Raw genomic sequence first — 57,671 nt, forward strand, 5'->3', positions numbered from 1 at the left:
TGACTGGCGGCTTTGCTCACTTTAGCCAACTCAACCAACGCGGGCTTGCTGATATCAGCCGCTATCAAAGTAGTGATAATATCTGAGCCCATCTGTGCCATCGCCTGCGTGTAATAGCCTTCCCCGCAACCGATGTCTAACCAGTTGACTGGGCTTTTATCAGGCTTAGCTGTTGGCGCAGAGATGCTTGCATTTTGCCCTAATAACTGCCCCATTTTCTGACAAACCAATCTTTGTAACGGCGCATAATGCCCAGCTGCCAAAAACCGCTTTCGCGCTTCGATAGATTGCTGGCTATCACCCGGTGTTTTGGATTTTTTTTGCTGTACGGGCAGCAGATTGACATAGCCTTGACGCGCCACATCAAACGGATGCGCAGTTTGCTTAGGGTTTAAACTGCCATCGCAGCGCCACGTATCGGCGGCTGGTTGCAGAGGTGACTGGCAAAGGGGACAAACAAATAAGGACACAAGCATCTCTAGGTCATAGCAATATGGCTAGCATTTTAACAAAAATTGCGTGGGTTGATGAATAAAAGAAGCCGTACAGAATTTAAGAAAACAAAAAGCCACCTCAGTTATTGCTGAGATGGCTTTTTAATCACGCAAATATTTAAGATAGTATTTTTTGACGTTGCCTTACGCTTAGCGCAGTTTTAACGTCATCAAACCAAGTATGACCAGTAAAATGGCGATAATCCAAAATCTGGCAACCACTTGCGTTTCTTTCCAGCCAATTTCTTCAAAGTGATGATGTAGCGGTGCCATACGAAAGACGCGTTTTTTGCGCAGTTTATAGGAGCCAACTTGCAGCATAACCGATAGCGCTTCGGCGACGAATAAACCACCCATAATAGCAAAAGCGATCTCTTGACGGGTCATGACGGCAATCGTACCGAGCATCGCACCGAGGGCAAGCGCGCCCACATCACCCATAAAGACTTGCGCGGGATGCGCATTGAACCACAAGAAGCCAAGGCCAGCACCGATCATCGAGCCACAGACAATAATTACTTCAGAGTTGTAGGCAATATAAGGCACATGCAAATAATCGGCAAAGCGTACGTCACCCGAGACGTAGGCCATCGCGCCCAAACCAGCCGCGACTAAAACGACAGGCAAAATTGCCAAGCCATCTAATCCATCGGTCAAGTTGACAGCATTGGAAGAACCGTTAATCACAAAGTAAGTAAAGATAATAAAACCAATGCCGAAAGGCACGGCTGAGAACGGAATCATCCAGTCTTTAAAAATGGGTATTAATAAATCTTGCATCTCGCGGGTGGTGGCCATATCCGGTTGCAAGGTGGCGATATAATACAAGGAGATACCGACGAATAACGCCCCCATAGACAGCCAAAAGTATTTTTTGCGAGCAATCAAACCTTTGGGGTTTTTGTATTTGATTTTGAGCCAATCATCCGCCCAACCGACCGCGCCAAAGATAATCATCACGATCAACAAAATCCACACATAAGGATTGTTGAGGCGTGCCCAGAGTAAGGTCGACACCCCGATGGCGCTCAAAATCAACACCCCGCCCATGGTCGGCGTACCAGTCTTAGCCAAATGCGACTGCGGGCCATCATTACGAATGGCCTGACCGTACTTTAGTGATCGCAAATGCCGAATAACCGGTCCGCCAAAGAACATACTAAATGCGAGTGCCGTAACCACCGCAAGTAGCGCTCGTAGCGTCAACGAAGAAACCGCAGAAAACGGTGAGTAATACTGGCCAAGCCAGCCAAACAACCAAACTAACACCGCCTACTCCTCTACTAGCGCATGAATAAGTGTTTCCATCTGCATGGAACGAGAGCCTTTGAACAACACCGTACAAGGCTGAGCTTGTTGCGCTTGCAAGTAAGACTGTAAATACTGCAGTAAACTATCTTTATCAGCGAACGCATGCGCGCTAATCTCAGAAATCTCTTGTGCCCCAGCCACGGTGTAAGGCGCGTACTCGCCAACACACAGCAGTACATTGATACCCGTGGTTGCGATGGTACGACCCAAGCTTTGGTGTTCGCTCACCGCAGCATCGCCAAGCTCACCAATATCTCCTAACACCATCACCTGTGTACCGGTTTGCGCCGCCAATACTTTGGCAGCCGCGCGTACCGAATGTGGGTTGGCATTGTAAGTATCATCAATCAGGCGATGCATACCGAGTAGCTGACTGTTCAAGCGCCCTTTAGCGGGACGTGCGTTCTCAAGCCCGATCACAATATCATTCACGTCGATATTCAAAGCATGAGCACAAGCCGCCGCCGCCAACGCATTATTAACATTATGCTCACCTGCTAGTGGCAAGCTAATATCATGGACTTGGTTGCCAATATGCAGCTTAAATTCACTGCGTTCAGGCTCGACATCTAAGTGACTGGCGCTGACATCGGTATTACCAAAGCCGATGACATGTGAGGTATGCTTTTCAGCAATGCGGCGTAATTGATTGGTAAAATCATCTTTATCGGGAACGATCGCAAATTGCGCGTCATTCAAAGTATGATAAATCTCTGCTTTGGTCTGGCAAATCCCTTCGCGGCTACCAAATTCACCCAGATGGGCGGTACCGATGTTCAAAATACAAGCCACGTCCGGACGGACAATTTCAGTAGTATAAGCAATTTCACCAATATGATTGGCACCCAACTCTAAGATGGCATAGCGATGGTGATCGGATAATTCGAGCAGCATCATCGGTACACCCAAGTCGTTATTGAGGTTACCACGAGTGATGAGCGTCGGCGCCAACCTACCAAAGATACTTCCGAGCATCTCTTTACAAGTGGTCTTACCGCTAGAGCCTGTAATGGCAATCACGGTCAAATCTTGATGCTGCTGACGACGATAGGCGGCTAATTGCCCTAGCGCTAAGCGAGTATCCTTGACAACTAACTGCGGAATATTGGTAGAGATAGGCCGTGAGACGATAGCGGCAACTGCGCCCTGTGAGGCAGCCATATTGATATAATCGTGACCATCAAAATTGTCACCGGTTAAGGCTAAAAATATATCACCGGTTTTTATCGTGCGCGTGTCAGTGGCAATACGATTGCTAGTAATGCCGTTACTTATCTCTGCTTGCCCTTCATTTAACTGTCCTGCATCTAACTGCCAGTGACCATCAATAGCGGTGGTGGCTGCTAGCAAGTTATCTGCTTGCCAGACATACAGCCCTTGCGACTGTATGGTGTTATCGTTGTCGGCTGTCATAGTAGTGATTACCTTATATGATGATTACGTATTTCTTATAACTAGGGTCTGTTGAACATTCAAATATTAGGACTGCTGATCGCTAAAATTGCCCCAAACTAGGCGTAAACCGACGATAATGTCGAGACCTTAGCTAGGTTTACAACAACGTTTGGGGCGATTTTAGTATTAGCCTTTCAGGGCAGGGCTATTTTTTGCCAATACATGGCGAAATTGTCTAACCTAGAACGACTAGTCATCAAAAATTTCACTGCGTATTGTCTAAAAAATAGACACTGCCAGTTCCACATTTGAATGTTCAACAGACCCGGCATGTTAAAACTTATAAATATTATTAAAAAAATTAGTGGTACTAAAAATTAATGTTGCTAAACATTTAGACAGCAATTTTTTATACGCGCCCAGCGTGCTCTAGAGCATTCTGTAAAATAACACTGTCGTCAAAATCATAACGGACATTATTGATTTCTTGATAAGTCTCATGACCCTTGCCAGCGATGACCACAATATCATCGGCAGCCGCTTGATTGACGGCATATTGAATCGCTTTTTGGCGCGCTGGTTCGATATGGGTACGCTGATATTGCTCCGCACTCATGCCTGCTTGCATATCTTGCAAGATCAATTGTGGGTCTTCGGTGCGTGGGTTATCTGCCGTTAAAATCACTTGATCCGCACCTGCCAGCCCTGCTTGCGCCATCAATGGGCGCTTGCCTGCATCACGGTCGCCACCGCAGCCAAACACTGCCCATAGCTGACCTTTGCAATGGGTTTTTAGACTGGCTAATACCTGACTTAAGGCGTCAGGCGTATGCGCATAATCAACGATAAAGCAGCCATCATTAGAGGGCACACGTTGCATACGCCCGACAGCACCTTGTAGCTGTGCAACAGCAGTCGCAATGCGCTCAATACCTACATTTGACTTAGCACCAATCGCCACCGCTGCTGCCATAGCGGCAAGCAAATTCGCCACGTTAAAACGTCCAAGTAATGGACTAACGATATCTAAATTATTAATTTTCCCATCGCCGAAATCTGTATGTAGGCTAATCTCGACACCTTGTAAGCTGGGCTTGATTTTAGTAGCGATAAAAGTAGCCGTTTTTGAAGCATCCAAACTATAGGTCCAAACCGTCAATTCGCTGGCATGGGCAGTGTCCAACATAACCTGCGCATGCTCATCATCGATATTGATAATAGCGTGGGTCAAATCCGGAAAGTGGGCTTTATCAAACAATCTGGCTTTAGCCGCTGCATACTCTGCCATATCAGCATGATAATCTAAATGATCGCGGCTTAGGTTGGTATAAATCGCCACCGACACAGGCATACCCTGCAAACGTTGCTGATCTAAACCATGTGAGCTGGCTTCCAATGCCAATAGCTCGGCGTTCTCTGATCCCATTTGATATAAGAACTGCTGGACGGCTAGCGCATCGCCAGTGGTATGGCTGGCTTGCACCAAGGCACCCAGTCTACCGTTACCCGCCGTACCCATGACCGCACTACTCATGCCAGTCAACTGGGTTAATTGCGCCACCAATTGACTGATGGTGGTTTTGCCATTGGTACCTGTCACCGCCACCACTGCTGGTAGTGTCACTGGCTGCTGATACTGCAAATGAGATTGGATTAAATCACCCAAAAAATCACGGATGTTGGGCACATATAAAACAGGGCAAGGCAAGGAGTCTAATTGCTGCTGCACTACAGATTGTGAGTCATCCGTGCTTAGAGCAATATTGGCATGTGGTGGCACATTAGCCGTGGCAAGCAAAGCAATCGGATCGATTTCTGATAGGATAAAAGCCGCGTTTTTAGCGGCTTGATAAAGGTAATCACGACTTTTTTGGCAGTTTGGTGTATGGCTCTTTAGTAGTACAAACACGTCGTTTGGCGCTACCTGACGGCTGTCCAAACGAAACCGCTGAAACGGTACGTTGGCAACTGTATTTAGTTGAGCAGAAGCTGCCTGATTTGTTGATGTTTGAGTGGCTAGCGCTTGAGCTGATGCTGCTATCATCGCCGATAATGCCTGCGCTAGGCGATGGTCATTACGATTGCTAGCATCCATAAGCTGTTGCAAGTTAACCGTAGCACTGGTTGGCGATGAAGTGAGCATAGTCATTGGCAAATCCTAAACAGTTAAAACAAATCAGATCATTAGTAGCTGGATACTCAAAAATCCATATCCATGCCTATTGGGCTTCAGTTTTTAAGGGCTTATCTAATGGCACATTATAGAGGCGTAGCGCTTCTTTCATGACGTTATGGAATACGGGGGCTGCTGTCAGACCAGCATAATGAAGCCCTCGAGGGTCTTCTACTAAGATGACACCGACCAGTCTTGGGTTTGATGCTGGCGCCATGCCAGCAAAAACGTTGCGGTATTGGTCAGTATAATAACCGCCTTTTGGGTTGATACGGCGCGAGGTACCGGTTTTACCCGCTACTCGGTAACCGTCAATCGCCGCTGCCTTGGCGGTACCACCTTCTTCGGTAACGCTCTCTAACATCTGTACAATCGACATGGCTTGTTCGTGCGCCATGATGCGTTTGCTTGGCTGCACTTTGTCACTCTTAACCAAGGTTAAAGGATGCATGACCCCGCCTGCTGCCAATGCCGAATAAGCCTGCGCCACCTGCGCTACAGTCGCCTCCATACCATAACCATAACTGATCGTTGCACGACGTGAGGTCTCTTTTTCTTCCGGTGTAACCACAAGCCCACTGCCTTCCGCTGGGAACTTTAACGGTGTCTTTGAACCAAAGCCAAATTGCTTTTGCATATTGGTAATAGCATCAGCGGGCAAAGATAAGGCAATCTTGGTCGAGGCCACGTTACTTGATTTTTGTAGGAGTGTGGCAAGATTGATGGTGCCCAAATTATTATGGTCACGAATGGTATAACCACGCACACGAATTGAACCTGGATTGGTATCAATTAGAGTAGTCGATGTGTATTTGCCCGAATCTAGCGCGGCAGCAACGGTAAATGGCTTCATGACTGAACCCGGTTCAAATACATCAAGGAGCGCACGGTTACGCTGGTTTTCACCAGTCATCTCATTTAGATTATTTGAGTTAAATGATGGCCATGTCGACAATGCCAATACTTCACCAGTCTGTACATCAACGACCATGCCAGTTGACCAGCGGGCTTGTTGCAAGCGCCCTACTTTCTCTAGCTCTTTATAAAGCAAATACTGTAAACGTGAATCAATCGTCAACGCCACGTCTTTGCCAGGTATTTCTGGCTCAACCTGTTTGATTTCTTTTAGGCTGTTTTGTTTGGCGTCTTTAAGGACCAACACCTTACCATCATCACCTGCCAGATCTTTTTCAAATTGGCGCTCGATACCAGCGCGTCCCTCATAGCCACCTTCAGGATCGTTGGCATTTTGCCCCATAAAACCCAACAGCTGCGAGTTCGGTTGGGGCTGCGGATAATAACGCTGAAAGAAGTTTTTTTCGTACACACCAGGGAAATCAAGCGAGCTAACGCCTTGAGCTATCTCAGGAGTCACTTTATTCAGTAGTGGCAAATAATGCGAGCCTGCGCCCGACGGTAGTGCTGCTTTTACCGCCGCTTCATCGGTCACATCAATACTATCGTCGACAGCGGTGACCTTTTTTAATTCACTGACCGTAATATTTGCTGCCGCTGCCAGTCGAGTCAGATCCATATTATCCAGTCGCTTTTGCATGCGTGCTTGTAGCTGTGGACTATTAGGATTGGTGATTTTAATGCGTTTGAGCTCGTAGTATTCACGCGAATAATCATGCGGACTAAAGGAAACAGTCGCAAGCGGTGCACTAACAGCTAATGGTAGATTATTGCGATCGGTAATCATACCGCGGTAGGACTTTTGCGTCCGTACGCTGGTGATGAGCTCGTTACCTTTATCTTGATAAAATTGCGCGTTAGCCACTTGGATATAATAGGCACGTCCTATCAGTAGCGCCAGTACGACAAGCGCCATGCCCCAAACAGTACGGAATCGGTTTTTATCGTACTCAAAGCCGCCACGAGATGATGCACCAGTAGCCCTATTAAACACCATTTTTTTACGGTTTTTGACACTGGTATACGCGCCTTGATCCTCATTTTTTTTGAGGCGACCAAAGAGTTTGGCTTTGCGATTGTCTGAGGACTTGCTGTCAGTTTGTCCTGATTTGGCCGCACTAGCAGGACGCAAAGGCTTGGTCACTTTACCGCTGGCAGGTTTTTTACTGGTATTTTTTGCGGTTGTTTTACCGCGATTGGTCTTTGGCTTTTTATCACTCATTGTCCTGCCTCCGCAAGGCTGGCGTCGGTCACAGGAGCATCGGTCATAGGAGCGTCCGTTTCGATTACGTCTGAATCATTGACTCTAATCATCTCTGCGCTAGACGGCTGGGCTGGTGCCAATGCAACGGCAGCACCCGGCTGAATGATGAGCTTATCTGTGAGGGCTGGTGAAAACATGCCAAGCTCAGCAACAGCACGACTGGCTATTTGCGGGGTCGCACTAAAGGTTTGCTGTTCAATTAAGAGGCGCTGATGTTCAATTTTCAGCTTACGTTCTTGTTTTTTCATGTCTTGCAAGGTTCTATAATCCTGATGATATTGCTGCACTTCCTCAGCGGTTTTGATACCGCTCCAGACGATAGCCGCCGCCAACAGCAATAGCACGGCGACATAAATACTGACCACATTAAAGCGGCGCACGAATAGCTCGCCAACGTCAGTGGTATTGGCTGTAGCGGCGCGACGGTTTGCTGGTTTGTCAGATATTGCCATGACGATCTCAAAAAAGTAAACTTCAAATATAAAAGAGCAGCAACTGTCTGCAGGTAATAACAATCTCATCCCTGCTCAGTACCATCAAGAAAAATACAACCAAACATGCTGTGCAATGATAGCCATAAAAACCTGCCATGATTGACGTTTATTCTAAAACCAACTGTTATCTATGCTAAGAACTAATCGTCATCGCCAAATTAGCTCATATATAAACAAAAAAGTAACTGCTGAGCCTAGCAGATAATATTTACAGCTTTTTAACAGTTGCGTAAATATTAAGACATTTAGTCACATTCACTCACCAGAATACTAGAGCATGCCATCGACAGGTTTCATTGCTTTAGCGTTTGCTGATAATCGGTATCCGTACGCGTCGCTAATCGCAACCATGCACTGCGCGAGCGCGGATTATGACTGACCTCAGTTTTACTAGGGCCAACACGTTTGGGCTTGCTAAAATACCGTGGACGATTTGGCGGCATTGGCAGATTTTCGTCTTCTGGATATTGCCCTTTGCTATGACGCTGTAAAAACTGCTTAATGCGGCGATCTTCTAAAGAATGAAAGCTGATGACTGCCAACTGTCCGCCTGACTTTAATATAGGAATGCTTTGTTCTAAAAAGTCATCAACATCGCCCAGCTCATTGTTAATAAAAATACGCATGGCTTGAAAGCTTTGCGTCGCTGGATGCTTGCCGCGCTGCCAATTTGGATGCGCCACTTTTATCACTTCTGCCAGCTCGAGCGTGGACTTGTAACTTTCCATCTGCTTAATCGCACGCGCAATACGGCGACTGTGACGCTCTTCACCAAACTCATAAAGCACATTGGCCAAGGTTTCATCGTCAACTTTTTCTAACCACTCAGCGACCGACTGGCCACGACTGGTATCCATACGCATGTCCACCGCACCGTCGCGCATAAAGCTAAAGCCACGGCTACCATCATCAATCTGCGGTGAGGAAATACCCAAATCCGCCATCAACCCATCAACTTGCATGATGCCCATGGCTGCCAGACTGTCCGTCAATGTCGCAAAGCTGTCATGAACCACTTTTACACGACTGTCGGTAGTTGCCAATTCGCGAGCAACGGCAATGGCGGTCGGGTCTTTATCAAAGACGATCAATGTTGCATCATCAGCAAGTTGACTCAATAGTAGCCTGCTATGACCACCGCGACCAAAGGTTGCGTCGACGTAGATGCCACTCATTTGCAAGCTATTTTGACGGTCACTGCTTTGTTCGTCACTGCCTGTTTGCTTGGGCAGCGCATTGACGCCAAGCACAGCGGCGACGGCTTCTTGCAGTAGCACAGCATCATGAACGAAACTTAATTCATCTGACACCTTATCGCCTTGATTAGGGTCTTGAACAGAAATGTCTTCCATAGCAGATGGGCTAAGCGCTGACTCAGGGCTATCAGTAGCAGCAGAAGGACTGGCGTTAACATTTGGCGTTAGCTTAGATTTAGATTTTGATAATGACACAAACAACTCAGTAGATGACGACCATAATGGCCAGTAATAGTAAAAAATCGGATGAAAATAAACAAGTTATGCCTTGTCTAACATTATTATCGCAAGGATACGCTGGTAGTCAAGCGCTAGAAGGGCTTTTCATTAAAAATATCACATCTCTCTGTTATACTAGCGCTATATTTTACGCTATTTTTCAACATTGACGGCTATTGTTTCATCCGTATTTTTTCAAACTTTTGATTCATATTTGTCCTTACCCTCTTTCACTGCCTTATTTATTAACAACATTCTGAGATTCCTATGACGCAAACATCGACCCAAAAACCAACCCAAGCATCAACACGCCCTGTGCGCACTCGCATCGCACCCTCACCAACTGGCTTTCCTCACGTAGGCACCGCTTATATTGCGCTATTTAATTTGGCTTTTGCTAAAGCCCATGGCGGCGAATTTATTTTACGTATTGAAGACACCGATCAGACGCGCTCAACTGAGCAATCAGAGCAAATGATTTTGGACGCTTTACGTTGGGTAGGACTTGATTGGGCAGAAGGCCCAGATATTGGTGGTCCTCACGCCCCTTATCGTCAAAGCGAGCGTAGCGACATCTATACCAAACACGCCGAGATGCTAATAGATAAAGATCATGCGTTTCGCTGTTTTTGTACCAGCGAAGAGCTAGATACCATGCGTGCCGAGCAAATGGCCAATGGCGAGACGCCACGTTATGATGGTCGCTGTGCTCACCTTGCACCAGAAACCACCGAGCAATTGGTAAGCGAGGGCAAGCCACATGTGATTCGTATGCGCGTGCCTACCGAAGGCGTCTGTCAAGTGCAAGACATGCTACGCGGCACCGTTGAAATTCCTTGGACACAGGTCGATATGCAAGTGCTGCTAAAAACCGACGGCATGCCAACATACCATTTAGCCAATGTCGTCGACGACCACTTGATGGATATCAGTCATGTGATGCGCGGTGAAGAATGGTTGAACTCTGCGCCTAAGCATCAGTTGCTTTATGAATATTTTGGTTGGGAGATGCCTGTACTTTGCCACATGCCATTACTGCGTAACCCAGACAAATCAAAACTGTCTAAGCGTAAAAACCCAACCTCTATCACTTACTATCGTGATGCGGGCGTACTCCCTGAAGCGTTGCTAAACTACCTCGGTCGTATGGGCTACTCGATGCCTGACGAAGCAGAACAATTTACCTTAGAAGAAATGATTGCCAGCTTTGACATTCAGCGTGTGTCACTTGGCGGCCCTATCTTTGATATCGAGAAACTCAACTGGCTCAATGCTGAATGGCTACGCGCACTCACGCCAGAAGAACTCAAAAATAAAATCCTCGAATGGGCAAGCAACAGTGACAAGCTAACCGCTATCGCAGCGGCGATTCAACCACGTATCGAATTGCTGTCTGACGCGGTCAATTGGAGCGGCTTCTATTTCCAAAACTTACCTGATATCAACGCTGAGAGCTTTACGCATAAGTCGCTCACACCTGAGCAAATCATGGATATGCTACAGCTGTCATTATGGCAGCTAGAAGTCTTGCCTACTTGGTCAGAAGAAAACATCTACGCCACGCTAAAAGGCCTGGCTGCACATCTTGATATTAAGATGCGGGATTTTATGGCACCGTTCTTTATCGCTATCGCTGGTAGCACCTCATCGACGCCAGTCATGAACTCTATGGCGATTATCGGTGCTGACATGACCCTGACACGCTTGCGCCATGCGGTTGACGTGCTGGGCGGCTTAGGTAAAAAGAAACTGAAGAAACTTGAAAAGCAAGCGGCAGAATTGCCAGACTTTTTGGCTGCTGAATAGCTTTTTAGTTCGAAAAAATAGTTTATAAACACTACTAAAGCTACCCCAATCACTATACGATTAGGGTAGCTTTTTTTGATAAAAATTTATTTATAATATAGGTGATACTTTATGGTTGTTACAGCCGCTGTCCTAGCTACCTTATTGAAAGATCCTCTAACTAAGGCTTTAGGCTGGACATTCAGTGAAGCATTAAAAGGTTCTCGCAATCAAAAAATAGAAAAATCACTTGAAAGCTTATCTAAGAGAATTACAGACGTAATTAAAGTAAAAACTATTTATCAAGGTGCTAAAAGTATTAATCTCAACGAGTTCTATGTACCGACTAGAGTCAACGATGTTGAAACTAGAATTGAGCACATACTGAATATAGACGTTAGCTCTATTGTACTTGAAGGTACAGTCGGTCAAGGCAAATCTATATTTATGCGCTATTTAACCTATCAAGAAGCGCGTCAAGGTAACAGAGTCCCAATTTTTTTTGAACTTCGTAGACTTGAAGATAATCAGAGCCTAGAAGAAGCTATCAGTTTGACCATAAATAATTGGATAGAGTCATTCTCTAATGAAAATTTTGTAAAAATTGCTGAGAGTGGAAATTTAATATTATTCCTTGATGGCTTTGATGAGCTACCTCACGAAAAGGTTAAAACCTTATTAAATGAGATTGAGGGATGGTGTGAACGCTATCCAAATATGCAGCTAATTATTAGTGCAAGACCAGAATCTGAAATTCAAAAATCTAATTACTTTAAGGTCTATAGGCTGTCTAGTTACCGATTTCATGAACAGTCTAAATTAGTAGATAAGTTAGTTGATGATGAGAAAAGTAGAGAAATACTTAAAAAAACCATTAAAGAAAGTACTCATGAAATTCAAGATCTTTTAACGACACCACTGATGGTAACGCTTTTTGTAATGACTTATCGTGCGTTATCAGAAATTCCAGAAAGCCAAAGCGATTTTTATAAAAGTCTATTTTCTGTGCTAACTTCTCGTCATGATAAAACCAAACCTGGATACAAAAGGCAGTTGAGTAGTAATCTAAATGAAGCACAATTACAGAGTGTATTTGAAGAGTTTTGCTTCTTTACAGGGAATAGCAATAAATTAATTTTAGATTATCCTGAAGCTATCGAGATTATCAAGAAATGTTTACATAATCAAAAAATTTCAGATAATCCTACAAACATACTTGAAGATTTTTCAAAAGTAGTATGCTTATTATTAAAAGATGGATTGAACTATTCTTTTGTTCACAGAAGCATTCAAGAGTATTTCTATGCTAGCTTTATTTCAAAAAAATCTGAACGAGCACAACAAAAATTTTACTTAGAGTATTCAAAAAACATTCATTTATTCTTCAAGGCAAAAGGTGCAGTTCGTTTTTTAGAGGAAACGAGTAGATATAACTACTATAAATATTTTAGACTTCCTATTATTGAAGAATATGTAGGATATTATGAAATAAGTAGAAACAGTAATACACTGATTAACAACTTATTAATAAATAAGATCTCTAAGAGTGAAATAGAAGTTATTTTAGATGATAAGGGTAAAATACAGTCTGAATTTTTTTGTGCTCCTCTAGAAATTAGTAATTTTTTACAAAAATATATTTTTAGCTTTATGTTTGAAAATAACGCAAATCTTTCTAGGTTTAGCTCTGCCAAAGTTAATACTGAAGACATGGATAAACACCGCTTTAAAATTGAAGATTTTGAAAAAATCGAGTATAATCTAGGTAGTTTTGAGCTAGTAAAATTAAAGGAAGAAATACTTAAATTAAGTAATAAGATTATAAGTAATCGTGAAGAAATTATAAAATATATCAATCAACAAGACGACATTGATATAAATATAGACGTAAGTGATATTATATAAGGATAGTAGTTACTTTATAGTTAGTTCATATCAAAATATCTACAGTATAGACTGCAATAATTCTTAGCATATAATGAAATATCTAAGTTACGTTCAAGTACATAACCTTGATAGTCAAATACACCACTTTTCGATGCCATAATATTTTTAAGCGAAATAAGAGGTCACGTCATTTCTGACCCTTTTTCATTCTTAGTCAGCATTACTATAGCCGCCACTAAATAAAATGGATACACGACATTATGATGCGTGACTGGTACAAATTTTTCTTGCTTGCTTTGCCTACGCAGACAGAGGCTACAAAAAATTTATATCCGTCACGCTGTCTCTTTTTTATATTGACCTGACTATACCCTTCTACTATCAAACCTCTTAATTGGAAATAAACATGGCCGCCAAAACTGTCACGATAGAAAGTAAAGATTATGTCTTTAACACGCTAAAAGAAGCGCAGAAATACTATGATGCCATCGTAAAAGAGCTTTATGATGCCAAGCTGACCCTGACAAAGGGTCAGGACTTTGAAGATTTGAAGTGGATATACACCACTTACTGTGGTTATACCAATCATAATGTCGATCGATTAAAAAAATCTGACATCGTTGGCTTTAAAGGAATCAGCACAGTACAACAAAAAGGTGGACAATATATCCCCACAGAATGCAGTGCAATTATTTTTTCAGATGGCACCGAAGAAGAATTCTTTACCGATAAAGCCATCAAAGAGATCGCTCTCAAGCAAAATCCACGCTAATTTGGGCTTGTTAAGCAGCTAAAATCGCTTTAACCACGTTTTTTCGCATATTTATGCATTATTTTTAAAATAGTGGTTGACAAGAAGGCTGCTGTTACCTAAAATACGCACACTCTTAGCGAGGGGCTATAGCTCAGTTGGTAGAGCACTTGCATGGCATGCAAGGGGTCAACGGTTCGACTCCGTTTAGCTCCACCATACTATTTAAGACAAAGCTCAGTTTACTGACACTTTAGAATAAATACTCGCTAGTAGGACGATATCAGCACCTAGGCAAGGCTTGCTCTATTATTAATAGATAAGCGCTCTGATATTGTGAAGTACCGTTGTAACCACTGGTTATAACACTCTATGCGTCCCCATCGTCTAGAGGCCTAGGACACCGCCCTTTCACGGCGGTAACGGGGGTTCGAATCCCCCTGGGGACGCCACTATACGGCGTCACTTGTTAGCACTTTTGCTTAGCACCTTTAGGCATCAGGTTAGACTAATAAGCGAACAATGAAAAATCCCAGTCATCATACGGTGACTGGGATTTTTTATGTCTGTTATTTTTATAATGGCTTACTGCAACTCTCAATCACCGCTTAAGACTTTGTCGGACAAACTTCTAGCCTGTCCGATAAAATCGTTTACGACTTGACCAAGCCTTTTAACGACAAGTTTAATGATAGATAAGTGCCAAACAGAATCACGACTGAGCCAATGATAGCGCCGATATCCAATGCCTCGCCAAGCAACACATAACCAAAAAATATCGCAAAAATGGGAATAACCAGCGTAATACTGGTCGCGCGCATCGGGCCAATATTTTTGATCAACTGGTTCATAAAGATAAGCGCAATGGCGGTCGAAAACACCCCAATACAAATCACCGATACCCAAGCTTGCAGGCTAATGCTTGCGCCATAAGGGAATTTATATACAGCAATTGGCATCATTACCACGCTTGCGATGATTAGTGAGCCTGCCGTAATAGCAATCGGTGAGATGTCATACAGATAGTTCCTAGTGATGTTTGCCCCTATCGCATAGCCAACACAGGCAAATAGCGCATAACCCATCGGTAACAACGCTGAGCCTAAATCCGTCCCCAAGCCCTGCCCTTGCGCACCAAACAAGTTCTCACTCATCAAAATAATCACCCCAACAAGGCCAATCACCAACCCTAGCGTTTGGCGCTTAGTCAGTCTTTCCTTAAAGAACGTACTGGCAATAAAGCCGCTCATCATTGGCACAGAAGCATTAAGTACCGCCAATACTCCAGCGTTTACAGTCTGCGCTGAAAAGGAAAATAGCACAAAGGGAATCGCAGCGGAGAACAAACCAACGACGGTCAGCATTTTGTAGCTTTCTTTAATACCTTTGCGATTTTTTGCGCTGATTAACACAAAAATAAGCATGGTTAAGCCAGCAAATACCACGCGCAGGCTGGCAAATGCCAACGAGCCAAACTCAGGAACACCCACCCGATAAAATATAAATGAGAGCGACCACATAAAGGAAAGTGCAAAAAAGGTAATAAGGTCGCGTCTGGTCATGGTGTACTCAATTTGGCTGGCTATTTATTTAGCGGTGTTAAATGGGTTGGTTAAGTCATAAAAAATATTGTGATCATAACGTTTTAATGGCTTTAGAGATGCTGTTTTTATGTGTTTTTGCAGGATAGATATCAAGAAATAAGTAAGAATTCTTGAGTTTTGGCAAGACGAAAATTTGAATGTAGCGCGGGTTTGTAATGATTGAGATAACTTGGTTTGAATAAGATTGGTTTGAACGAGGTTGATTTTGCGGATATCGGGCGTGATAGGATTTGATAAAAGATGGGTGTTCTTGCTAATTCAACTTAAGCTCACTACTATCTATCCTATAAAAACTTATAAAATATATAAACACTCTATATAGTCGGTTCAGTATAATTTGGATACAAGGAAGGCGAGTGAAAGTACTACAAGTAGTAGACTAAGCAAGCTTGACACCGTATCCAATTTATAGAGGATTGACTATAACATAGGGATATCTAGAGCTATCAAAGGGAGGTGATTACGATGTTCGGTATTGAAAATTATCTAGGATTTATTTTGGCGGCTATTCTGTTAAACCTAACACCCGGCACCGATAGCATGTACATCATTACCCGTAGTATGGCGCAAGGGCAAACAGCAGGGTTTTATTCGGTGTTGGGCATCACCTCAGGTATTTTGGTGCATACGTTATTGGCGGCGCTCGGGTTATCAGTATTACTCGCCAACTCTCCTACAGCATTTATGCTCGTGAAATATATTGGTGCCAGTTACTTGTGCTATTTAGGCTTTAAGATGCTAACGAGCAAAAGCTCGAACTCAATAACGAATAGTTTGTCCAAAGATCAGCACGTTACTAGCCAAAAGGATGTCGACGGCTGGAAAATCTATAAGCAAGGTGTGTTGACCAATGTGTTTAATCCAAAAGTCGCCTTGTTCTTTTTAGCTTTTTTCCCTCAATTTATCGACGCTAGTTACGCCTATGGCATGCTGTCATTTTTAATGTTGGGACTAACCTTTGCTGTAACTGGTTTTGTTTGGTGCTTGTGTTTGGCCTTATTAGCTGCACGATTTAGTACACGCCTGCGGGAAAACCCCTCTATTGAAACGATGTTAAATAGAATCAGTGGTGTGGTGTTTATAGGACTGGGAATTAGGCTGTTGACTGAGAAAGGTTGAAGCAATGGGAATAAATGATGAGGGAAATAATAATGAACGATGACACTAAGCAGAAAATCACTTTATTACTTGAAGAGTTACTTAACGCCACATGCTCAGAAGCAAGGCAAATAGAAATAAATCTTGAAGTAAATAAATTATCACCCGATCCATTTTGGAGTGATTATATATTCTGGAGTGAGGAATATGTAAACGAAGATTTAAGTATAAATTACGAGGGATTTTTGGATAAAATTTCTGAATATCCAAATTCTTATGAGTATAGAACAAAGAGTCGCATTTTAGAGCTGGCTCAAAGACTGATTACTAGAGATTTTTCTGACATTGGCGAAGTTGACATAGTAAATGAAATCAATGAACTGTCTCCTGATATTAACTGGACGAATTATCTTTTTGTCGATAAGACTTGCTTGAACAATGACGGTAGCCTCGATAAAGAAACGTTCTTAAATAAAGTATTTAAGGAGAGCTGGAATGAGAACTTCAAATGATTCAATGAAATAGTTTCCAGATACGATAGTCAGTAAAGAGTAATATCGATACATCACGCACTGCTGATATCAATTTTTCTTGCTTGCTGTGCCTGAGCAGACAGAGGCTACAAAAAACTGATATCAGCAGTATCGTAGCGTTTCTGGAATATTTTGACTATAGTTTCCTTTTTCCTCACCCAATAAAAAAGCCCAATCTCCTATTTTAGTGGGATTGGGCTTTTTGTCATGCTCACTCTAATCAGTCACTAAGCAGCGTCTTTATTCTCAGCCGCCAATTGACGTAGCACATAGTGCAACACGCCGCCATGACGCACATATTCGCGCTCTTTTGGCGTTTGTAGACCGACATTGACCTCAAAGGTTTCTGCTGATCCATCAGCACGAGTAGCGGTGACTTTGGCGGTTTTGCTTTCACCATTATCGAGACCACTAATACTGATCACTTCTGAACCATCGAGCTTGTAAGTCTCAGCGTTTTCGCCTTCTTTAAAGGTCAATGGTAACACGCCCATGCCGACTAGGTTTGAGCGGTGAATACGTTCAAACGAGCTGGTTAGTACCGCTTTTACGCCGAGCAAAATAGTACCTTTAGCTGCCCAGTCACGGCTAGAGCCAGAACCATACTCCGCGCCGCCAAGGACGACTAACGGACGCTTGTCTTCTTTATACTTCATCGCGGCATCATAAACGGCCATTTCTTCACCGTCTTGTAGCGTGGCGCTGTCGCCTTTGAAGTAATAGGTATAGCCGCCTTCTTTACCGCCCATCATGGTGTTTTTGATACGGATATTAGCAAAAGTACCACGGGTCATGACCGCGTCATTACCACGGCGTGAGCCATAGCTGTTGAAGTCGGCTTGCATAACACCGCGCTCTTGCAAGTATTTACCTGCAGGCGAGTCAGGATCGATATTACCAGCGGGCGAGATGTGATCGGTCGTGATTGAGTCACCGAACAGACCTAAAATGCGTGCGCCTTCGATATCACGGATACCGTCTGGCTCCATGGTCATACCATCAAAAAATGGTGGGTTTTTGATATAGGTCGATTCTTCATCCCATGGATACAACTGGCTATCGGCTGAGCTAATGGCGTTCCAAGCAGCACTACCGTCAAACACTTCGCCGTAGTTTTTGCGGAACATTTCAGCATCGATATTATTGGCAATCAGCTCATTGATCTCTTCTGATGTTGGCCAGATGTCTTTTAGGAACACATCATTGCCATCTTGGTCTTGACCTAGCGGATGGGTAGTCATATCGATATCGACCGTACCAGCGAGTGCATAAGCGACGACCAATGGCGGTGACGCCAAGTAGCTTGCTTTCACATGCGAGTGGATACGACCTTCAAAGTTACGGTTACCAGACAGTACAGCCGCAGCGACCAAGTCATTTTCTTCAATACCTTTCTCGATAGATTCGAGAAGCGGGCCTGAGTTACCGATACAAGTAGTACAACCATAACCGACTAAGTAAAAGCCTGTTTTTTCTAGCTCATCCATTAGCTTGGTTTTTTCTAGGTAATCAGTGACGACTTTAGAACCAGGTGCCAACGAGGTTTTCACCCAAGGCTTAGCTTTGAGACCTTTGGCAGCAGCTTTTTTCGCTACCAACCCAGCACCAATCATCACCGCAGGGTTTGAGGTGTTGGTACAAGAGGTGATCGCTGCGATAACGACTGAGCCATCACGCAACTTATGATCACGGTCATCAATTTTTACCGTGGAGAAAACCCCATTGGCAGGCTGATAGCCATCGTCTTGATCATCATCGATTTTTGGCTGTGCGGCTAAGTGTTCAGCTTGCTCTTGCTCACCACCTTCTTGGTCGAAACGTACTTTACCTTCGACTTCCGATTTGCGGTCTTTGGTCATTTTTTCTAAGGTTTCGCCAAATTTTTCATGCATATCAGATAAGTTGATACGCTGTTGTGGCAAGTTAGGACCAGCAAGCGCAGGCTGTACTGAGGACAAGTCTAAATGCAAGTTGCTTGAATAGGTCGCTGCTGGGGTGTCGGCATCGTGCCACATACCTTGTGCTTTGGCATATTTTTCGACCAACTCAATTTGAGCTTCGTCACGACCTGATAAGCGCAGATAGTCAATCGCCATTTGGTCAATTGGGAAAATACCACAAGTCGCACCATATTCTGGCGACATATTGGCAATCGTCGCACGATCGGCGAGCGGCATACTGTGTAGGCCTTCACCGTAGAATTCGACAAACTTGCCAACCACGCCATGAGCACGCAGCATTTCAACCACACGCAATACCAAATCGGTTGCGGTGACGCCCTCGGTTAATTTACCCGCCATCTCAAAACCAACGACTTGTGGAATCAGCATCGATGATGGCTGACCAAGCATGGCAGCTTCTGCTTCGATACCGCCCACACCCCAACCAAGCACACCGATACCATTAATCATCGTAGTATGACTGTCAGTACCGAACACCGTATCAGGATAAGCGGTTAATTCTCCATCTACGTCAGCAGCCATCACCACACGTGCTAAGTACTCAAGGTTGACTTGATGGACGATACCGGTCGCTGGTGGTACGACGACAAAGTTTTCAAAGGCGTTACGACCCCAATGCAAAAACTCATAGCGCTCATTATTACGCTTAAATTCGATCTTTTCGTTCAAATCTAGCGCGTCTTCGCGACCATAAGCATCGACTTGTACGGAGTGATCGACGACCAATTCACTAGGGATAAACGGGTTAATTTGCTCGGCTTTACCGCCCAGCTCAACCACCGCATCACGCATAGCTGCCAAATCGACTACTGAAGGCACACCAGTGAAATCCTGCAAGACGACGCGAGCAGGCATAAAGGCAATTTCTTTTGAAGCTTCAGCACCTGCGTCCCAATTGGCAACCGCTTCGATGTGGTTTTTACCGACAGATTGACCGTCGTCTTCGTTACGCAATAGGTTTTCTAATACGACTTTCATGCAATATGGCAGCTTACTGATATTGCTATAGGTTTTGGTCAGCTCAGGCAGGCTGTAGTAGGCATGTTCCTTGCCATCGACCGACAGGGTGTCTTTTACGTCAAAGATATCACTCATGGTAGCTTCCTTATCTACTGGGTAGATTGTTATGAATTTATTGTTATAACTGGTGGCTAGATGGATTTGCTATAAAGGTATTCGTTTGAAAAAGGCTTAAATGAATTTTGTATTTTCATAGTTGGAATTTCGAAGAAAAATCATTAGACCTTGCATCGTTCATAACGACTCTCCTTTACCATAACAAATCTAGAGCGCTTTGTTAACGCCTAGACGTAGTCAAATCGTGGCACAATCGTAAACGCAACAGCAGCTTAGCGGTTTATAAATAAGGTGTTCAATGATTTTTCACTTTTTGCTTTTGCGACGACCATGACGGAACACACAAGGGTCATCATAAAAGCTCACATCGGCATTTTCTGCCCAAAAATACGGCACGCCCAAAATAGGCAAAGGGGCAAGCTGACGCGGTGTGACGTTATCTTGTGACAACAATTTATCCATATATTGAGCAATTTTGCTGTCCAAATAGACCATGCGTGCAGACAACGATAAACTAAAAAAATCCTGCGACACATCAATAACGATACTGTGCGCACACAAAGGTTTGCGCGGTTGTATTAATTGCTCCAGCAGTGCATGACCAAAAATATAAACCGCAGTCTGAGACTGACTATTCAGTTGCTGTGGATTGTCCCAGCTATTACGTGACTCTACCAAACTTGCTTGCCAATTAAAATCAATCAGCGCCTCGCCAATAAATGGCTCAGACGTCACTAGCACTGCCCCATTTTCATCAAATACGGTGATGGTATCGCGGACGCGTCCTCTGCTAGCGCCAATTCCCTGATGGGCAATCTCCGCCATATGATAATAATTGAGCAGTGCTTTAGTCTTCGGAAAGGTCAGCCAAATGCTACCGTTGAATAAATCATGCAAGTTGTCACGTGTCGGGATATTACCCGTCGTGGCGATAAAGCTCTCGTACGCTTCGCCTTCTGGCAATGCATGCTGTGAGACAAAGTTTAGCGTGTGTGCCTGATTATCTTGGGTAGGATTGGTGGTAGGTAATTGGCTTTGCAAATGCTCACTTTGCTGGTTTAACGCTTCGTTTAAAACCTTAGCGATCACGTCAGGCCGACTCTTTGGTTTAGCTTCATTAGAGCCCTCAGCTTTATGAGAGCCTTCAGCATTATCAAAGCCTTCAGCATTTGTCTCACTGAGCTGAGCGATGGCGTTACTGATATAATCCAATTGGTGTAAATGAGCCAACCACGGCGCTTGCCAATCGATTTCAGCAAAGCTTTTATCAAGACTACCGTCGTGTGTAGACAGGCTTTTAATAGGTACATCAGAATGGAGTGTGATGGATAAATCAATGAAGGTCATGGGGTGTATCTCTATTAGACGTAGGGCTTGTCTATGGTATCATAGAGCGCTTTTTTGCTGCGAGATAGGCAGCTTTAAGCACCCTTTTTAGCGATATTTTATGGCAAATCTTTATGGCAAATTTTAATACCCACCTAAATGTCGCATTCATGGCCAGTGGTACGCTGAGTTTGACGGTTTACAAAGCGGGATTGATTGATGATTCAGGGTTTTTGATGTGTGTAGCGCTCGGTACCATCGGTGGGCTGCTGCCTGATTTGGATTCTGATAATTCGACACCGATTAAGCTGGGTTTTAATATTACCTCGTTTATCTTTGCCTTTGGTCTGGTGATGCATTGGCGTAGTGATCTGAGCTTATTGGCGCTAATAGCATTATGGCTAGCTGGCTACGGTTTTATGCGTTACGTGGTTTTTCATATCTTTACCACCATGACCGTACATCGCGGCGTCATGCATTCTGTACCCTATATGGCGATACTGGGTCTGGGGCTAACCTACCTAAGCTACAGCGTGCTACAACTTCCACTGACGGCCAGCTGGTTTTACGGTTTGTTTTTATTCAGTGGCGCAATGGTACATTTGGCATTAGATGAGCTATATAGCGTTAATTTATCAAATATGAAAATGAAGCGCTCATCGGGTACGGCGATGAAGTTTTACCAGCATAAAGATAAATGGTGGTATCTGCTGCTGTATGTCATCCTTGCGCTCTTGATCTACTTTGCGCCACCTTTCGATGAATTTTGGCAGCAACTACGTGACCCAGCACCTTGGGCGAAACTTAAAATCGGTCTATGGCCAGAATTGATAAAAAACTGGCTGAATTAAAATTTATAAAACTGTTAAAAAATGAATAACAACTCGAGTAAATGATGTCGATTTCCCTACAAACCTGCCCTTGCCAAGTTAACCCATCATCAAACGTTATAAGCTCACCGCTACTTTATAAAGATTGCTGTCAGCCTTATCATGACAGTTTATTGAGCGAAGAAGCTGATAAGACAGATGGCGTAAAAGCGGACTCTGCTGAGCGTCTCATGCGGTCGCGTTATAGCGCCTTTGTATTGGTCAAGCCAGAATATATCGTTAAGACCTCGCTACCTGTACAGCAAAAATTGCTAGATATTCAGGCGATTGAGTCTTGGGCAAAAGAAACAGATTGGGCAGGATTAGAAATCGTAGCGCATACAGCAAAACTTGGTAAACGCCATGCGCAGGTTGAGTTTAAGGCTTATTTCAAGACAAATAAGGATTTGCAAGCACATCATGAGTTGTCTGCCTTTGTGAAGGTGACAGACAAAATCAATAATGATGAGCGTTGGTATTTTTTAGACCCGACGGTCGAGATGACTGTCAGCCAAAAGCAGCCGTGTATTTGCGGTTCTGGAGAGAAGTTTAAGAGGTGTTGTGGTGTTTATTTGGTTTAGCTTCTCTCTCATTTTTCAATATTTCTCTCTCAAATTACTAGCTTAGTTATAATTATTCATTTTATAAAAACCATATATATCAATACTTTAAAAAATTATCGCTCTTTCTCTCTCTCATTTAGGCTTTTTCTCTCTCAAACCTCTCTCAATTAAAATGCTTCTCTCACTTCATAACCCACTTAGAGTACCGACCCACTCCAACGTTTTCTATTTTTTCTGTTTTTCTAAGTTTCGTCAATAAATGACCTATTTTAGTGACTTTCTGTTTTTCATCGAGAACTTCACTAAGTGTTGGTATTAGCAAGCTATCGATATCAGGCCTTGTAGCACATTCGTATTTGTCTATATAGTCTAAAATAAGTTGCATATAAAAAGTATCATCTTGAATCCTATTACGTATGTATTTAGCTTTTTTATTAGTGGCTTCTGCCACTGATGATGATACATAGTAGTTAGGTCTTCGTCCTTCTATAAGGTTCTTCCGTTGTAACTCCTTAGCCATACTTTTAGAAATATTTTGACCCTTTTGAACTCTATCTAAAGCTATAATTTCCATTATTGATAAATCTGTATTTTTAATTAATAACTTGCTATATGCAGGGTCTACAACATCACCGTATATAATTAACTTAACAGCCTGAGGCATTGTCAAATCGTAATCAGGTAACGGCAGATAGCGCTTCGCCTGTTTCTCGTACATTTCATGGATTCCATAACCCATTGTGTCAATCATATTCAATTGAACCATAGCTTGGGCAAGCTTATAATTACGATACTTTTTTGGTCTTCTCTCTTCTGTTACATAATCCACAGGTTTACCTTCGAAAAAGCTTCCTTCACTTTCAAAAATTAAACGATCTATTTTTTCAGACACGATAATTCTAGAGTTTTTAGTGTAGTCCTGATGGGCTATACAGTTATGCAAAGCTTCTAAAACGACACGTTGATTATATTTATCGATTTCAACAGGAATGAGCTCATCATCAGGTAAAATTCGTATTTGGAAATTACGTATCTTCTGGTATAGCTGTGTTGATGTTAATAAAAAAGGTGGATAGAAGTGTTCGTAAGCTCTTTCTTCCGCTTCTAAGCTCCATACCATAGCCGCAGGGTGAGGTGAAAGAAATCTAGCTGACTCTGGTTTGCCAAGAAGTAAAAGCGTAGATCTAGTAATTTTGCCATTTTCAGTTAATCTAGCTCTGTTTAGAAAATCTAAATCATCTAGCTCAAGCACTGCTTGGCTTTCTAGCCTTTGATCCATTTTTCTAGCAAAACCTTGCTTTGCTTTATTTAATGCATCCGGATCTAGGTCATTTATAGTCGCTTCTGATACTATTTGTGCCGACCAATCTATCCATTTTTCTTGTTGATTAATCTCATTTAACTTGTCCAATCCTAGTGCTACTAAACTTTCACCAGCTCTAGCGTAGTAATGCCCGTTGTAAGATATTGGCGAACCTTTAGGTGCTGCTGGAATTTGAAACATAACAACACCCCCTTTAGGATGTTGCAATTCAAAAATATTTCTAAAGGTGATTGTTGGTTGCGTATCTTGAGAAATCTGCTGACTCACTGCTTGGATACGTTCAGAACTCTTAGCCTTGTAGTCTGTGCCAATGACTTGTCGGGTTTTATCATCAATACCAAATACTAGCCAGCCAAAACTTTGCCCTCGCAAATTAGCTTCGTTAGATATAGCTGAGAAATACTTCCCGATATCAGATAAAGAGAACTCTTTTTTACCGCGCTTAAATTCGACAACTTCATTTTCCCAACATTCAATAAGAGTATCGAGTAACTCTAAAAGCTCATCATGGTTCATATCATCCCCTAAACACTCGCTCCAACCGCTCGTGCCACCGCAATACCTTCCTCAATCGTCAAAAACTTACGCTGGCTTGGGCTGTCTTTAAACAGAATCTCGCCGTCTTGGAAGATGAGACATTCATTGACCGCCAGCTGTTGCCATTTTTCATTTTCAGTGAGTGGAACGGTCACTAAAATAGTGACTTTATCCTGATCCGTCGTCACATCACCAAAGTTAATTGCCAAGTCATCATCTGACAGTTTGGCTTCCCCAAAAGGTGCTTGGCGCGTGAGATAAAACAATAAGCTACCGGCATAAGCCAATTGCCATCGACCATTCGATATTAGACAATTAAATAGACCGTTGGCGGATAAATAACGACATTGAGTAGTCAAAAAATTAAACAGCGTTTGATCATCGGGACGCGACTTAAAGCTACTTTTTAGGCGATTAACTAAATAGCAAAATGCCATTTCAGAGTCAGTATTGCCTACTGGCTGGCAATGTGAGGCGTTACCGTTGTCTTGCAAGCGCTGACAGCGTTTGATAAATTCACTATTCATCTGTCCATTATGCGCAAACACCCACTGCTCGCCCCAAACTTCACGAACGAAAGGATGGGTATTCGCCAAGCAATTCTGCCCTTGAGTCGCTTTACGAATATGCGCAATGACGTTCATGGCTTTGATTGGATAGTTATTGACCAAATCAGCGACTGGTGACAGATGGCTTGGTCGGTTGTCATGGAACAAGCGCAGTCCCGTTGAGGCATTTGCCGACTCATCACGCTTAGAGCTGTCATCATTGGCACACTCGCTACGCTCAAAAAACGCAATGCCAAAGCCATCTTCATGACTGTCCGTCATGCCGCCGCGCTTGCGAAAACCAGCAAAGCTAAAACCAATATCCGTCGGGGTATTACAGTTCATTCCTAGGAGTTGACACATTTATGCGTTACCGCCTTTATTAAATTGGTTATCTGCTGGGCTTTGATTGACCGGACTACCTGACACAATACCAAGTTCTATATCACTCATACTAGCCAATAAATCCGCTCCAGTACTATCATCGCTTTCAACACCATCTAGGATACGCTGGGCTTGTGCCAAATCCGTGTTTTCTACCCACAGGACGACACCAGAATTCATCCCTGGAATGGCGCTTAGCGGTTGCAAGGACACGGTAATGCCATTGTTGCGCAGCAGATTGGCATGCAGCTCGCCTTGCATATTGGTGTCGTAGCGTGCCAGTTTGTGCCAGTTATCAACTTGATCGGTCATGGGGTCGCCTCTAAGGTTTTGGTACTAGAATAAATGCGTAAGCAATGTTTACGATAATTGATCTAGCGTATATTCTTTGATTGCAAACTCACTACTATTGCTCAATTTTTCACGTGCTTGCTCGGCTTGCGTGACGTTGCTAAAGACACCGACTACTTGATTGTCTACTTTATTCCCCAAAAGCACAAATACTGTATTATTTTGCGGTTTTTCTACATGAGCCCAATGATAAGCAGCAAGGCGTTTCATCAAGTCAGGATTTTTGACCATGATGTTATCGCCCGTACGCCCTTCGGTACGGTTGTAATGGATAACATTCAAACGTAACAGCCAAAAAATAACGGCCGCTTTTGCCAGCATAACCGATAACGCACGTTTTTCATCGTTGCCAAGTGGACGTTTTGACTCATAGCCTTGTAAAAATGCCGCCATCTTATTGCGGTCGAAATTCACTGACTCGCCTTGCTCGGCATCGCCCCACGTGGTACAAAAATCATTAATTGTAATGGCAATATCCATCACATAATGCTCGACGCTGACTTCGGTAAAGTCTAGCAATCCCGTTAAGCGCTCTTCACCTTTTTGGCTATTATTTAACGATAAGTTCCATAAGGTATTATCAGCAAACATGTCTAAATGACACAAGCCTTTTGGCAAAGTGGCAAGCGGCAAATCTGTATAAGATTGCCAAATATCACTCATGAGCTTAGCTTCGTCACCGGGCATAAACTGCATTTCACGGTCGCGAACTTCTGACCATGGATACAAAGGTACGCCGTATTCTTCCGCAGGTTGCAACGCCTGCAAGGTCTCGTGCAGCATCGCTAAGGCGGCACCGATTTCATGACACATCGCTTGCGTGGTTTGCTGTGGATGCGCGCCCGATAAGCACGGAACTAGGGTAATGGCTTTATCGTCATAATGGATAACATAGCGTTTATCACCACTATTTTTATCACTATCTAGTCCTTCATCATCAATCAATGCCAATGGCGCAGCGACCGGTAACTTACCGTCTAATTGATTTAAAATGACCGCCATTTTTTCGATGTCTTCTGGTGGACGCTCTTCGAATAAGGTAAATACATAAGAGTGCGCACCATCTACATCATCAGTCGTCTGAATAAACCAGTTAGAGTTTTTGATACCTTGGGTAATCGGAATGGCGCGCGCGAACGAGACGCCAAAGCGTTGACAAAAGGCGGCAAACTGATCATTGGTTAACTGGGTATAGACGGACATGACATCTCACTTTTGGCAATTAAATAAAAAGTTAAATAGGATAGATTTAAACAGCAATGGCGACAATTGTAACGCGCCTGAGCAAACGATAGCGAAAAGCGTAATAATCTTGCGAAAATCTGCCTGATATGGCGGTGATTTTGCTAGACTAGCGCATTGAGAGAATTGATTATAAGGTGAAAGACCCTATGTTAGCAAAGCGTATCATTCCTTGTTTGGACGTTGATAATGGCCGTGTGGTCAAAGGTGTGCAATTTGTCGATATCAAAGACGCAGGCGATCCTGTTGAAGTCGCCAAACGCTACAACGAACAAGGCGCAGATGAGATTACTTTTTTGGACATTACTGCCACCAACGACGAACGCGATACCACTTATCATACGGTTGAGCGTATGGCAGAAACGGTATTTGTGCCATTAACCGTTGGCGGCGGCGTGCGTAAAATCGCTGATATCCGTAACTTGCTCAATGCTGGCGCGGATAAAGTCGCGATCAACTCAGCCGCAGTGTTTACCCCAGAATTCGTTGGCGAAGCGGCACAAAAATTTGGCAATCAATGTATCGTCGTCGCTATCGATGCCAAACGCGTTGCGGATATTGAAGTTGATGGCATCATCCTGCCGCGTTGGGAGATTTTCACCCATGGTGGTCGCAAGCCAACGGGCATCGATGCGGTTGCTTGGGCAAGCAAAATGGCTGCTCTCGGCGCTGGCGAATTGCTAGTCACCTCGATGGACGGTGATGGCACCAAAAAAGGCTATGATTTGGCTTTGATGCAACAAATCACCAGCCGCGTTAACGTACCTGTTATTGCCTCAGGCGGCGTCGGCAACCTACAGCATTTAGCAGAAGGCGTGCTAGAGGGCGGCGTCGATGCGGTGCTTGCCGCCAGTATTTTTCACTTCGGTGAGTACACTGTGCAGGAAGCCAAAGAATATATGGCAGCGCAAGGGATACAGATGCGCCTGTAATACGTTTGTAAAATGCAAATAAATTAGAAAAAATGTTATCATAGCGCTAACTGCTTATTATCATTTGGTTTTCGTTCATTTAACGGTCAATTCGTTTACGTGATAACCAATCAAATAAGTTATACCATTCACAAAAATTAGAATAGCAAGGAAAACGAGTGTAAGTACTACACATTGTAGACTAAACAAGTTTGACACAGCTAATCGTACTTTTTGGGTTTGGTATTATTTGACTCTATCATTATATTTAGCTACTCCTACATTTTAATTAAAAGCCCATTAGGCGAAGGATATTTTTATGTCGAATTTACAACAGCAACGCAATGACGTGACTCATATTGATGGTAACTTACATCAGAATGAAGATGCCCGTATTGGTATCGTGGTTGGTCGTTTTAACGGTTTTGTCGTTGAATCATTGGTAGATGGTGCAATCGACGCCCTACTTCGTCATGGTGTATTGGGTAGCAACATTACCGTTATTCGCGTTCCTGGTGCTTTCGAATTGCCATTGGTTGCTCAGCGCGCTGCTGAATCAGACCGTTTTGATGCCATCATTGCGTTAGGCGCGATTATCCGTGGTAGCACGCCGCATTTCGACTTTGTCGCGAGTGAATCAGCCAAAGGCCTAAGCAGCGTTGCGATTGATTATAATATCCCAGTCGCGAATGGGGTATTGACGACCGACAGCATTGAGCAAGCGATTGAACGTTCTGGTACGAAAGCCGGTAATAAAGGCTCTGAAGCCGCTATGGTCGTGCTAGAGATGATTGCGGTGCTATCACAGCTAGACATCGATGACGATAATGATGACGCTTAATTGAACGCGTTGCTTATTCATTAGCATTTGAATATTTTTGAATCACGATTCAGCACCATTCTTTATCGATAAGTAGCATTGTTATTGATAAGTATTATTGTTGATTAAATCTGTTAGGGCTATGGTTACTGCGATAGCCCTAATTATGTCATTTAAATGTTCAACAGCAGTATCTAAAACTGTCTGGTAAATTTGCCAGCCGACTACTATTTAACATTTTATTTTAAAACTTCTTATCTTAAAACTAGGTATAGACCCTCTATGACTGACCAACTCAAGCGCGCTATTAACGCTGCGAAAACCGCCCAAACCAATGATAGTCAAGCTGAAGCCACGCGTATTGCGAGCAGCAGTGCGGGTGATCAAACCTTCGATATGAGTGAGTCTTCTTACAAGACCAGTCACACCGCTATCCGTAAAGCGCGACGCTTTGCGATGCAAGGTCTATACGAATGGCTCGTCACTGATCGTCGCTTTGATGTAGACGGCAAGCTTGGCTGGAAGGCCAATGCACCGCATGATATCGCTGCCCGTACGCGCGCGACCAATGCCATGCATACCGTACATATCGGCTATTATCATGAAATGATGCGTGATATTCCTGAGCAGATTGAGGCGCTAGATGCGCTTATTAGTCAGTATCTCGATCGTGAAATTGATAAACTCGATACCGTTGAACACGCTATTCTTTTGATTGGTTCTTACGAGCTGCAAAACCGTTTAGAAATCCCTTATAAAATCGTGCTTGACGAAGCGATGAAGCTGAATAATCACTTTGGTGCCACTGACGCCCATAAACTAATTAATGCCGTCCTTGACAAAATGGCAGTTGAGCTGCGCGCTACCGAAGTAGAAGCAGATAGTAAAGCCAATCTACGCACCTCACAAAAAGCGGCTGCTAAACCGGTAGTAGAAGCTGATACAGATAACAGTGCCGATACCCATGCTATGGAAGAAACACTCACTGCTTCAAACAAACCACGTATCAGCGCCAATAATGCTACCGTCAAACGTAGTAGCGTTAGTAAAGCCAGTGCAAATATTAGTGACTTTAAGGCGAGTAAGAAAGATGCTGCCGAAAACACGGTTGAAAACGACAGTGTTGAAACAGTTACTGCGGCAGAACCTATTGTAGAAGAGAATATTGTTGAAGAAAGCATTGTTGAAAAAGATATCGTCGTTGATGAACAGCCTGCAAAAGAAGCGGTAGCTGCTGACGCTGTCAATGACGACAGCAATGTAGAAAATACCACAGCGGATACTGGTCTAACGGACTCTAATATTCTCAATGTTGACTCAGAAGAGACCACATCAGATACTAATGTGTCAGATGTTACTGCAACAGACGACACTGATACGAAAAGCCAAGACTAACCATGAATGAATTTGAGCTGATCGAGCGCATATTTTCACAGATGCAAGCGGCACATGCACCATTAATCGGTATCGAAAAAGGTATCGGCGATGATGCAGCTGTCATAGCATTGCCTGCAGGCTCGCGCTTGGTCAGCTGTATTGATACACTGGTTCAAGGTCGTCACTTTCATGCCGACTGGCAACACATTGACGAGTTGGCATTTGCGATTGGTTATAAAGCCGTCGCGGTTAACGTCTCAGACATTGCCGCTATGGGCGCAACACCGCATAGTATACTGCTAGCATTAGCATTGCCTGAACGTTTAGTGAACGAGCAATGGCTGACTGAATTTGCCAAAGGCTTGTTTCATGCCTGCCAATTATTCGGGATTACCCTTATTGGCGGTGATACCACGCGCAGCGATAATTTAGTATTGAGTGTTAGCGCGCAAGGATTACTTGCCGCAGACACGCCAGCTGTCTACCGCTCAGGTGCGCAAGTTGGTGATAAAGTCTACGTATCAGGGTCACTCGGCGATGCCAGCTATGCCCTGCAACATCCTAACAGTGCTCAAGGCGTAGAGCTTGCCCATCGTTTGCATATGCCTACCCCGCGTATTGCCTTAGGGGCAGCACTGGCAAAAATCGGTGCAACCGCGATGATAGATATCTCTGATGGTCTTTATCAAGATCTTGGCCATATCTGCCAACAAAGCAGCGTTAGTATGCGGCTTAATCTGGAGCTTCTACCTACTAGCAAACCATTGGCAAGCGTAGATTTGTCTGAGCGCTTATTGTGTCAGCTGGCGGGTGGCGATGATTATGAATTGGCTTTTACTTTGCCTGCGCATATTGAACCACCTACGGGCAACACGCTAGTCACCTGTATCGGTGAGGTGACTGCGAGGACAAATCATAAAGACACAGACACAAACACATCGACCGCTTTACGTCCTGAGTTATTTTATCAAGGACAGCCAGTCACACCGACTCATCCCGCGCCGTTTTCTACATGGCCCACCCTTACCGGCTACCAACACTTCACAGGCTAATCCATGACTGATCACGACCTATCTAAGCCTGACATTAGCAAAGCCAATGACTGCCCTCCATTGCCCGTAAATGCTAGCCTGCTTGATCGTGTGGTTTATTGGCTCGGCATTGGTTTAGGTAGTGGCTTGCCACGCCGTGCTCCCGGCACTTGGGGTTCCGTTGGTGGCTTAATCGTCGCCATACCTCTAATGAGCTTAGGCTTTGTGCCATTTTTGATTATTACCATCTTGTCCTGCCTCATTGGCATTTGGATATGTGGTCGTACCTCCAAGCTGATGCAAGGTCATGACGATCCGCATATTGTTTGGGATGAATGGGCAGGCATTTGGATTACTTTACTACCGTTTTCTTACATGGGGGTGTCTACTGCCAGTTTTTGGCAAGACATTTCACAAAATTTATCTATCATTGCAATTATCATCGCTTTTGTACTATTTCGCTTTTTTGACATTATTAAGCCACCACCGATCGGTTGGGCAGACAAAAAAGTCGCCGGTGGTCTCGGTATTATGCTTGATGATATTATTGCTGGCGTAATGGCGGCAGCGGTATGGCTCGTTGTAATGCTCGGTATGCTGTTGTAGTCAATCCTCTATAGATCAGATACGGTGTCAGGCTCGCTTAATCCACTATTTCTAGTACTTTCACTTGCCTTTCTGGGATCTAAATTATATTGAACCGACTAGGGTCTGTTAAACATTCAAATGTGGTACTGGCAGTGGCTATTTTTTAGACAATACGCAGTGAAATTTTTGACGCCTAGTCGTTCTAGGGTAGACAATTTCGCCATGTATTGGCAAAAAATAGCCTTGCCCTGAAAGGCTGATGCTAAAATCGCACCAAACGTTGTTGTAAAACTAGCTAAGGTCTCGACATTATCGTCGGTTTACGCCTAGTTTGGTGCGATTTTAGCTATCAGCAGTCCTAATATTTGAATGTTCAACAGACCCTACATAAGCAGATACGCGGTTAGGCTTTTTTGTATGACTGACTATATAACCCTTTGTATAACCTTAAGTTACAAAGCTTGCACGGCATTGCGTTTTTTTGCATTGGCGTTTGCGCTATAATCATAAATTATATTTTGTTACATTTAACGAGCTACTATGACCTCTCCTCTTTCTGTAATTATCCTAGCTGCTGGTAAAGGCACGCGCATGCAATCGGCCAAGCCAAAAGTGCTACAGACACTGGCCGGTAAGTCTTTATTAAGTCACGTATTAGATACCTGTCACCAGCTGACTGTTGATGCAACTATCATCGTTCATGGTTTTGGTGGCGAGCAAGTAAAATCAGAAATTGCTAACCAATACACCCAATCCTCAATTACTTGGGTTGCCCAGACTGAACAGTTAGGGACAGGACATGCCGTTAAAGTGACCTTGTCTGATTTGCCAAAATCAGGGCAAAGCCTCATTCTATATGGTGATGTGCCATTGGTAAGCTGCCAGACACTAGCGGCATTAAAGGTGGCTAATACTGACGGTATGTCGATGCTGACACTTACTGTCGACAATCCGTTTGGATTGGGTCGCATCAAGCGTGACCAAGCAGGCAATATCGAAGCCATCGTCGAGCAAAAAGACGCCAGCACCGATGAGCAAAGCATCCAAGAGATTAATAGCGGTATTTATTGCGTCGACAATGCCCTATTGCATAAATATCTACCAAAGCTCTCTAACGATAATGCACAACAAGAGTATTATCTAACTGATATCGTTAAAATGGCCGTCGCTGATGGTATTACGATTGCCGCGATTGAGCCTGAGCATACGTTTGAGATTGAAGGCGTCAATAACCGTCAACAGCTGGCCAGCTTAGAGCGCACATGGCAGGGTAAACTGGTTGCCGATTTGCAAGAAGCTGGTGTGCAGTTTGCTGATCCGAGCCGCGTTGATATTCGTGGCACCTTAACAGCTGGTCAAGACGTATTCGTCGATGTCGGTGTGGTGTTCGAAGGCGACTGTACTTTGGGTGATAACGTTTATATCGAAGCGGGCTGTGTCATCAAAAATGCCCAAATTGGTAACGCCTGTCATATTAAACCGTACTGTGTGATTGATCGCGCCGAGATTGGTGCAGGTGTTGATGTAGGACCTTTTGCCCATTTGCGTCCTGAGACGGTATTGTCTGATAACAGTAAGGTCGGTAATTTTGTAGAAATTAAGAAATCGACCATCGGTCAAGGCAGTAAAGTCAATCACTTAAGCTACGTCGGTGACGCAACCGTCGGTACAGACGTCAATATCGGCGCTGGTGTCATTACCTGCAATTATGATGGTGTCAATAAATCGCAGACTATCATCGAAGACAATGCCTTTATCGGCTCTAACGCCAGCCTAGTCGCGCCAGTCACCATTGGAGATACCGCAACGGTTGCGGCAGGCTCTGTGATTACTAAAAATGTTGATAGTAAAGCATTAGCCTTTGGTCGCGCGCGTCAAGTGCAAAAAAATGACTTTCAGCGTCCAATCAAAAAATAAATTTAAGGAATACTTATGTGCGGAATAGTTGGGGCAGTCGCTGAGCGTAATATCGCCAATATCTTGCTTGAAGGTCTTAAACGTTTAGAATATCGCGGCTATGACTCAGCTGGTTTGACAGTCATTCGTGATGGTGAGCTACACCGCGAGCGCCAAGTCGGCAAAGTACAGGCATTGGTCGATGCTGTCGCGGTTAATCCAGACGCTTTTGATGGTCATATTGGTATTGCGCATACCCGCTGGGCCACGCATGGCGAACCTGCACAACGTAACGCCCATCCGCACGTATCAGGCAAGATTGCCGTGGTGCATAACGGTATCGTTGAGAACTATGCCGAGCTAAAAGAAGAATTAATGGCTAAGGGCTATGAATTCACCTCGCAAACTGATACCGAAGTCGTTGCGCATCTGATTCATGATATTTATAAAAACACGCCTGATTTATTAGAAGCGGTTCGTGCGGTTATTCCATTACTCCATGGTGCATTTGCGCTTGGTATTGTGCATATCGATTGCCCAGATGAGCTAATTACCGTACGTTTAGGCTCACCTTTGGTCATTGGTGTGGGTATCGGTGAGAACTTTATCGCCTCCGATCAGTTGGCGCTATTACCCGTCACCAACCGCTTTATGTATCTAGAAGAAGGTGACATTGCAAAGCTGACTCGCAATAGCATTAAGGTCTATGCAGAGGGTGTTGAAGTGCAACGCCAGATACATGAGATTGATGCCGCCCAACATAATGCGGATAAAGGTGAGTTTAAGCATTATATGCTCAAAGAAATTTATGAGCAGCCGGACGCAGTGGCACGTACTATCGAGATGGCCATAAATAATAGTGAAACCTCTAAATTACGCGATGACTTTTTGCAGCGTCACGAAGTGCTATTAGCAGATATTCGCCATGTGCAAATCCTCGCTTGTGGTACCAGTTATCATGCGGGCATGGTAGCCAAATACTGGTTCGAAAGTCTGATACGGGTGCCCTGCTCAGTCGAAGTAGCCAGTGAGTTCCGTTATCGTAACCCTGTCGTCGTCGATGACACACTGGTCATTTGTATTTCTCAATCTGGTGAGACGGCTGATACCTTATCAGCGCTACGTGATACTCAGAAACAAACCCCAGCAGGGCTAGTTAGCTTAGCCTTATGTAATGTACCGACCTCATCATTGGTACGTGAAACCGATATTTTCTTACCGACCCTCGCGGGACCTGAGATTGGTGTGGCGTCTACTAAAGCCTTTACCACGCAGCTGGTGGCATTAATGCTATTGGTATTAAAGGTTGGGGTGGTTCAGCAACGTATGACTGGCGAGCGATTGAGCACATTGCTCGGTGAGTTACAACAGCTACCTGGTCAGCTGCATGCCAGCTTAAACCTAGATGCGCCTATCAAAACCATGAGTGAAAGCTTTGAAGATAAGAAAAGCTGCCTGTTCCTAGGTCGTGGTCTTCAATTCCCAATCGCCTTGGAAGGCGCGTTAAAACTCAAAGAAATCTCTTATATTCATGCAGAAGGTTATGCCGCTGGTGAGCTTAAACATGGCCCATTAGCGTTGGTCGATAAGGATATGCCTATCGTGGTGCTTGCACCCAAAGACAGTATGTTCGATAAGCTTAAAGCCAATATGCAAGAAGTTCATGCGCGTCACGGTGAGCTATTCGTATTCGCCAGTGAAGCCAGTCAAATGGTCGCAGAAGATCGTTTGCATGTAGTATATGTACCCGATGTTTGCGAGACGCTTGCCCCTATCGTTTATAGCGTGCCAGTACAGCTGCTGTCGTATCATGTGGCAGTCATGCGCGGAACCGACGTCGATCAGCCGCGTAATCTTGCAAAAAGTGTTACGGTTGAATAATTTTTACGTTTAGATAGTAAAAATTGTCATTTAGTAATTACCTATCATACTGAGTAATTACCTATCATACTGATTAATAAAGTATCATCCTCTTGCTTAGATATTCACCCCTGCTATTTTCGATTCAATAGCAGGGGTTTTTTATGCGCTCAAAAAACTGACCTCTACTATAAAATCTATAAACTTGAACTTGAGAGAGTTTAGGGCGTGTTGAACATTCGACCATGGCACTGATTCGCGAATGTTCAACACGCCCTAATCAATCAGCGTTCACTATCTCGATGAGATCGAAGGCTTCTCTTCAAAAAAATGATAAATATATATATTCATTTTTATAGAAATACTTGTTACTATGACTGCCAGTCTATACAATGACCAGCAGTCACAACATGAATAGGTGTAGATTATGGGTATTCAAGAGCGCAAGATTCGCGAATTCGAACAACGCGGTCAGGAAATTCTCGATGCCGCTTTGAGTCTGTTTGGGTCAGATGACTGGGAACAAGTCACTGTTGAGCAGATTGCAAAAAAATCTGAGGTCGGTAAAGGCACTATTTATAAGCATTTTGAAAGTAAAAATGAGATTTATGTACGACTCGCCATTCGCTTTCAAAAACGCATGGCAAGTGAAATAGGTCTTCTCGATCAGTCGATGCCTGTGCTCGACCGGCTTAGCTGTTATATTCGCGCGGCATGGGAGATGCACTTATCTAGTAAAGAGCTGCATCGAGTATTCATGTTTTGCAGCCGAGCTGAATTTCGCGCGCAACTGCCTAGTAATTTACTGACCGAGATGCAAGAAGCTGAATCACGAGTCAGTATTTTTACCCACCAACTTATGGTTGAAGGTATTGAACAGGGCTTGTTTCCAAACAAACCGATCAATCTGCTAATTTTTGGCCTCCAGTCAATGTTTTGGGGCGCGATACAGCTCATATGGAGCGGTTATCTTGGCGACATTGATCATGAGCAACATTTGGAAGAAGTAACGAGTTTTATGATCGCTGGATTGGTACATCATAACCAGCCTATCCCGCAGACTAAAGACTAAGTAACACTATTAACCCCATTTTAAATTTTTAGCACGCCGACCTATACACGCTTTTTTTTACCTAACCGTGACCAACAGTCATATATAGACCAACAGTCTTAAAAGAGAAATCAATCATGAACCCGCATGCAAAAAGCTTAAAAAACTCACTGTACCCATCTGCTATTACATTACTGGTACTCGCCACTCTAGGAATGAGTACGGCGGCTATCGCTCAGTCAGAATCGAACGCCAGTAATAAAAGTGATTCGAATTTTACAGTGGGTGCTGGTTTGGCTTACTCACCAGAATATGAGGGATCAGAAGATTATAAGACCAGTGTTTTGCCACTGATTAATTATCGTAATGGTCGTTTTTTTGCGGGTGCGCTTGGCGGCATAGGCTATGACTTATCGACCAAAAAGGGTTTATCTATCGGGCCTGTTCTTTCTTACCAACCTGGGCGTGACGAGAGCGACCACGAACGCTTAAAAGGACTTGGTGACATTGATCCAAGCGCCAATTTAGGCGCTTTTGTGAAATGGGATCTAAAGCCATTTTCTGTGAATAGCACCATTAAGCAAGGCTTAGGTGGTGATGTAAGTGGCACTGAACTTAAATTAGGGGTTGGTTATGCGCTACCTTTAGGCCCTAAAGACAGCCTCAATTTTGATGCCTCTATAAATTGGGCGGATCAAGACATCATGGAGGGGTATTTTGGTGTCACACCAGAGCAATCGAATAGCTCTGGCCTTGCTACTTATGATGCCAGTGCTGGTATCAGACGTTATGGTGTGGGTGCCTCTTGGACTCATATCTATACACCGAAAGTATTTTCGACGTTAAATGCAGGGGTTTATCAGCTTGGTAGTGAAGCGGCAGATAGCCCAATTACCACATCACGTACTGGTGGTCTAGTAGGCGCTAGTGTCGGCTACAAATTCTGATAAAAAAGCTGATGATATTTTTAGCAACAACAGGCGTTAGATTTGATGTGCTACAACGCTCAGAGCAGTTACTTCAGGCACTAATAGGTGGTTGTAATAGTACATCCCAATAAGCCCTAAAACATAGCAAAACATAGAGAATTACAATGAATATTAAATACTGGGCTTTCCCACTTAGTGTCGTACTGGCTTTGACAGCGGCATGTTCAAAAGAACCTGAGGTTATCGATACCAAGTCGGAAGAATCGAGTATTCGGACGGTTAGCGTAGATACGGTCATATTACGTCCTATGACTGGAAGTGTGACTGCTTCTGGATTGCTGTTACCGCGCCAAGAAGTGGCAGTTGGTTCCGAGATATCAGGCTATCGAGTAGCCGAATTGCTGGTCGATGAAGGGTCAACCGTTAAGAAAAATCAGGTATTGGCTCGTCTTGATCCAAGTCTACTCTTAGCCAAAATCGCTCAAGCGGAAGCCAATCTGACTCAAGCTAAAACCCTTGCAAACCAGTCAAGCGCTGAAGCTGATCGCATCAAAGGCTATGAAGACATCGGTGCATTTTCAGAGGAAGAGATTGCGACCCGAGTGGCTAAAGCGAAGAATGCAGATGCTGGGGTTGAGGTGGCTCAAGCCCAATTAAATGAATTACAAACACAGCGCAACCTTATGGAAGTACGCTCTCCAGTAAATGGGTTTGTACTTGAGCGCATCGTGCGTCTTGGAGATGTCTCAGGGCAGTCGCAACCTATGTTTCGTCTTGCCAGCAATAGCTTAATTGAAATGGATGCTGAAGTACCTGAAGATGATCTTGCTACTATTACTATTGGTCAAGCTGCAACGGTCATATTACCATCGGGCGCTGAGTTACAAGGTAAAGTGAGACTACTATCACCTCGTATCGATCCAGAAACAAAACTGGGTCATGTGCGGGTACAGCTTCCAACCCACCCTGAGCTAAGAGCGGGTGGTTATGCGAAAGTTGTCTTTCAACAGGTTTCTACACCTGTCCCTGCTGTTCCTGAAAAAGCCGTACAGTTTGAGGCCAGTGGTGCGCTATTAATCGTCATTGATAAAGACAATTTAGCACGGCGTGTTATGGTAGAAACTGGCGCTCGAACCGATGGTTTTGTTGAAATTAAAAACGGACCAGCCGTCGGTACTCGTGTTGCACTTGGCGGTGGTGCTTTCTTGCTGAATGGTGATGCAGTCAATCCAATCAATAAAGCAAATGAGCCTGACGCTGTATCAGACAAGGTTGCACCAGCCACAAAGGTGACACCATGAATTTGCACATTTCGGCATGGGCAATTCGCAACCCAATCCCAGTTGTCCTCCTATTCATTGTACTCATGATTGCAGGGATGAGCGGTTACCGCGCTCTCCCTATTAAACTTTATCCAGACGTCTCATTTCCGATTGTCCAAGTCAGCGTTACCTTATCAGGTGCTGCAGCAAGCGAAGTTGAAACTCAGATTACTCGTACCGTTGAAGCTGCCGTATCCAATGTCTCTGGCGTCAAACATGTGCAATCCGTTGTCACACAGGGCTTGTCATCCAGTACGATTGAGTTCGAAATTGGTGAAGATGCACAAAAAGCAACGGACGAAGTTCGTTCAGCCATTGATCGCATCAGAAGCAGTCTGCCGTCTAGTATTGAAGAACCTATCGTACAGCGTTTTGATATAGACTCAGCACCTATCGTCACGTATGCCGTCTCTACCGAAACGATGACGGATGTCGAGCTTAGCTGGTTTGTAGAGGATACCGTCGCGCGTCAGTTAATTACGCAAGAAGGGGTCGCACAAGTCGATTTGGTTGGTGGTATCAACCGAGAGATTAATGTCACACTCGACCCCAATCGTCTGCAAGCATTAGGTTTGACAGCACCCAATATCAATGATGCATTACGAACATCAAGCACCGATGTGCCTGGTGGACGTTCTGAAATTGGTGAGCGCGAACAAACGGTGCGCGTACTTGGCGCGGCCGAATCGGTACAAGCACTAAATAACTTGGTCATTCCAAGTATCAGTGGCAATACTGTTCAGCTCTCTGATGTTGCCACTGTCTCTAGTGGTGCGGCCGAAAGACGTGGATTTGCTTCTCTAAACGGTCAATCGGTCGTTGGCTTTCAAGTCAAAAAAACCAAAGCCGCCTCTGATGTTGCGGTAGCAGATGCCATTGCTAGCGCCACTAGCCAGTTGGCAAAAGACTATCCTGATGTAAAATTTGAGCGCATTGTATCGACAGCTACTAGTACACAAAATAGTTTTACGGCTACTCTGAGCGCTTTGATAGAAGGGATGTTGCTTGCCGCCATCGTAGTATTTCTGTTTTTACGTAACTGGCGCGCGACGCTCATTGCCGCTGCAGCTATGCCGATTTCTCTCATTCCGACCTTTGCGGTGATGAGTTGGATGGGTTTTAGCTTAAACATGATTACCCTACTCGCTCTAACGTTAGTTATTGGTATTTTGGTCGACGATGCTATCGTTGAGATAGAAAATATTCAAAAGCGTATTGAAACAGGTCAAAGTCCTTATGAAGCCTCATTGGTAGGGGCAGATGAAATTGGGCTAGCAGTAGTAGCAACCACAGCAACGATTGTCGTTGTATTTTTACCAGTATCATTGATGGGTGGTTTTGCCGGTCAGTTCTTTAAAGAGTTCGGTTTCACGGTTGCTATTTCAGTATTATTTTCACTGTTAGTCGCTCGCTTGTTGACCCCTTTAATGGCTGCATATTTATTAAAGCCATCAACCAAACCACATGAACCAAAACCCTTTAAAGGTATTTACCGCACAGTGCTAGATCTTGCGCTCGTGTACCGTTGGACATCACTTGGTCTAGCTGGATTGCTACTCGGCGGCTCTGTTTTTCTAGCCACTCTGCTACCAACAGGTGTGACACCGCCACAAGATAACGGTATTGTTCAACTGTCTATTGAAGGCGCGCCTGGGGCAACCTTGGATGACATGCGCCGTAGTAATGATGTCCTAACCAAAAAATTGCTTGCTTTAGACGAGGTAAAAACAGTATTTACCTCGATCGGTTCAAACTCTAGTAATGGTGATGTGAGCTCTGGGCAAGCAACGGTAATGCTTACAGAAGAAAGATCACAATCAACACAATCTTTCCAAAGCTCACTAGGTGCTCTATTGCTGAGCGTTCCTGACGTGCGTATCGGTTTTGGTCAGGCTGGCGGCGGCGGTAGTACCACGCTGCAAATTGTTTTAGCCAGTGAAAACGCTGATGCGTTATCTGAATCGACTCTCAAGCTTGAACGCGAAATGCGTGAGCTTGCCGAGCTTAGTAACGTGCATCAAGTGACACCTAGACCCAGCTCGGAGCTGATTATAACGCCCAAACCAGCTGAAGCAGCTCGTCTGGGTATTACCTCTAGTACGCTTGGCTCAGTGATTCGTGTCGCCACCCTTGGTGATGTCGATTCCAATACTGCCAAATTCAATACAGGTGATCAGCGCCTGCCTATTCGTGTGCGCTTGCCTGATAGCGCACGTACCGATTTAAAGACCCTTGGAAACCTAGAAGTACCAACCTCTAACGGAACCTCAGTTCCTTTGTCAGCAGTGGCTGATCTCAGTTTCCAACCGGGTGCATCACGTATTGATCGCTATGATCGTAAGCGTCGTGCCACTATTGAAGCACAGCTCAATGGCGTGACCTTGGGAGAAGCAACAGCCGCCATTGATCAACTAGATACTCTCCAGAACCTACCCTCTGACGTGACTCAACCTGCCTTTGGTGATAGTGAAACCATGAATGAGCTTTTTTCTAGCTTTGGTATTGCCATATTGGCGGGTATCGGTCTCATCTACGGCGTGATGGTGCTGTTATTCAAGAGCTTCTTTAAGCCAATTACGATATTAGCGGCATTACCTTTATCACTAGCGGGTGCATTTTTGGGCTTACTGATAGCAGGCAGCTCGCTTGATTTGTCAGCACTGATTGGCTTATTGATGCTCATGGGATTGGCAGCTAAAAACTCAATTTTATTGGTTGAATTTACCATTGAAGCTGAAAATAAAGGTGCATCACAAAGAGAGGCATTACTCTCGGCTTGCCGTGAGCGTGTACGTCCAATCGTGATGACAACGATAGCCATGGCGGCGGGGATGGTTCCTACCGCGCTAGCACTGGGCGAAGGATCAGAGTTCCGTGCGCCTATGGCTATTGCCGTCATTGGAGGACTGATTAGCTCGACATTGTTATCGCTTATTTTGGTACCCGTGGTCTATGAGTTGATCGAAGACTTTGAACTATGGATAAAACCAAAGCTGGCTAAATTGGTTGAGCTGCCACCAGAGAAAAATCTGGAGCCAGTCACAACGAAAAGAGAAAATAACGAACACGATTAATCACTTACTTAATACAAGCATTCGCTCTCTCGAGCGTTTACGTGCAAAGCCTTTAGCAGCCAGCGGCTAAAAAATACCTGCTGTCTGCTGGGTTTTGCAAAATTTGAAAGTTGATAAATATAATATAAGGATAAAATTATGTTAAAACAAATAACCGCTCCAGATCATGTGATCGCCCTATCCCTCGATGGAACGCTGACTGGCGAAGGCCTACAAGAATATCGTCATATTTTGGAAAAAAAGCTACAAGAGCATGATCAAATTGGTCTCTATATTGATATCACAGAGCTCACTGACATGACCACGAATTCGATCGTAGAAGGAACTAAAGCGGACATGGAATTATTTAGTCACATGAAACAGCTGAATAGATGTGCTTTTGTGTCAGATAAAGAATGGCCGAAAGCGGCTATCTCAATCGCTGATCGACTACTGCCGATGTTAGAGATGAAAGTATTTTCTTCAAGTGAGAAAGAATACGCCTTAAGCTGGGCAGCTGAGAAATCCGAGCAGCCTATAGAAAAGCGTGGCGCCATTCGTTTCTTGCCTACGAATAAAGACAACGTGCTCGCTTTTGAGGTGGACGGTGTATTGTCCTCAAGTGAAATGCCAAGCGTCACGCAAAAGCTTGAGCAATTCCTTAATGATCATGACACGGTAAGATTGCTTGCCCGAATGAAAAACTTTGATGGTTTCGATCCCTCTATCCTTATACACAGCAGCGGTTTACTATCCATGAAAGTAGCTGCTATGAAAAAGCTAGAGCGCTACGCTATCGTCGGCGCACCGCGCTGGATGTGTACATTCATTGAAACGATGAACCCAGTTTTTCCAAAAGTGGACATCAAAACCTTTACTGCCGATCAGGAAAATGAGGCGCTTGCTTGGCTTGATGCTGAGCTGGTGAAATAGCTTTTATAGAACGATAACTGACATATTTGCTTTTACTAACAGCTCTTCAAAAAAAGGGCTGCTCTATTTGTAAGTCGAACTAATAATAATATTGGCTCAATGAGACATTTAAATGCTTACTTTAGAAGCGTCTTGATATGTTCTCAATGTTTAAAATTACTGAACTTATTTTCTATTGATATGATTTAGGACACCATCAAATGGTCAGAAAACATGCTCAAACAACATGGGCTTTACTATCGGCGATAGCAATATTGAGCATATTAGCGATACTTTTGCTGCTGACACTGTTCATCTAATGACAGTTTCGGTATATAACAGTCTCGGTATATTTTTAAGCAAATACGACTAAAGGTAGACATAACAGTCTAGAGTGAAATGGACACTATGTTTTTGAGGTTACTAGTTTTTGAGGTTACTATATGATATCTGACACGTCATTTTTATTAATAGGAACGTTGGCGATGCAAGCCAATACCACCAAAGACACTGTGCGCCATTACCATGATATGGGTTTACTAAGATCCCGTAAGCGCCAAGCAGGTTCGCGCCTATACACTGAGTTTCATCCAGAATGTGTCGAGCGTATCGACCTGATCAAAAATGCACAAGCAGTCGGTTTTAATCTCAACGAACTTAAAGTCTGGTTGAATGATTATTACGATGGCACTCTCGATATTGATAAGCAAATGGATGTGATTTCCGAAAAGATTGCTCAAGCGCAGCGTCAACAAATCAATTTAATCAATGTGATTAATCAACTTAGTGCGCGCCATACCGCTTTAAAAGAAATGAAATCAGATAATATTGGCAAAGCAAATATTCAGTAATGCATTGGCGATTGCCAACAGCAGACGCAGTGACCCTTCGTCATTCAAAGAAAAGTGGTCAAAGTGCTAAAACAGAGGCGCAGTGACACTCCATCTATAAGATGAATTGTCACCACGACAGTTGTAATTAGTGGAGATTAATTACTTTTGATCTCTTTCTAATACCACTCGATAGCGAGCGTTACCGCTTTCTAGTCTCTCAAATGCTTCATTTATCTCAGACATTTTATAAGTTTCAGTCACTGGCTGAATATTATGTCGAGCAGCAAAATCCAGCATTTTTCGCAGGGTCGACGGTGAGCCGACTGGTGAGCCTGATAGGCTGTTTTGAGCCATGATCATTGGCGCAGCCACTATCTCTAACGGCGCTTCTAATAGACCAACAAAATGCAGCTTACCTTTTGGTCTCAACGTCTTAATAACGACATCCCAATTCATATCAACGTTCACTGTTGATATGATTAAATCAAAAGAGCCCGCTGCTTTTTTGATTTCGTTCTCATCTCTTGAGTTTAAAGAGTGATGAGCACCCAACTCTTTTGCTTCTTCCATCTTTGATTCGCTGGTAAATGCTGTCACTTCACAGCCCCACGCATTAGCAAACTGAAGCGCAAGATGACCCAGACCACCGATACCGATAACCGCTACTCTAGAGGTTGGTTTGATATCGTATTGCATTAGCGGGTTAAATACCGTGATACCGCCACACAGCAGTGGCCCTACCGCATTGAAATCAAGCCCTTCAGGAATTTTGATAACGCTGGTATCTTTTGCGCGTACTTTATCTGCAAAGCCGCCATGGTTACCAATGATGGTTCCTTCCTGCTTAGCACAGAGGTTATGGTCACCGCCGATACATAGATCACAAATGTTGCAATATCCTTTATGCCAACCAAGACCGACTTTATCGCCAAGCTCAAGATGCTTTACGTGCTTGCCTTTTGCAAGGACTTTACCTGCAACTTCATGACCACCGACAAACGGATATTCGGTCATACCCCATTCGTTTTGCCACATAGAAAGATCACTGTGGCAGACACCGCAGCTATGTACTTCGATTTCTACTTCGTGATCGCCTAAGGTGCCAGGATCATATTGATAAGGCACAAACTCGCCGCCTTTCTCTTTTGCTGCATATGCACTAATCATCATTATTCCTTATTTAATAGTATTTATGGAAGAGCGCTCATAACAAATGAGCCAGTCGTTTCTAACGATTCAAATTTTTCCCATTCAAAAAGGGTTGTCGATAAGTTGAACTGGCCTGACCAAAGATTGGTTAAGTTACACCATCCAAGCCAATAGTTGTAAGACTATCATAATACAAAGCCTCGTACTTGAAAGGCGACGAATCACCAACAATATCGCTTTGCCGCCTCAATCGGAATGTTCAGCATGATTGTCGAGAGAGACATTGGATTCATAATGACATGCATGGCTTTGCGATAGTAACTAGCAGGGCAATCACATCCTTTGTGCTTATGTGCTTATGTGCTTATGTGCTTATGTGCTTGTGTGCTTGTGTGCTTGTGTGCTTATAAAATGACAACAAGCCCATATTTAATCAATAAGTATGGGCTTGTCTGTGTTAGACCTAGCATTATTACTACTAATGCTAGGTCATGTATACGATCAAATAAAGACGTTAAATCATATTTTACTGTCCGTCGTTGTCTGCTCTTTGCCACTTGGCACAAGCCATTTAGCAAACCATCCTGACAGATCATCCATCAACGTATAGACGACTGGGATGACCACCAAACTCAGTAGCGTTGAAGTCACTAGACCACCCAATACCGCTGCTGCCATCGGTCGCCTAAAGGTAGGATCTGCATCACCCCAACCAAATACCAATGGCAACATACCTGCACCCATTGCAATGGTGGTCATGATGATAGGACGCGCACGCTTATGACAGGCATCAATAATCGCCTCAAAACGTGCCAGCCCTCGGCGCTGGGCAATCAAGGCATAATCAACCAACAGAATCGAGTTTTTGGTCGCAATGCCCATGAGCATAATAAAACCAATCATCGAGGGCATCGACAGGCTACTGTTGGTAATAACCAAGCCGACGAACGCACCGCCTATCGATAGAGGCAATGCCATCAAAATGGTAAATGGCTGCAACAAACGACCAAATAGTAAGATAAGCACGCCTAATATACAAACCACACCCACTGACATCGCAATGATAAAGCCACTAAAGAGATCTGCCATATTTTCGGCTTGACCTTGATCGATGATGGTAATCGAAGGCGGCAATTGTTGCATGGTCGGCACTGATTTAACCGCTTGTACCAAATCGCCCAGCTCACCATCTGCCGGCTGCACCGTAATGCTAATAGCGCGCTCTCGATCCAACCTACTTATCTGAGCAGGACCTGTGCCAAAATCTAACGCAGCGACTTCGCCCACACGTACCCCTTGACCTGCTGGCAGTGAGTTTGGTACATACAAGCCCTCTAACTGACTGACGTTTTGCTTGGCAACATCTGGTAGGCGTACCACGATAGGAATCTGACGCGTATCAAGATTGAGCTTAGACAAACGCTGCTCATAGTCGCCGACAGTCGCCACACGTAAAGTCGTAGCGATATCTTGCGTGGTCACGCCTTTATCAGCCATCGCCAGTCTATCAGGCGTGACGGTGAGCTCTTGACGTGGCAAACTGCGATCACTAGTCACAGCACCTACGCTTGGCAAACCTCGAATTTCAGTCATAATCTGCTGAACAGTCTGCTCAAGCAGCTGTGGACTGGTACTGGTTAACGAAAAATTATAGCCACTCTCACCACCACTTGATAGTCCAACGGTAAAGCGAGCGCCAGGTACTTCTGTCATCAACTTACTGATTTTACGTTCTATTTCTTGCTTAGTGCCCCGCTCCGCACGCGGTGCAAGCACAATATCCAAACTGGCAATATTCTCCGCTTTGCTACCACCAGACTCTGAACTCAGGGATGCTTGTGCTTCTCCCACTGACGTAAAGATGTTCGTCACCTCAGGCATGGCTAAAATACGCGCACTGGCAAGCGCTGACACGCGCTCCGTATCTGCGAGCGACACATCAGGGGTTAGCTCAATAGCCACACGGGTTTGGTCAATATCGTTGTCTGGAATAAAAGAAGTCGGTAGTAGTTTCACTAATGCCAACGAGGCCACAAACAACACCAACGTTGCACCCATAGTTAGCCAACGATGATGAAGCGTCCACGAGACAATTTTGAGATACCACGTCATCAATGCACTTTGCTTTTCGACATGCTTTTTCTCGGGTCGTAAGATGTATGCAGCCATCATAGGTGTGATCAAACGCGCCACCATAAGCGATGCAAAAATCGATAACGCAGCCGTCCAACCGAATTGACGGAAAAACTGCCCAACAATACCGCCCATAAAGGCCGTCGGTAAAAACACAGCAATCAAGGTAAAGGTAGTGGCGACAACAGCCAAACCAATCTCATCAGCGGCTTCCATCGCCGCTTCATAAGGCGTCTTGCCCATCCTTAAATGCCTGATGATGTTTTCGACCTCGACGATTGCATCATCGACCAGTACTCCAATGACCAATGACAATGCCAGTAGTGAGATAATATTGAGACTAAAGCCAAATAAGTACATGCCTAAAAAGGTAGGAATTACTGACAGCGGTAACGCCACAGCGGCAACAATGGTCGCCCGAATATTGCGTAAAAACAGAAATACCACCACCACGGCAAGCAAGCCACCTTCGATCAGCATACGTAATGAAGCTTGGTAGTCTTCCGCAATAGGCGTCGCTCGATCATAGACCTTTTCGATACTGATATTGCCCACATCGGCAGTCAACTTGGCAAGCTCGTCATCGACCAGTTCCATCACCTCAACTTCACTGGCACCACGCGAGCGAGTGATATTAAATGCAACCACCGTTTGACCGTCGAGCTTAGCGATAGAGCTGGGATCAGCCGCACCATCAGTGATTTGCGCCATACGTCCAAGCGCTTGAGTGCCACCTGTAGGGACAGCCACTTGTAGGTCATTAAGCTCGCCTGCACGCTCGACCGCGCCCAAAACGCGAATGGTTTGGGTGGTTTTACCCACTTCTGCTTCACCACCTGAGCTGTCTTGTTGAATACCTGCTATTTGCTGTGACAGCTGGGTAATCGAAAACTTCAAACCACTCAAAGTGATAGGATCAGCTGCGACCGTAATCTCACGCTGAAGCCCGCCGATACGACCGACTGTACTGACACCTGGTATATCAGAGAGCCGTTTAGTGATCGTGTCATCTACGAACCATGACAGATCCTCTACACTCATATTGTTAGCAGCGACAGAGTAAGTAACGACCGGAAATCCTGCGGTAGATACCTTGGTAATGATTGGATCGTTGGCGGCGGCTGGCAGATCGCCACGCACTTCGCCAACCGCCGAACGTACATCGTCGACCGCTTCTTGAATGTCTTTTTCTAACGTAAACTCGGTGGCAATGGTCGCCGCACCCGTCTGTAGGGTAGTACGAATATGACTCACACCTTCGATACTGGTTAGTTTGTTTTCAATTTTCTTTGCGATATCGTTTTCGAGCTGCGAAGGCGCAGCCCCAGGTAGGGTCACCGTGACGACCACCGCTGGCAAGTCTATATCTGGAAACTGCTGTACCTTCATTTTCATAAAGCCATAGATGCCGCCTAAGGTTAGGAGCACAAATAGCAGAATAGCCACGAGCGGATTTTTGATCGAGTAAGCGGAGACGTTTAAGCTCATGATTGTGCCTGCGTTGCTGTACTCGTTTGGCTCACACCATTAACTATACGCACTAGGTCGCCATCGTTCAAAAAACTACCGCCTTGCTTCACGATACGACTATCGCTTGGCAGAGGCTCTAGCACTGCTACGTTCTCGCCAAGTCGTGCGCCCAAAGTCACTCGTTGTTGCTTGATACGACCCATGGACTTACCGTCTTGGTTTGTAAGACTGGTCACTAACATCACATAATCATAACCGTCATTGCTGACGATGGCGCTATTAGGAATCGTTTGGGTGCTGGCACTCCCTAGTAGAAACTCACCAGTCTGATACATGCCTGCGCGTACTTTTGAGTTGGCCGCTAGACTCGCATAAATAGTGATCTGGCGGTTATTTTCCGCCGTCGGTGCGATACGGCTCACTTGTCCCATCACTGAATCACCATTTGGCAATCCTACTCGCACCGATGTGCCGACATTGATGTCACCGATAAGTTTAGGATCTATATCTGCCCGCCACTCCAAAACACCACCTTTGATAATCGTGAACAGTGGCTCACCGCCAGCCACCATCCCAACTTCCACCATTTTTTCACTGATAATACCGCTGACAGGCGCCACAACCTTTGAATTGTCTATCGTCAAGCGCTGATTATTTAAACGGGCTTTGGAGGCCTGCAAAGACGCTCTAGCACGCATCTCAGAGGTACGATAGCGATCGGCCTCTTGTTTGCTAATGGCATCAATATCTACCAATGGCAAGACACGTGCGGCATCAGCGCTGGCATTGGCAAGCGTTGCTTCAGCTTCTGCCACATCGGCCTCTGCTTGCAAAACTTGCTGCTCCATGGCATCAGTATCAAATATCGCCAATACTTGACCTGCTTTGACCCGCTCACCTTCCTCAACCAGTACACGCTCAATAGCCACACCATTGACTTTAGCGCTGACATTAGCCACATCCTTGGCATTGATGGTGCCGTCAGCACTCAACGTATTGCCAATCGTATCTTGGCTTGGCATCACCGTTTCTACCGATAATACAGATTGTTCTGTACTAGCGTCGCTAGTAAGGGGGCCATCATTTTGTGTACTGGCAGATGCTAGCGCCCCGTCATTCATCGCTTTATCACTAGCACCCCAGTATTTTCCAAGCAGAACACCCATGACCAGCACAATGCCCAATACTGGCAACAACCATAGCGGCAATTTCGACGAAGACTTATTAGCATTAGCCAGCGTGTCAGGTTGACGATATGGTGGCAACTCAGATTGAGAAGATGGTTTAGGATTGGTTTCTTCAAGATCGCTCATGATAGGTCTCTATAAATACGGGCAATAATAAAAATTAAGATAGTCGGTCATTGGAATGTGTTTTTTGATCGCACACTCTGGCAATACCGAGCCTATCCCACTAACGATGGGGTCAGTAGTAAAAGAGCAAAGGCAGATTGACTAAATGAAAATGGGATAACAGTGGCACAAGCAGGCGTAGACGTCTGTTTCATAATACATCCTTGTATAAATATTCAGACAGTTGAAAAGTAGTGGTACAAATAACACGATAATGATGCAACCTCATAAATTGCCACACTACTCGATGCATATCAATGACAATCAGCGAACACATGAGTTAGTATTAATAAATAAAAACTACCAAAGAGCTATTTTCATGAACTAAAGCGATGGCAGAAAAAATGATGCATAAATCATTGATTTCGCTCGCTCTTTATATTCATAATTTGACATAAAATAATGAGCATGACTAACAAGGATAAATAGCATCCCGAATTATTCGGTAAGAATGCAGAGAGAAAAACTCTGCTATGCATTGGTGTAACGGCTGGCTTCTGGCATCCAGCGATGGATCAGCTGGCTGACATCTGCTTTACGTGCAGGATCTGCAATTAAGTGTTTGGCGAGACGCTGGGCAATCGCAAATAATTGCTCATCACGAATCAAATCCGCCAAATAATAACCAACATTGCCCGTTTGACGTTTGCCTAACAGCTCACCTGGCCCGCGCAGTTCCAAATCTTTTTGGGCAATAACAAAGCCATCGGTGCTGTCGCGCAATACATTTAGACGTTCAGTGCCCGTCTCCGACAATGGCTTTTGGTATAGTAGAACGCAGAAGCTTTTGGTCGAACCACGCCCGACTCGTCCGCGCAACTGATGTAGTTGCGATAGACCCAAACGCTCGGCGTTCTCGATAACCATTAGCGAAGCATTCGGCACGTCGACGCCAACCTCGATGACCGTTGTGGCAATTAACAAATCAAGACTTCCGGATTTGAATGCTTGCATGATGGCTTGTTTATCAACGGATTTCATCTTGCCATGGACAAGACCAATACGAATATTTAAGCGCTCATTTAAGTCCTCGTAAGTGGCTTCAGCGGCTTGTGCATCCAGCACGCTAGACTCTTCCACCAGCGAGCAAACCCAATACGCTTGCCTGCCCGCCTCACAATTAATCGCAATACGTTCGATCACCTCATCACGGCGGTTACGATCAATCGTCACCGTCGTAATTGGCGTGCGACCCGGTGGCAGCTCATCAATGATGGAGGTATCCATATCGCCGTAGACACTCATCGCTAGCGTACGCGGAATAGGTGTTGCCGTCATTATTAGCTGATGTGGTGTGCTATTGGCTACGCCTTTACTGGTCAAAGCCATGCGCTGCTCGACACCGAAACGGTGCTGCTCATCGATAATAACCAAGCCCAATTTAGCAAACTGTACTTGCTCTTGAAATAACGCATGGGTGCCGACGACCACTTGCACGGTGTTTTCAGCCACAGCTACCAACGCTTCGCGGCGCTGCTTTGCGGTTTGTTTACCCGCCAGCCAACCGACCCCAACACCTAAGGGCTCAAACCATTGTTTAAAATTAACCAAATGCTGCTCTGCTAAAATCTCTGTGGGTGCCATAACAGCCACTTGCCAGCCACTATCAAGCGCATATCCTGCGGCACCTGCCGCCACCAACGTTTTGCCAGCGCCCACGTCCCCTTGTACCAGTCGTAGCATCGGAATAGAAGTCGCCATATCGGCCGTGATGTCTTTCATCACTCGTTGCTGCGCGCCTGTTAAATCAAACGGCAACGCGGCAAATAATTGATCAGCCAATGGGCTTTTAGTGGCACATTTAGGGGCTTTATGCTGATGCAATTGCTGACGACGATACAATAGACTGAGTTGATGCGCGGTCAACTCTTCAATGATCAAGCGCTGACAAGCAGCATGGGTGCGAGCACTTAGTTGGGTCAATAGCTGATACTGCCGCCCAGCATCGGTATAAGTTGGTGGAGTGTGCAATAGTACCAAGGCTTCAAATATCGTCAGGGTATAGACATTATTAGCGGCCATCGTATCGAGATTATGATTCATCGCGTCATACGTTGCATCATAAATAGCGGGCTGGGCTTTATTGACACTATTACTGGTAGCATTGTCGGGCACACTACGGGCGAGCGTCGAAAAAATATCTTCAGACTCATACGCCTCTATTACCGATTTTTTTGGTGGTTCAAAAGGTACCAATGGTAAATCCGCAACGACGGCAAAATCTTCATTGGTAAACAGCGTCATCGGTAGACCCTGACTACGCACCGTTTGTAGTGCCAACTTAATCAAAGTACGCAATTTATTCTGATGCAAGCCTTTGACACTGGGATAAATGGGCTGCAACCCAGTATTGGTCATCGCACTGCTATCAGTGATAATTTGATATTCGGGATGGTGCATCTGCTTGCCATAACGGCTGACTTTTACTTCGCCAAACAATTGCAATTGTGTACCCAAACTCATGGTCTGCGCCAGACCACGATAGACCTTAAAAAATCGCAATGATATCGTATCGGTGTCATCGTCTACAATCACCGTCATGCCACTACGCTTGACATCGACGTGTACCACACGCCCAGTGATTAATGCGGCTTGTCCATGCCCCACGTCTGCTATCGATACCAGTCGGCTACGGTCTTCATAATCTCGTGGCAGATGCAGCAGCAAATCAAAGATTCGTACGATACCCAACTGCGCGAGTTGCTCAGCAACTTTGGAGCCGACGCCTGCCAACGCCGTCACTGGCATATCGAGTGCCGATAGAGGTTGCTCAGATATCCCATGAGCGGTTGACTGGGCTGAGGAAGGAGCTGAAGCGTGACTGACCGACATGGGCATCAAAAATCCTAACGATATTGGTTTTAAATTCCGTAAGCGCAAAATGTCTTATTAGGACACGCCCTAAGCATTCTACTGCTAGTAACGAGCTGCAAAGGTGATAGCAATCAACCAGCTATCAAAATACTGAATCAGTCTCATTATAACTGACAACATGATTGATTATGCTAAGCTATTTAGTAATACTGCGTTTAGACACTTTGCAGAGAAATACATCCAGTCTATTTTATGGATAAGTAGCTTTGTCGATAAGTAGCTTTGTCGATTTGGCAAAATTTCTGACGATGTTTAGCAAAATTTAGCCATTTTAAGACCACTAAATATATAAATGTGCTAATTGATAACACGCCCTAATTTACGATGATTTTATAAGGTCTTTTTTATGTTTGCTCCTGCTCTATTGCCTCAATTTTATCATCATTTAATACTCCTGCGTATCAGTGTGCTTGCTGTATTGGCTCTAGGCACTAACGCTTGTAGCACACTGACACCAGCACCGGCACCATTAACGCCTATAGCAGATGAACTCAGAGTTACGTTAGTGTTGGGCGGCGGCGGTGCCAAAGGTTTTGCGCATGTTGGCGTGATTAAGGCTCTAGAGGCAAACGGTATCAAACCAACCTTGGTCGTTGGTACGAGCATCGGCAGCTTGGTTGGTAGTCTATACGCTAGCGGCTACACGCCAGCACAGCTTGAGCGCTTGGCATTGACCACCACTGACAGCGAATTGACGGACTTCACTTTATCCAACCAAGGATTTATAGAAGGTATCAAACTCAAAAACTTTATTAATGCAAAAGTTGGTGGTCGCCCTATAGAGTCATTTCCCATTCACTTCGCTGCCGTCGCGGCTGAAAAGCACACGCTAAAAAAGGCTATCTTTACCACCGGAGATGCTGGGCTTGCCGTTCAAGCATCTTGTAGCGTACCTAATATTTTTATTGCCCCGCGTATTCCTGAAAAAGTCGGCAAAAAATATATCGATGGCGGTGTGGTCAGCTTAGTGCCTGTCGATAGCGCTCGTGACTTGGGGGCAGATATCATCATCGCTGTCGATGTGACGATGCCTACCTCGAATAAAAAGAACATAACAAGCAATCTCTTACCCACTATCACCTCATTGAGTAGCTTTTGGGGCTTACTTGAAAACAATTTAACCGCCAACGCTGCTTATTCAAATACCAAGCACAGCGCATCAATGCGCAATGAACGCGCGCGTGCTGATATTGTGATTACCCCTGATGTCGGTCATATCAGCTCATTAGATACCAGTCAACGTAGCGCCCTTATTGTTGCTGGCACGCAAGCCACCACACCACAAATCAATGCGATTAAACAATTAATTAAAGAAAAATCACAGATTAAATATGCGACTTTATAACGATATAGTCAAAATATCTTAAAAACGCGACGGTGTTGCTGATATCAGCAGTGCGTGATGGTTCGATATTACTTTTCACTGACTATATATAGTAAATCCTCGACAAGCTAACCTCAAAATTAGAATCTCAGCCATTAAAAAAGCACCGCAGTCATGAACTGTGGTGCTTTTTGCCGTTAACTAAATCAATTCTGCTTAAACAGACTGTATCAATTAATAAGCAAATCTATTTAACGCGGGCGCGGTATTTCACTGCTACGGTATCATTGAGGCCAACACCTTCGATATCCCAGCGTACTGCTTTGTAGTATTTGAATGGGATTTCTTGTAATTGATTGTCCACCTTGCCACGTAGCGGCATACGGGCGAAAGTATCGCCATCGGTGCTGCCATATGGGAAGTCAGGCGAGACCGCGCGCAATAATTCTACTTGCTCAGGGATACTCATGGTGACCGTCATTTTGCGTACTCGATCAGCATTGGTATTGGTAAAATACCCTTGATACTCTAAGACGTTGCCTGCTTGCAAGCGCGTGTTGGCATTAACAGGTACCAAGACCTCCTGACCATTGGCATCAACACTGATCAACGAGGCAGTAATTTTGGTATTAACGGCTTGCACACTAGAATTACCGCTACGGGTGCTTGCTTGATTGGTACTTGACTGCATGGTAGCTAAATTATCAACTGCTTGCTCTGGGGTCGGCAGCATCGCTGAGGCTTGGGTCACAGCCATGACGCCGACGAGCGTACCAGCGATCACGTGAAACAGACGGTGTCCGCTAAAAGCGCTAAAAGGATTAGCAAAATGGTTACTTTTTTTCATGACTTTCATTATCCCTAGTTAATATATCGGTAAAACGCAGCTGGCAAAACCTGACTGTCTGGTTAATGCATTTTCAATGCTTTTAAACTCTGACATTTATCGCTTTAACTTTTTAAGTTTCTCGCGGTTTGGATAGACGAGACTTTATATGAGCAATACACTTAATGACGACATCTCAGATTATGAGTAGGCTATCATCATATACGCTCCATGCTAGTAACGTTCATTTTTATTGATTATCTGCGTTAGCTGTCTATAAAGCAATAGCGCTTAGCATAGCAAAAAGCGTTTGTAGGTACATTAACCACGTGTTGAGGTTGTGTATATTGTCAATTTACTACAAAGATTGATGAACGCTACTGAAATAAAAGATAGCTCACAACGGCGTTTTTTGCTATGGTAATTCTTTAGCGACTGGCATTTTTTGTCACGTCCTTTTTTCTTATTCTGACTACTACTGCTCCCATTATGACTACTAGCGCCATGCCACAGATTAATCCCGAATACGTTCATTGGTTCCGTAATTCTGCCCCCTACATTAATACCCATCGCGGTAAGACTTTTGTGATCATGTTTGGCGGTGAAGCGGTCAATCACCCGAATTTTAGTACGCTTATTCATGACTTCGCCTTGTTACATAGCTTGGGCATCAAGCTGGTATTGGTACATGGGGCCCGACCGCAAATCGAAAACAACCTGCAAGGCACTGATATCACCTCGCCGTTGCATGAAGACATTCGAGTGACGCCGCGTGTAGCGATGCCGTCTATCTTGCAAGCCGTTGGTGCCATTCGCTTACAGATTGAAGCACAGCTATCGATGGGACTGGCCAATTCACCCATGTACGGCTCGCGCATCGATGCCGTGTCAGGCAATTTTGTCACCGCCCGCCCTTATGGCATTCGTAATGGTGTCGATTATCAAATGACGGGTGAAGTGCGCTCTATCGACGTTGAGGCCATCAAAAACAACCTACTCCACGATCATATCGTCATTTTAGGCTCGATGGGTTATTCAGCGACTGGCGAAGTTTTCAACCTACTCGCTGAAGATGTGGCATTGAGTGCTGCCGTCGCACTTGGCGCGGATAAGCTGATATTCTTAGGTGAAGAAACGGGTATCAATGACGATGATCGCTTGCTACGCGAAATGATTCCAAACGAAGTCGATCGTTTCTTACGTGGCCGTGATCTAAATTGTGAGATCAACTACTTTTTAAATTGCGCCAGTAATGCTTGCCGTCAAGGCGTTCATCGCACCCATATTATCTCTTATGCCAAAGATGGTGCATTATTAGAAGAGCTATTCACTCGTGATGGCTCTGGTACGCTCATTAGCCACGACCCTTATGAAGAAATTCGCCGAGCAGATATCGACGATGTCGTGGGACTTATTGAACTGTTATTACCGTTAGAAGAACAAGGCATCTTGGTCAGTCGTTCGCGTGAATGCTTGGAGCAAGAGATTGATCACTATAGTGTGATTGAGCGTGATGGTATGATTCTGGGCTGTGCAGCGCTTTATCCATTAGATGCAGATGCGGCAGAAGTCGCTTGTGTCGCTGTTCATCCCGAATATCGTAGCGGCAGCCGAGGTGCGGATTTGCTAGCGTTTTTAGAGCAGCAAGCGCGCAGCCATGGTTTGCACAAATTGTTTGTGTTGACGACTCGTACCGCCCATTGGTTCGTTGAACAAGGCTTTGCAGAAGTTGAAGCAAGCGCCTTACCAGAAGCACGACAAGAAAAGTATCATAACGGACGTAACTCTAAAGTCTTCCAAAAGACACTTTAACGAGTGACTCAATTGATGAGTAAACAGTGAACTAAACCACGTCCAAACAAAAAGCCCTCATAATATTTATGAGGGCTTTTTCTGTTTTAGGACGAAACGTAGGACGGTGCAGATTATTACGTTTTATCGCAGCATTATTTTACTTTTAACAGCTCAACCGTAAAGATTAAAGTGCTATTAGGCTCGATACCTGAGTTACCTGCCTCGCCATAAGCGATGTCTGATGGGATGTAAAACTCGTATTTGCCGCCCTCTTTCATCAACTGTAGACCTTCCGTCCAGCCAGCGATAACTTGATTTAGTGGGAATTCAATCGGCTCACCACGCTCATAAGAGCTGTCAAATACCGTACCATCGATCAATTTACCTTCGTAGTTTACTTCAACCACGTCAGTCGCTTTTGGTGATTTACCAGTACCTGGAGCGATTACTTTGTATTGTAGACCAGAAGCCGTCTCTTTCACGCCTTCTTTTTTCGCATTTGCAACTAAGAATGCTTCACCAGCGGCTTTGTTGTCAGTCGCTTTGCTTTCCATATCTTTGACAAACTTCTCTTCTTGCTCTTTTTGATAGGTCATCAATACTTCTTGCATTTGCTCTTGTGTCAGTGCGGAATCAGTGCCCTCATAACCATCACGGAAGCCTTTTTCAAAGGTATCAAGGTTGAGATCACCGACCGCTTCTTTGTTACCTTCTGCCATCATATAGCCCAAGCTATAACCCACTTTTTCATTGGCTGGGCTTTTTTCAGTCACTGAAACGCTTTGACTAGAGGTTTCTTGATTAC

The 57,671-nt window shown here is 44.5% G+C and carries 42 protein-coding genes and 2 tRNA genes (2 of these 44 cut by a window edge); 24 read left to right on the forward strand and 20 right to left on the reverse strand.

Features of this window, described 5'->3' with window-relative positions; genetic code table 11:
- The 7 genes from IOD06_RS11180 to rsmH form a co-directional block, all read right to left on the reverse strand.
- On the reverse strand, positions 1-476 hold the 5' end (the start) of the coding sequence (locus tag IOD06_RS11180; protein ID WP_194620949.1) for a putative RNA methyltransferase. It extends 487 nt beyond the left edge of the window; the window shows 476 of its 963 coding nt (coding positions 1-476); the start codon lies at positions 474-476; its stop codon lies beyond the left edge, outside the window.
- Positions 477-644: 168 nt separating this feature from the next.
- A complete protein-coding gene (gene mraY, locus IOD06_RS11185; RefSeq protein ID WP_010198007.1) occupies positions 645-1,763 on the reverse strand; it encodes a phospho-N-acetylmuramoyl-pentapeptide-transferase in 1,119 nt (372 codons plus the stop codon).
- Positions 1,764-1,766: 3 nt separating this feature from the next.
- Entirely contained in the window at positions 1,767-3,218 is a 1,452-nt protein-coding gene (murF, locus tag IOD06_RS11190) for a UDP-N-acetylmuramoyl-tripeptide--D-alanyl-D-alanine ligase (protein WP_194620950.1), read from the reverse strand.
- 391 nt (positions 3,219-3,609) lie between these two features.
- Positions 3,610-5,349, reverse strand: coding sequence for a UDP-N-acetylmuramoyl-L-alanyl-D-glutamate--2,6-diaminopimelate ligase (locus tag IOD06_RS11195; RefSeq protein ID WP_194620951.1), 1,740 nt, complete (start codon positions 5,347-5,349; stop codon positions 3,610-3,612).
- Positions 5,350-5,419: 70 nt separating this feature from the next.
- The gene (locus IOD06_RS11200) at positions 5,420-7,510 is read right to left on the reverse strand and encodes a penicillin-binding protein 2 (RefSeq protein ID WP_194620952.1); all 2,091 of its coding nucleotides are present in this window, start codon (positions 7,508-7,510) and stop codon (positions 5,420-5,422) included.
- Positions 7,507-7,932: a cell division protein FtsL gene (locus IOD06_RS11205; RefSeq protein ID WP_320157438.1), complete on the reverse strand. Its 426-nt coding sequence runs from the start codon at positions 7,930-7,932 to the stop codon at positions 7,507-7,509. Before IOD06_RS11205 ends, IOD06_RS11200 begins: the two co-directional genes overlap by 4 nt.
- Before the next feature lie 407 nt (positions 7,933-8,339).
- Positions 8,340-9,497 (reverse strand): 16S rRNA (cytosine(1402)-N(4))-methyltransferase RsmH, encoded by a 1,158-nt coding sequence (gene rsmH, locus IOD06_RS11210; protein WP_320157437.1) that lies wholly within the window; start codon positions 9,495-9,497, stop codon positions 8,340-8,342.
- 291 nt (positions 9,498-9,788) lie between these two features.
- Between rsmH and gltX the strand changes: the two genes are divergently transcribed.
- The 5 genes from gltX (at position 9,789) to IOD06_RS11235 (ending at position 14,396) form a co-directional block, all read left to right on the forward strand.
- Positions 9,789-11,327: a glutamate--tRNA ligase gene (gene gltX / locus IOD06_RS11215; RefSeq protein WP_194620954.1), complete on the forward strand. Its 1,539-nt coding sequence runs from the start codon at positions 9,789-9,791 to the stop codon at positions 11,325-11,327.
- Positions 11,328-11,438: 111 nt separating this feature from the next.
- Positions 11,439-13,211, forward strand: a complete 1,773-nt coding sequence (locus IOD06_RS11220) for an NACHT domain-containing NTPase (protein WP_194620955.1) — start codon at positions 11,439-11,441, stop codon at positions 13,209-13,211.
- Positions 13,212-13,599: 388 nt separating this feature from the next.
- Complete coding sequence (locus IOD06_RS11225) at positions 13,600-13,965, forward strand: hypothetical protein (RefSeq protein ID WP_194620956.1); 366 nt, start codon at positions 13,600-13,602, stop codon at positions 13,963-13,965.
- A 122-nt stretch (positions 13,966-14,087) separates the two neighbouring features.
- A tRNA-Ala gene (locus tag IOD06_RS11230) sits at positions 14,088-14,163 on the forward strand.
- Between the two features lie 157 nt (positions 14,164-14,320).
- A tRNA-Glu gene (locus IOD06_RS11235) sits at positions 14,321-14,396 on the forward strand.
- A 201-nt stretch (positions 14,397-14,597) separates the two neighbouring features.
- On the opposite strand, the gene IOD06_RS11240 is transcribed toward IOD06_RS11235, so the two are convergent.
- Positions 14,598-15,506, reverse strand: coding sequence for a DMT family transporter (locus IOD06_RS11240; RefSeq protein ID WP_194620957.1), 909 nt, complete (start codon positions 15,504-15,506; stop codon positions 14,598-14,600).
- A 507-nt stretch (positions 15,507-16,013) separates the two neighbouring features.
- Between IOD06_RS11240 and IOD06_RS11245 the strand changes: the two genes are divergently transcribed.
- Positions 16,014-16,667, forward strand: coding sequence for a LysE family translocator (locus IOD06_RS11245; protein ID WP_194620958.1), 654 nt, complete (start codon positions 16,014-16,016; stop codon positions 16,665-16,667).
- Positions 16,668-16,699: 32 nt separating this feature from the next.
- The gene (locus IOD06_RS11250) at positions 16,700-17,158 is read left to right on the forward strand and encodes a hypothetical protein (RefSeq protein ID WP_194620959.1); all 459 of its coding nucleotides are present in this window, start codon (positions 16,700-16,702) and stop codon (positions 17,156-17,158) included.
- A 248-nt stretch (positions 17,159-17,406) separates the two neighbouring features.
- On the opposite strand, the gene acnA is transcribed toward IOD06_RS11250, so the two are convergent.
- On the reverse strand, positions 17,407-20,235 hold the full coding sequence (gene acnA / locus IOD06_RS11255) for an aconitate hydratase AcnA (RefSeq protein WP_194620960.1): 2,829 nt from the start codon (positions 20,233-20,235) through the stop codon (positions 17,407-17,409).
- A gap of 288 nt (positions 20,236-20,523) precedes the next feature.
- Positions 20,524-21,564: a DUF3025 domain-containing protein gene (locus IOD06_RS11260; RefSeq protein ID WP_194620961.1), complete on the reverse strand. Its 1,041-nt coding sequence runs from the start codon at positions 21,562-21,564 to the stop codon at positions 20,524-20,526.
- 113 nt (positions 21,565-21,677) lie between these two features.
- Here IOD06_RS11260 and IOD06_RS11265 point away from each other — a divergent pair, with 113 nt between their 5' ends.
- Positions 21,678-22,394, forward strand: coding sequence for a metal-dependent hydrolase (locus IOD06_RS11265; protein ID WP_189585836.1), 717 nt, complete (start codon positions 21,678-21,680; stop codon positions 22,392-22,394).
- Between the two features lie 44 nt (positions 22,395-22,438).
- On the forward strand, positions 22,439-22,993 hold the full coding sequence (locus IOD06_RS11270; protein ID WP_194620962.1) for a YchJ family protein: 555 nt from the start codon (positions 22,439-22,441) through the stop codon (positions 22,991-22,993).
- A gap of 163 nt (positions 22,994-23,156) precedes the next feature.
- On the opposite strand, the gene IOD06_RS11275 is transcribed toward IOD06_RS11270, so the two are convergent.
- Genes IOD06_RS11275 through IOD06_RS11290 form a run of 4 tightly spaced genes read right to left on the reverse strand, consistent with a single transcriptional unit; the run spans position 23,157 to position 27,322 of the window.
- Entirely contained in the window at positions 23,157-24,815 is a 1,659-nt protein-coding gene (locus IOD06_RS11275; RefSeq protein WP_194620963.1) for an RNA-binding domain-containing protein, read from the reverse strand.
- 8 nt (positions 24,816-24,823) lie between these two features.
- Positions 24,824-25,747 (reverse strand): class II glutamine amidotransferase, encoded by a 924-nt coding sequence (locus IOD06_RS11280; RefSeq protein WP_189586999.1) that lies wholly within the window; start codon positions 25,745-25,747, stop codon positions 24,824-24,826.
- The gene (locus IOD06_RS13650; protein ID WP_227670025.1) at positions 25,748-26,080 is read right to left on the reverse strand and encodes a hypothetical protein; all 333 of its coding nucleotides are present in this window, start codon (positions 26,078-26,080) and stop codon (positions 25,748-25,750) included.
- Positions 26,081-26,128: 48 nt separating this feature from the next.
- Positions 26,129-27,322 (reverse strand): homoserine kinase, encoded by a 1,194-nt coding sequence (locus IOD06_RS11290; protein WP_194620964.1) that lies wholly within the window; start codon positions 27,320-27,322, stop codon positions 26,129-26,131.
- 188 nt (positions 27,323-27,510) lie between these two features.
- Between IOD06_RS11290 and hisF the strand changes: the two genes are divergently transcribed.
- From hisF to IOD06_RS11355, 13 genes are all read left to right on the forward strand, one after another.
- Entirely contained in the window at positions 27,511-28,293 is a 783-nt protein-coding gene (gene hisF, locus IOD06_RS11295) for an imidazole glycerol phosphate synthase subunit HisF (RefSeq protein WP_194620965.1), read from the forward strand.
- A 298-nt stretch (positions 28,294-28,591) separates the two neighbouring features.
- Positions 28,592-29,113: a 6,7-dimethyl-8-ribityllumazine synthase gene (ribE, locus tag IOD06_RS11300; protein ID WP_194620966.1), complete on the forward strand. Its 522-nt coding sequence runs from the start codon at positions 28,592-28,594 to the stop codon at positions 29,111-29,113.
- 261 nt (positions 29,114-29,374) lie between these two features.
- The gene (gene nusB / locus IOD06_RS11305; protein WP_194620967.1) at positions 29,375-30,487 is read left to right on the forward strand and encodes a transcription antitermination factor NusB; all 1,113 of its coding nucleotides are present in this window, start codon (positions 29,375-29,377) and stop codon (positions 30,485-30,487) included.
- 2 nt (positions 30,488-30,489) lie between these two features.
- Entirely contained in the window at positions 30,490-31,521 is a 1,032-nt protein-coding gene (thiL, locus tag IOD06_RS11310; protein ID WP_194620968.1) for a thiamine-phosphate kinase, read from the forward strand.
- A 3-nt stretch (positions 31,522-31,524) separates the two neighbouring features.
- Complete coding sequence (locus tag IOD06_RS11315) at positions 31,525-32,106, forward strand: phosphatidylglycerophosphatase A (protein ID WP_194620969.1); 582 nt, start codon at positions 31,525-31,527, stop codon at positions 32,104-32,106.
- Positions 32,107-32,628: 522 nt separating this feature from the next.
- On the forward strand, positions 32,629-34,005 hold the full coding sequence (glmU, locus tag IOD06_RS11320; protein ID WP_194620970.1) for a bifunctional UDP-N-acetylglucosamine diphosphorylase/glucosamine-1-phosphate N-acetyltransferase GlmU: 1,377 nt from the start codon (positions 32,629-32,631) through the stop codon (positions 34,003-34,005).
- A gap of 15 nt (positions 34,006-34,020) precedes the next feature.
- Entirely contained in the window at positions 34,021-35,865 is a 1,845-nt protein-coding gene (gene glmS / locus IOD06_RS11325) for a glutamine--fructose-6-phosphate transaminase (isomerizing) (protein WP_194620971.1), read from the forward strand.
- 406 nt (positions 35,866-36,271) lie between these two features.
- Positions 36,272-36,916 (forward strand): TetR/AcrR family transcriptional regulator, encoded by a 645-nt coding sequence (locus IOD06_RS11330; RefSeq protein WP_194620972.1) that lies wholly within the window; start codon positions 36,272-36,274, stop codon positions 36,914-36,916.
- 116 nt (positions 36,917-37,032) lie between these two features.
- A complete protein-coding gene (locus tag IOD06_RS11335; protein WP_194620973.1) occupies positions 37,033-37,842 on the forward strand; it encodes a MipA/OmpV family protein in 810 nt (269 codons plus the stop codon).
- Positions 37,843-37,988: 146 nt separating this feature from the next.
- Positions 37,989-39,125 (forward strand): efflux RND transporter periplasmic adaptor subunit, encoded by a 1,137-nt coding sequence (locus IOD06_RS11340; protein ID WP_194620974.1) that lies wholly within the window; start codon positions 37,989-37,991, stop codon positions 39,123-39,125.
- Positions 39,122-42,220: an efflux RND transporter permease subunit gene (locus IOD06_RS11345; protein WP_194620975.1), complete on the forward strand. Its 3,099-nt coding sequence runs from the start codon at positions 39,122-39,124 to the stop codon at positions 42,218-42,220. The genes IOD06_RS11340 and IOD06_RS11345 overlap by 4 nt, the downstream gene beginning before the upstream one ends.
- A 138-nt stretch (positions 42,221-42,358) precedes the next feature.
- Complete coding sequence (locus tag IOD06_RS11350; protein WP_194620976.1) at positions 42,359-43,132, forward strand: STAS/SEC14 domain-containing protein; 774 nt, start codon at positions 42,359-42,361, stop codon at positions 43,130-43,132.
- 422 nt (positions 43,133-43,554) lie between these two features.
- Positions 43,555-43,962, forward strand: coding sequence for a MerR family transcriptional regulator (locus tag IOD06_RS11355; protein ID WP_194620977.1), 408 nt, complete (start codon positions 43,555-43,557; stop codon positions 43,960-43,962).
- A gap of 141 nt (positions 43,963-44,103) precedes the next feature.
- Here the strand turns inward: IOD06_RS11355 and IOD06_RS11360 are convergent, their stop codons facing one another.
- From IOD06_RS11360 to recG, 4 genes are all read right to left on the reverse strand, one after another.
- Positions 44,104-45,111, reverse strand: coding sequence for an NAD(P)-dependent alcohol dehydrogenase (locus IOD06_RS11360; protein ID WP_194620978.1), 1,008 nt, complete (start codon positions 45,109-45,111; stop codon positions 44,104-44,106).
- 501 nt (positions 45,112-45,612) lie between these two features.
- Positions 45,613-48,714, reverse strand: coding sequence for an efflux RND transporter permease subunit (locus IOD06_RS11365; RefSeq protein ID WP_194620979.1), 3,102 nt, complete (start codon positions 48,712-48,714; stop codon positions 45,613-45,615).
- Positions 48,711-50,009 (reverse strand): efflux RND transporter periplasmic adaptor subunit, encoded by a 1,299-nt coding sequence (locus IOD06_RS11370; RefSeq protein ID WP_194620980.1) that lies wholly within the window; start codon positions 50,007-50,009, stop codon positions 48,711-48,713. Before IOD06_RS11370 ends, IOD06_RS11365 begins: the two co-directional genes overlap by 4 nt.
- A gap of 510 nt (positions 50,010-50,519) precedes the next feature.
- The gene (gene recG / locus IOD06_RS11375) at positions 50,520-52,886 is read right to left on the reverse strand and encodes an ATP-dependent DNA helicase RecG (protein ID WP_227670026.1); all 2,367 of its coding nucleotides are present in this window, start codon (positions 52,884-52,886) and stop codon (positions 50,520-50,522) included.
- A gap of 382 nt (positions 52,887-53,268) precedes the next feature.
- Here recG and IOD06_RS11380 point away from each other — a divergent pair, with 382 nt between their 5' ends.
- Positions 53,269-54,267, forward strand: coding sequence for a patatin-like phospholipase family protein (locus IOD06_RS11380; RefSeq protein ID WP_194620981.1), 999 nt, complete (start codon positions 53,269-53,271; stop codon positions 54,265-54,267).
- 226 nt (positions 54,268-54,493) lie between these two features.
- Here the strand turns inward: IOD06_RS11380 and IOD06_RS11385 are convergent, their stop codons facing one another.
- On the reverse strand, positions 54,494-55,093 hold the full coding sequence (locus IOD06_RS11385; RefSeq protein WP_010201301.1) for a hypothetical protein: 600 nt from the start codon (positions 55,091-55,093) through the stop codon (positions 54,494-54,496).
- Between the two features lie 468 nt (positions 55,094-55,561).
- On the opposite strand from IOD06_RS11385, the gene argA reads away from it, so the two are divergent.
- Complete coding sequence (argA, locus tag IOD06_RS11390) at positions 55,562-56,884, forward strand: amino-acid N-acetyltransferase (protein ID WP_189586965.1); 1,323 nt, start codon at positions 55,562-55,564, stop codon at positions 56,882-56,884.
- A gap of 134 nt (positions 56,885-57,018) precedes the next feature.
- Here the strand turns inward: argA and IOD06_RS11395 are convergent, their stop codons facing one another.
- Positions 57,019-57,671, reverse strand: the 3' portion of a protein-coding gene (locus tag IOD06_RS11395) for an FKBP-type peptidyl-prolyl cis-trans isomerase (protein WP_189586963.1). Its footprint extends 79 nt past the window's final position; only the last 653 of its 732 coding nucleotides appear in the window; the start codon falls outside the window, past its right edge; its stop codon occupies positions 57,019-57,021.

The sequence above is a fragment of the Psychrobacter sp. N25K4-3-2 genome, from assembly GCF_015351755.1.
GTDB classification, from domain to species: domain Bacteria; phylum Pseudomonadota; class Gammaproteobacteria; order Pseudomonadales; family Moraxellaceae; genus Psychrobacter; species Psychrobacter glaciei.

Coding starts and splice junctions, on each gene's coding strand:
- murF (WP_194620950.1), bottom strand. CDS start 3,218: ATGACAGCCGACAACGATAACACCATACAGTCGCAAGGGCTGTATGTC.
- IOD06_RS11195 (WP_194620951.1), bottom strand. CDS start 5,349: ATGACTATGCTCACTTCATCGCCAACCAGTGCTACGGTTAACTTGCAA.
- IOD06_RS11200 (WP_194620952.1), bottom strand. CDS start 7,510: ATGAGTGATAAAAAGCCAAAGACCAATCGCGGTAAAACAACCGCAAAA.
- gltX (WP_194620954.1), top strand. CDS start 9,789: ATGACGCAAACATCGACCCAAAAACCAACCCAAGCATCAACACGCCCT.
- IOD06_RS11220 (WP_194620955.1), top strand. CDS start 11,439: ATGGTTGTTACAGCCGCTGTCCTAGCTACCTTATTGAAAGATCCTCTA.
- IOD06_RS11225 (WP_194620956.1), top strand. CDS start 13,600: ATGGCCGCCAAAACTGTCACGATAGAAAGTAAAGATTATGTCTTTAAC.
- IOD06_RS11240 (WP_194620957.1), bottom strand. CDS start 15,506: ATGACCAGACGCGACCTTATTACCTTTTTTGCACTTTCCTTTATGTGG.
- IOD06_RS11245 (WP_194620958.1), top strand. CDS start 16,014: ATGTTCGGTATTGAAAATTATCTAGGATTTATTTTGGCGGCTATTCTG.
- IOD06_RS11250 (WP_194620959.1), top strand. CDS start 16,700: ATGAACGATGACACTAAGCAGAAAATCACTTTATTACTTGAAGAGTTA.
- acnA (WP_194620960.1), bottom strand. CDS start 20,235: ATGAGTGATATCTTTGACGTAAAAGACACCCTGTCGGTCGATGGCAAG.
- IOD06_RS11260 (WP_194620961.1), bottom strand. CDS start 21,564: ATGACCTTCATTGATTTATCCATCACACTCCATTCTGATGTACCTATT.
- IOD06_RS11265 (WP_189585836.1), top strand. CDS start 21,678: ATGGCAAATTTTAATACCCACCTAAATGTCGCATTCATGGCCAGTGGT.
- IOD06_RS11270 (WP_194620962.1), top strand. CDS start 22,439: ATGTCGATTTCCCTACAAACCTGCCCTTGCCAAGTTAACCCATCATCA.
- IOD06_RS11275 (WP_194620963.1), bottom strand. CDS start 24,815: ATGAACCATGATGAGCTTTTAGAGTTACTCGATACTCTTATTGAATGT.
- IOD06_RS11280 (WP_189586999.1), bottom strand. CDS start 25,747: ATGTGTCAACTCCTAGGAATGAACTGTAATACCCCGACGGATATTGGT.
- IOD06_RS13650 (WP_227670025.1), bottom strand. CDS start 26,080: ATGACCGATCAAGTTGATAACTGGCACAAACTGGCACGCTACGACACC.
- IOD06_RS11290 (WP_194620964.1), bottom strand. CDS start 27,322: ATGTCCGTCTATACCCAGTTAACCAATGATCAGTTTGCCGCCTTTTGT.
- hisF (WP_194620965.1), top strand. CDS start 27,511: ATGTTAGCAAAGCGTATCATTCCTTGTTTGGACGTTGATAATGGCCGT.
- ribE (WP_194620966.1), top strand. CDS start 28,592: ATGTCGAATTTACAACAGCAACGCAATGACGTGACTCATATTGATGGT.
- nusB (WP_194620967.1), top strand. CDS start 29,375: ATGACTGACCAACTCAAGCGCGCTATTAACGCTGCGAAAACCGCCCAA.
- thiL (WP_194620968.1), top strand. CDS start 30,490: ATGAATGAATTTGAGCTGATCGAGCGCATATTTTCACAGATGCAAGCG.
- IOD06_RS11315 (WP_194620969.1), top strand. CDS start 31,525: ATGACTGATCACGACCTATCTAAGCCTGACATTAGCAAAGCCAATGAC.
- glmU (WP_194620970.1), top strand. CDS start 32,629: ATGACCTCTCCTCTTTCTGTAATTATCCTAGCTGCTGGTAAAGGCACG.
- glmS (WP_194620971.1), top strand. CDS start 34,021: ATGTGCGGAATAGTTGGGGCAGTCGCTGAGCGTAATATCGCCAATATC.
- IOD06_RS11330 (WP_194620972.1), top strand. CDS start 36,272: ATGGGTATTCAAGAGCGCAAGATTCGCGAATTCGAACAACGCGGTCAG.
- IOD06_RS11335 (WP_194620973.1), top strand. CDS start 37,033: ATGAACCCGCATGCAAAAAGCTTAAAAAACTCACTGTACCCATCTGCT.
- IOD06_RS11340 (WP_194620974.1), top strand. CDS start 37,989: ATGAATATTAAATACTGGGCTTTCCCACTTAGTGTCGTACTGGCTTTG.
- IOD06_RS11345 (WP_194620975.1), top strand. CDS start 39,122: ATGAATTTGCACATTTCGGCATGGGCAATTCGCAACCCAATCCCAGTT.
- IOD06_RS11350 (WP_194620976.1), top strand. CDS start 42,359: ATGTTAAAACAAATAACCGCTCCAGATCATGTGATCGCCCTATCCCTC.
- IOD06_RS11355 (WP_194620977.1), top strand. CDS start 43,555: ATGATATCTGACACGTCATTTTTATTAATAGGAACGTTGGCGATGCAA.
- IOD06_RS11360 (WP_194620978.1), bottom strand. CDS start 45,111: ATGATTAGTGCATATGCAGCAAAAGAGAAAGGCGGCGAGTTTGTGCCT.
- IOD06_RS11365 (WP_194620979.1), bottom strand. CDS start 48,714: ATGAGCTTAAACGTCTCCGCTTACTCGATCAAAAATCCGCTCGTGGCT.
- IOD06_RS11370 (WP_194620980.1), bottom strand. CDS start 50,009: ATGAGCGATCTTGAAGAAACCAATCCTAAACCATCTTCTCAATCTGAG.
- recG (WP_227670026.1), bottom strand. CDS start 52,886: ATGCCCATGTCGGTCAGTCACGCTTCAGCTCCTTCCTCAGCCCAGTCA.
- IOD06_RS11380 (WP_194620981.1), top strand. CDS start 53,269: ATGTTTGCTCCTGCTCTATTGCCTCAATTTTATCATCATTTAATACTC.
- IOD06_RS11385 (WP_010201301.1), bottom strand. CDS start 55,093: ATGAAAAAAAGTAACCATTTTGCTAATCCTTTTAGCGCTTTTAGCGGA.
- argA (WP_189586965.1), top strand. CDS start 55,562: ATGACTACTAGCGCCATGCCACAGATTAATCCCGAATACGTTCATTGG.